The following is a 55877-nucleotide window of genomic DNA, read 5'->3' as shown; positions in this document are numbered from 1 at the left end:
TACTGATTTGAAATAACCTGTATGCGAAATTGTTCTTTTTCATCCTCGGTCATCTCAAGTGGAACGCCGTGCAATGTATCTACAATATAGGACGAAATTTTAGCGAAGTGCTCGTCAAAATCAGTGGTATTCAAATTTTCTTCCTGATTCACTTCACTCTGCATGTACGGTCACCTCACTTTCCTTTTTTTTAGGCATAAACCAATAAAATATAACACAAAATGCTAAAGCAAACACAACACCAAAAACATTTTGACTCACTCTAAGACTAACCGCTCCTTGTAGTCCATATGTCTTTGCAGCAATGGCTAAAGCACCAAATGTGTTAAATACTGCCTGCCAGCCATATTGTGCTGAAAATCCTACACCGATTCCACCAAGAATTCCTATATATGCATAGATTGACGAAGGAAGCAGAAAATATAATACTGTAAAACATATAACACCTGCAATATTTCCGACAATCCTTTTACGGACTCTGTAGTGCATATCTTCCATAGACGGCAAAATCACGGACATGGCCGCAATACCAGCCCACATTGCACGTGGCATATTACAAAGTTCTGCAATGCAAAGGACAATCGGTACGCATAAAATCTGACATATCTGCCATTTTGTTCTGGAAGAAGTGATATCAAATTCTTGTATCAGATCTTTCAGATTTCTTTTATAAGTTCTGTTTTTATGATTTCGATAAAATACGAAGCAGGTAAGTGCTGCACCTAAAGCCATTCCGACTAATCGCATCTGATAGCTTTTTCCCGTAACATCATAACCATATAGCAGCAGATACCCAAGAACCAATGTAGATTGATTAAACATGGATGGATTATGGCATCCGAACAGAATCAACACAGCCAGTGCCGCAATATTTAACAGCATTCCCAATACCGGTGAAAACTGATTTGCTAAATGCGGACATACAGTCATAATTACAAAGAACAAAGCCAAAAGCATCGTAGATTGTCCGGTGTGGATCCCCAGATCCGCATTCCTAAACACCATGAGACATAATAAGACTACTACACCTACAATGCTGTTCTCATTTCCAAATAGGATGCTGAAAATACTAACAAAGAAAAAACAAAATGCCATTGTAGCAGCTATCTTCACCAGATATACCCACATATGATATAGTTTTTCTTTTAGTGTTTCACTCTTTTTCAACAGGTTTTTAGAACCTGCCTGATTTAACTGCAACTCCTGATAAAATGTCATATAAATCCTCCCATCTTCTAATTTATCTTAAAACTAGATAATCTCATCTTTCTGCTTTGGCAGCTCTATAACAAATCTGCATCCACCATATTCACGGTTTTCTGCTTTGATTGTTCCTCCGGCACTATCTACAATCCGTTTTACAAGTGCAAGACCTAGGCCATTTCCTTCTGCTTTATGAGATCCATCTACCTGATAGAACTTGTCAAATATTCTGGATTTTACATCATCCTCTATTCCTGGTCCTTCATCTTCCAGAATGAACTTAACAGAATCCTGTTCTTGTTTCAGAAACATCGTAATTGTCCCCTTTGAAGGGCTGAACTTAATCGCATTATCTAAAAGATTTATCCAGATATGCATAAAAAGTCCTTCATTCGCAGTATATTTAACTTCCTCCAATTCTACCTGAAAACCAATTTCTTTTTCTGTCCATTTTGTTTCCAATGAAAGAACTGCCTGGCGGATCTGTTCATCCAGACGATATTCTGTTTTTTTCATTGGTATATTCTGATTCTCTAACTTGGATAACAGCAAAATATTACCAACTAATCCGGAAAGTCTTTGGGTGTTAAATAAGATTTTTTCTACATATTCCTCTTGATCCGGAGACAGTTCTTCTCCCTGAAGCAGCATTGTATATCCTTCAATGGCATTAATCGGGGTCTTAAACTCATGAGAAACATCAGATACAAAATCCATCTGCAGCACCTCTGTTGCACGAAGTTCTTTTGTCATAACGTTAAAACTTTGATATGATTCTCCAACTTCTGCTATACGGCTGTTCGTTTCCAAATGCTGTTCAAAATCTCCCCGAGAAACTTCCTTCATTGCTTTACTAAGTCTTGTAATTGGTTCCAGTAACTTTGCATTAATAAAGGAAGTGATCAGCCCTGCAATCAATGTATTGAAAATCAAAAGCCAGCCAAGCACAGGTATGCTGCCCGGCAGATTAAAAAAATGATTCAAAAAAGCAAATAATAACGCAGATATGACTGTTGAAAATACAAGTGCCAGCCAGATTGCACCAGTCAGACAGGATCGGATCCGCAATCCTTTTTCTTTCTTTTGTTCCATTATTTTTTCACCACCTTGTATCCAATTCCACGCATTGTTACGATTTCAAAATCAGGGTTATCTTTCAAACGCTCCCTGATTCTTCCTATATGTACCTCTATCGTATGTGGGTCTGCCTCCGTCTCGTATCCCCATACTTCATCCATCAACTGTTGTTTTGTAAATATTCTGCCTGGCGAAGCTGCAAGCTTATATAAAAGCAGGAATTCTTTTTTAGGCAAAACAAGACTTTCCTTATCAGTTGTAACCGTCATTGCATCATAATCAAACTCTGTTGAACCGATCACAATTTTGTGTTCATTCAGTATCTGTGCACGGCGAAGCAGTGCTCCGACTCTTAAAACCATTTCATTCACATTTACCGGTTTTACCATATAATCGTCACTTCCCGAAAGAAATCCCTGGCGCATATCATCAAAGGAACCTTTCGCAGTGATCATAAGTACAGGTATCTGATATCCTGCTGAACGGAGTTCCGACACCAGTTCATAACCATCCATAACCGGCATCATAATATCAGAAATGATCAGATCAATATATTCCTTAACCAATACTTCTAATGCCTGTGCTCCATCCGATGCACTTTTGACTTGATATCCATTCTTCTCAAGCACTTTTTGGAATAGCTGGCTTAATTCTTTATCATCTTCTACAATCAATATTTGAAACACGTTTTCCTTCCTCCTTATTAAAACAGATACCTTGCCCATCCAAGCAGATGCTGTACCAAAAATATTTTTCTCTGACGTTTCTTTGTTAATTCGATTGGCTCTACATGATATGGATCACGATAGGTTCCATCTTCCAATACCTGGCGGGACACTCTTTCATAGTCCATCATGCCCTCTTCCAACTGTTTATTAATATCTTTACTGCGAATTACAAGCATCAGTTCCGTATCCAGATATGCACTTCTCATGTCCATATTAAAGGAACCGATTACAGACAGATCATCGTCAATCAGAATACTTTTTCCGTGGTATGAATAACCGCCTTCATATTCCCAGATATTAATTCCTGTACTTAAGATTCTATTTCTGTTTTTCGCATAATCGGCAGCCCCAAATGGATTCCCATTATTCGCAACTGAATTTGTCATGATAGAAAAATCTGAAACGTTCTCTGCAATCTCCTCCCATGTATTATACATCATATCATTACAGATAATATATGGCGTGTGGATCTTCACACGATTTTTTGCATTTTTCATCAATTCTCCCAACTGATACCACACTACTGGTTCTTTGGAACCTGTGTGAATAGGATTTGACACTAATGCAATCTTTTCTGTCTCAAAAGTTTCGTCCGTGTAATCGGTATCGCAGATTCTTTCCTTATTCTCTTCAAAATATTTCTGATAGCCGTTCTGCAGCTCTAAAACTGCGTTCTTTACAGATTTTCTATTTGCCAGTTTTTTATTGTCATGAAAATAATCACTGTCTTCTTGTTCCCATATCGTTTCAAAATACTCTAACAACTGGTTAACTGAATTTTCTTTCTCAGGTTCATCGCAAACCACTAACACGTCTCTGTCATAGTTCTTATGTCCCGGAAAATCACCCAGGAAATAATTGTATGTATTTCTTCCCCCAAGAATATATCTCTTTCCATCTGCAATCAAATATTTATCATGCATTCTACCCATCATTTTCCACGGTTTCAACGGATTGGCCTTATTATACAGTTTAATTTCAACATTCTCATGGGAAGATAATCCATAGAAATACGGATTTCCTTCCATATCAATCCAGCTCTCCATTCCATCTACTAACAGACGAATATGTACACCTCTGTCTGCCGCATCATGCAGTGCTCCTAAGATCAATTTTCCACTTTCATCGGATTGAAATGCAAAAGTAGAAAGAATAATTTCCTTTTTTGCATTCTTGATCAAACGCACTCTTTGTAAAAGCGCTTCTGGATTCTTTTCTATGATTACTGCCCGTTCTGTATTTTCACTGCATTTGTTCCATGACCCATTTTTTGTTTCTTTTTTGGTTGTATTGGACACTTCCGGCTGCTTTTTATATGCAACGCAGATTCCGAGCAATTCATAAAAAGCCACACATAAAAAAATTGCCAGTATAACAAGAAGGATTTTACATATTTTATGCTTTTTCATTGTACATCACCTGATTCCTTTTTATTTCTTATTCTTATTCATTAGCAATACAATACAATAGAAAACTCAATTTAACCTCAACAAGGTTTGTTTTTTCATCCATGCAAAATCTTCTTTGTACAACAGACTGTTAGATATAGCAAAAACGGCCTTTCAAAAACAGTTAACTTCTAAATCAACTGTTTTTTGAAAGGTCGTTTCATCAGATTCTTATAGCAATCCAGCAAATAATCTCATAAATAATTGTCCCAGTCGCAAATATGCACTTCGTCCGGTTTGATATTGGTCTGTCACATCACGACATTCTCCCATCGTTCTTATCAGATCATTTTTTATTTCCACAACTGCCTGACAATCTGCCATAAAACAGCCGTTTTCAAAATGGTGATATAAACTTCGATAATCCAAATTAATTGTTCCACAAGTTGCCATACAGTCATCTGCCACACTCATTTTTGCATGACAGAAACCAGGAGTCCACTCATAAACACGAACACCATGTTTAACTAATCCATGATAAAAAGAACGAGTTACATTATAAATGAATTTTTTATCAGGGATACCAGGTGTGATAATTCTTACGTCTACCCCTCGCTTAGCAGCCAGACATAACGCATGCGTCATTTCATCTGTTATGATTAGATATGGAGTCATAAACCAACAATATTTTTCAGCTTTATTTATCATACTGATATAAACTTCTTCTCCGACCTGCTCATTATCCATAGGACTGTCTGCATAAGGCTGAACAAAACCTGTTTGCTGTGCTTTATAATCGTAATGAATAATGTATTTACTAAAATCAGTATCATTCGTAGCTTTTTCACTAACAGCATTCCACATTTCTAAAAATGTCACTGTAAGCGACTGAACAGCATCTCCTTCTAAACGAATACCTGTATCTTTCCACTGTCCATACGGGTGTGTGTAATTAAAATATTCGTTTGCTAGATTATATCCACCTGTAAATCCGACTTTTCCATCAATAACTGTTATTTTTCTATGATCACGATTGTTCAAAAACAGATTTAAACCTGGCATAAACGGATTGAATACACGGCAATGAATTCCTATTGTCTCCATTTTTTTCACAAAATCTGTGTTAATAAAGCCTATAGAACCCATATCATCGTAGAATACTCTAACTTCCACACCTGCTTTTACTCGCTCTTCCAGAACATCTTGAATCTTATGCCATGCTTCAGCGTCTTCTATCGCATGATATTCCATAAAGATAAACTTTTGTGCTTTCTCCAAATCCTTAAGCTGTGCCTCTAATCCTTTCACTGCTTCATCAAAATACACAATATCCGTATTCTGATAGATTGGATACTGCGAATTTCTTTGTATGTAACTTGCTATATTTCCTGCTTTCGGAATTGTTTCTTTTATTCTGCTCAAACACTCCTGACTGTCCGGAAGCATTGGTAACAATTTGCTATCAATTTCTGCATACCGCTCACGCATTTTATGTGTGCCACCATTCAAACCAATCAACAAATACAGGCCTACACCCATAATTGGGAAAATTAGAATTAAGATGACCCAAGGCATTTTCATAGAGGATGTCTTATTTGATGCGTACAATCCCAAAACCAAGATCCCACTCAAAATCCTTGTAAATAAATTTATGACTTCTGCATATTCATTCAAGCGTGTTACGATAGTAATAATAAAAATCACTTCCAGAAGAATGCAGATTATGGAAAAACACAGCCGTTTTACCCCATTTTTTGTTTTTGCTTTGCCCTCTAAAGTATCTTGTTTCATATATATTCCGCCTTCCTACTTGCTCAGTTTTCTCCCTAAATTTCGTGGAACATACCAATTTTGTCTTTTATTCTCTGCATTTCATTAACACCGGACTGGATAAGTTTGGTGCGGATGTCCTCATACAGTGAAATAATTTGATACTTACAAGTATATTCCAAATAGTCAGAATTGCAATAGGTAACCTGAGCTGTTTTCAACTGACAATGCAAATCTTATTCGGTATGCCCGAAGATCGTCGCAAATGTATTCCTTCAATGGTAACAATCATGGAGATTAGCGTTTATCTGGAGATTGCCAAAGGATAAATAGAAGCAGTATTAAAGCCGTTCACCACGCAGATTTTCCAGCGTGGCGAACGGCTTTTTTTGCTGCCCCTATATTTACAGGTAGGAGGAATCGAAGAAGTCTTTTAATGTAATTCCTAAACCCTGACAAATTCTTTCAATCGTCTCTACGCTTAACTGCCCTCCCCGACGGGCGGTGGTTTGAATCGTGGAGTACGATATTCCGCATTTTTTTGTCAACACACATAGATTCATATCACGCTCTTTCATCAAATCCTGAACACGCTTGATCGTATCCACGAAAACTCCTCCCATCTTTTTAGTTCAAAACTTTTCCAACAACCTCGAATCTTTGCTCTGGAGATATAAGGATCGGCGAATATTTGGTGTTAAGAGAAACCAAAACCGGTTGGTTATGCACCACGCCATAGCTGTCGGTAAGGAACTCTGCTTGGGATTTGTCTGGGGTATGTTCATCGTATTTTTTCAGATATCCACAGTCATCATATACGAATATACCGATATCCCCGCATTCAAGTTCTTCGCAGCGCTTCACCCATACAATCTGTCCGTTATGATAAGAGTGGAGCCTTTTGCAAGGCCCCGCTCTTATTGCTGCCGTTATGATGAGCAACTTGCCGCAGAAAAGCAGCGCACCGAGCGGGTGACCAAGCGCATTTTGACCAAGGAAGAAATGCCATCATCCGTTCCTTTATCGACTATGCCGGCAGTACGATCACAAAAAAACTGGAAACGCTGATGGCGGGTGGTTGCATCGTTGAGCGTGTGGATGAAAACCTGACCTATGATTATCTGCACGCCTCGGAAGATAACCTCTGGAGTACGCTGTATCTGACAGGGTATGGTCACGCATGCCGCCATAGCAGTCATATTGAAAGACACCCCGCCTGAAAGTGAAGGCTTTACTTTCAGGCGGGACTTTTTGTTTTTTATTATAAAGGCTAGTTCCTGTTCTTTGCGGAGATGGCCACACATTAAAGAACTTTGGCCCCATTGGCCGTCAACTTGAAGGTTGCTCCCAGCATATCGGCAGCCCCGCGGCACATCAGCATCCGCTGCAGGAAAATCTCAAAATATTCGTACATGCTGCAAATATCGGTGTCGATTTGCAGATTCAGCGAGATGACTTTTTTCTCGGTGTTGATCTTCAGGGTCTGGTCTGTGACCGCATAGTTGACCCGGTCATGGATGTCGAAGGATGCTTTGGGCTTTTCCCGCACACGGCTGCGGCGCACATCAGTCTTGTCGCCGATGATGAGTGCTGCCGAGATGGGATCCACGGCCCCGCCGGTGGATTCATCGTGGTTGGAAATGGCGGACACGATGGTGATGCGGTCCGGGACGCTCAGGTCATATTGCTTCAGAATCTCGTTGGCCAGTAGCCCGCCGTATTCGGCGTGACGGCTGCGGTTGATGGCGTTTCCGATGTCGTGCATATAGCCTGCGATCCGGGCAAGCTCGATGTCGTGCTCCGGATAGCCGAATTTTTTCAGGATGTGGGCGGCGGTCTCTGCCACCCGGACACAATGGGCTTGTGAGTGCTCGGTGTAGCCCAGCAGGCCTAGATTCTGGTTGCCTTTTTTCAGCAGTTCGTTGACTTCCTCATTGTGTTTGATGTCTTTATACGTCATGGTTCTCTGCCCCCGATTCATATATTAAAAGAAAGTATCTACTATTGTAAGATGATTTCGAGGCGGTTGCAATCAAATTGCGGTAAAATCTGTGTGCAGAAGCGATTTTACATATTCCAGACACATTCCTGATTTCTGATTTTACATTTGCACGGTACAATAAAAACGTTTGTATCATGCAATCCGAAGCATTCCGGTCAGAGAAAAGGAAGAGGAATATGGAAAACACCTATCATTGCTATGCAAACCGTGAGCTTTCGTGGCTGCGGTTCAACGAACGCGTTCTGGAGGAGGCAGAGGATTCCCGTCTGCCGTTGTGTGAACGGCTGAGTTTTTTGTCGATTTTCCAGAGCAATCTGGATGAATTTTTCATGGTGCGCATGATCCGCAGGGCAATGCGATTACTGCCTTTTTCGCCCACTGCTTTGGAGAACGTTTTTATCTACTGGGCTTTCTGCCGGTTCTTGCTGCAGTCCTGTTGCTTCTTTATCTGCCATGGTACAGGGCAGAGCGGCATCAACGTATGCTCTGTGCAAGAGATCAGGTTATAGCTTGAATGGCTCTGTGCATCAATTGAGTATCTTTCTTTTCTTCTTTCGTCCCGTCAAAGTCTGCTGCTTTGACGGGAATTTTTTATATCTGATTTTACAAAGGGTTTACACCGGAATGGTGGCTGTCACAGGACGGACGTGCTATGATAGAATTCGAATTTTTGAAGTGAAACGATATTTTTTGATTGACATAACAGAATCAAGAGGACAGATCATGCAGAAAAACTATGTGCAGGAAATTTTGAACATCATTCATGCGGACAGGCTATCCATGATTTTAACACTCCCGAACTTCGTACTTTTTATGCGACGAGAAGGCATATGTTTTTTGCGTAGTACAGTATAATAAGCAAAAGTTTATTGTGCGAAAGTGAGGAGCGGCGGCGGATAATATTCTGAATACTATAACCGCCCACCGTAAAGAACGCAACTGGTCACTTTATGATTTAGCAACTCATACAGAGATGAAATCGACCACTATTTCCACACGGTATAATGACAATGCGATCCCGTATATTCCTTCAATAGTAATGAGCATGGAGAATAGCGTTTATCTGGAGGTTGCCAAAGGATAAATAGAAGCAGTATTAAAGCCGCTCACCGTGCAGGTTTCCAGCATGGTGAGCGGCTTTTTACTACAAATATGAGGAATCAAAGAAGTCTTTTAGTGTAATTTCCAAACCCAGACAGATTCTTTCAATCGTCTCTACGCTTAACTGGCCTCCCCGACGAGCAGTGGTTTGGATCGTGGAATACGATATTCCGCATTTCTTTGCCAACACACACAGATTCATATCACGCGCTTGCATCAAATCCTGAACACGCTTGATCGTATCCACGAAAATCCCTCCCATCTTTTTAGTTCAAAACTTTTCCAACAACCTCGAATCTTTGCTCTGGAGATATAAGGATCGGTGAATATTTGGTGTTAAGAGAAACCAAAACCGGTTGGTTATGCACCACGCCATAGCTGTCGGTAAAGAACTCTGCTTGAGACTTATCTGGGGTATGTTCATCGTATTTTTTCAGATATCCACAGTCATCATGGGATTCTGTACAAATCAGTGTCTGACCCTAACTATGAAAAAATTCTGGAGATGGCTCGACGGATTGGGGTTTCTTGGTCTGCAATCAGGATCAGACTGCAGCAGATGCAGGTTATAAAAGGCAAACCCATCCACTGCCATCCATTGGACATCATGCGATTTGGAGAATGAATATGATTCAGTTAAAGAACCGTCCCTTTGCCGGTAAAGCACCGACTACTACACAGCAGGCAGAATTTAGCATAGGCTGGAGATTTTGCCCTGTTTGTGGAAATAAGTTATACCAAAAAATCGAGGGGTGTTCAGGTATACTACAAGTGAAGTGCAATAGATGCAAAGAAACCCTGAGACTTGATCTGGCATTTAGATGCCGGTGATTTTCCAGTCATTTTAACAAATACGGGTGCATTGCACCCTGAATATGGACTGTTCGCTCCGAGCAACGGGCCATTGCCGCAAGGCAATGTATGAAACGTGCTCCAAATAGCCGGGCAACAGCTGATTGAGAGATTTTCTTTGAAGATCCCTCAGTTGGTTGTTGTCCGGCTATTTTTTTAGCCTTCAGGAAGCCTGCTCCCGTAAAAAGGAGCAGGCTTTATGTTTGTCCGTTTTTCGTGGATGCCCCAAGCGGCTAGATATCCGTAGCAACTCCGAGTTTTCGACTTCTCACGCTTTATCGAAAATTTGGAGGTCACACATGAGTTTTGATCCGAATGCTATTGGTAACCGTATTTTTACTTTGCGTACAAATGCGAAGTTATCGCAGGAAAAACTTGCTGAAAAACTTGGTGTTTCCCATCGCCACCTCGGCGATCTTGAAAGGGGAAGCTCCAATGGCTCTGTAAAAATCCTGATCGATATTGCAGAATACTTCCATGTCAGTATGGATTATCTTCTTTTGGGCCGAGATCCTTCTAGGGATCAGTTTCAAAATGAACTGCAAGCCGCTATAGATCATCTTGAAAAAATCAAAGGTCTTTTATAATCACTTCAACAAGAAACGCTCCTGCCGGTTTTACACCGACAAGAGCGTTTCTTGTGTTATTCAAAAATATCGGCAAGGGTAAGCAGCTGTACTTCTCCGCGTTCCTGTGCCTGAAGTAGTCCGTCCGTAAATCCGCCTTTCGAGAAAATGTAGTAGTGGTAGTTTGTTCCTTTCCCAAAGACTGCTGCATATTCCCGAATCAGTTCCAGTTCGTCCAAACCGATTTTTTCATTGCGATATTTGCAGGAGCCGATGATATAGTCATTGCCCTCAACCGGCCTACCGACAATATCGATTTGTATCTGCTTCTTTTTTTGAGGGTCGGTTCCCCACCACTGCCCAATCTCACTCAACTCGATAGGAAGATCATTCGCATAATAGAGCAAGTAGTCTTGGCACATCTTCTCAAAAATCAGACCCATATAGTCTGGAAAATACTGCTTCACCGCATGGGGGTAGGTCTTTGCGATCCGCCCCGAATCAATGGCACTTGCATTGACCGGCACAAAACGGTACCAAAAACGAAAAAAATTGTCTGCCAGAAGATAGATCGTTTTTTTGCCCGGTTTCTCAGTGATCGGCGTTTCCTTTTTGACGATTCCAAGGTCTATCAACGTTTTGAGGTACTTCGCCACCACAGAGTTTTCTTCACCAACTTTCGTGGTGATATCATTCAGGCGAGAAGCCCCCTCTGCAATTGCCTTGATGATTGCATTATAAATTGCTGGCTCACGCAGCTCCTGCTTTAACAGGTTGGCCGGTTCCTCATAGAGGTAGCTGGAACGGTCAAACAAGTTTTCCATCAGTGCTTCATCTACGCTGTCCCGAACATCCAATTTGTTGATATAATGCGGAACGCCGCCTGTGATGCCATAAATCAGGGCGTTATCTTCCTCGGACAGATTCGGATGGAACACCGCTGTTTCCTTGTAATCCAGCGGCATGATCTTGAATTGCGCTGTTCTGCGCCCATACAGAGGGCTTTCTTTGCCCAAAACCTGACTTTCCATAAAACTCATGGACGAGCCACACAGGATCAGGTACATTTGGGACTCTGTCCATTTATGGTCGATGATGTGCTGAAGCATTGCGGAAATAGCGGGTTTAGCCTTTGCAAGATAAGGATACTCATCAATTACAAATACGATCCGCTGCTCCTTGGAGAGAGCTGTCAGTTCGTCCAATGCTGCATCGTAGGTTGTAAATTCCGGAGATGATTCTGCATTGGGTCGTTCAAAACTCATGATTGCCTTGGACAAGGCTTCCAGATTTTCTTTTCCGGTCGTATTCAAGGCAGAGAAGAAAATGGTCGGTTTATCCTTGCAGAATTCATTGATCAGCGCAGTTTTTCCAACACGGCGTCTGCCGTAAATGACAACGCATTCAAACTTTCCATTCTCATATCGTTTGTTTAACTTCCGAAGTTCCTCATCGCGGCAGTAAAATCGGCTCATTTTGTTCCCTCCCCAAAGTGTATTTATCGAATTTATATACTCGTAAGTTAGTTTCTTACGAGTATAATACTTCATTTCTTACATAAAGTCAAGAAATATATTTTTGACGGCTCATCGAGAAACAGGAACTATACTTCCTATTTTCCTCAAAAATTGTGAACTCTGAGTTCCTGTTCATTTCGTTCCGCATCGGTTACAATACAGCCATAGCTTCGGAAAGCGTTCAAAGCAGCCCTCAAGCTATCCCGCCCCTTGAAAATTGAACACGCATTCTTCAGTCACGTTCCTGTGATGATGAGCCACGTCCGTAACAAATGCGATGATCTCCCACTGAGGGAATGAGCGGTAGGTTGACGGTAAATGGATGACAGCTTCTCCATAGCTAAGAGCCATCACAGAATAATGATACTTCTGCCTTCGGGCAGCTCGGTGAGAACCACGGAGAGGTGAGAACCCTATGGATTCGGTACGCTGCCGGACGGCTGAAAGATTTCCCACACGAAAACTGAGTTTTCGTTTTCCGGGGATGTCGGGGACAAATACGGAAAGGTATAGAACTATAAATCACAGCATTTTTGCTGTTTGAGATAGTAGGGTGGGCTGTGCGAGCAGCCCACTGTTACATATACGGATAGAAAGGAGAAATCCAAATTGGCAACACGAGGCAAAAAAGAGAAAAAGTATCCGCCTATACAGTAAAAGCCGTCTGATTGCTAAACTGCGGCAGGTCGATGCATTCACGATTTTTCGCCTTGCACGAACCGCAGGCGTAAGCCTTCCCGGCAAGACGAAGTACCTTCAGCAGGTCTATACTATTTATAATGGTGGCAGCCGCCGGGCTGCATTGCCGCTCAAGTTTTAACTTTAAGTATATTTAACGAGGTATTATCCAATGATTATCCATGAAGAACCTTCGCCCAACTCGGTTTCCTCCCCTGTTTCCACAGCAAAGGACAGCCGCTGCTATACCGTAGAAGACCTGATGGAAATGCTGCTCCTGAGCCGTCCCACTGTCTACCGTCTGCTGAAGCAGAACGAATTCCGCTGGTTCAAGGTAAGCGGCGCTTACCGTATTTCCAAAGCCAGCTTTGAAGCATGGCTCAATGATGGCACTGTTGAACGCAATCCTGCTGTTTGACATTGGAAAACAAAAATGTTATCACCCGTTTTCCATCGCTGAGTTCCCGCTGCACTACGGTTCAGGTTCTGAAAAGTCCTAAAACGGATAGCAGTATCCGAACCATCTTCCTGCCCAAAACGGTCGCTGAAATGCTCGTTGAATTCAAAGCAGAGCAGGATATGACAAAGGAAGCACTGGGTGCAGAATATACCGACTACAATCTTGTGGTTGCCGGCCCATTGGGAATGCCAACCGAGCAGTCTACCATCAACGGTGCATTGAAGAAACTGATTGAGAAAAACGATCTTCCCAAAGTGGTCTTTCACAGCTTCCGACACTCCAGTATTACATACAAACTCAAACTGAACGGCGGTGATATCAAAGCTGTTCAGGGTGACTCCGGCCATGCACAGGCTTCGATGGTCACAGAGCAGTATGCACATATCTTGGATGATGATCGGCGTCTGAATGCACAGCGTTTTGATGATTTCTTCTACCAGCACCAAGGAGCCGAGCCTGAAATGCCCCCTCAAACAGCGCAGCCCATCCCTGAAAACAGCGCGGTCGATGCCGACGCGGCAGCAGCACTTACCAAATTGCTGGCTAACCCCTCTATGGCCGAACTCATCAAAAATCTTGCAAAGAACTTATAATCCTCTATACATAAACAGCGACAGCTTTCCGATTTGGAAAACTGCCGCTGTTTGTTTTTAAGAATATCTTGACTGAATTAAGATCAGGCGGGTTTCTTTGTATCCAGTGCCTTTACTTCTTCAACAGGAAGCTGAACCGACCGAGCAATTTCTTCATAGGTCATTTTTCCAACTTCTAGCAAAGATTTTGCAATTTCAATCGACTGCTCATGCTTTGTTTCTTCTCGTACTTCTTCAAATGCTCTGCACATCGTTGCCACTCCCTTACTTAAAGTAAGAATACCATAAGCCCCTTCCTTTTACAAGACAATGCGCATTTCCATTCGCACTGTTACATAGACCAGAGTTTTCTCGCAGAAAGCTCTGGTCTTTTTCTATTGAAAACATTTGTCCATCACACCAGCTACGGCTGTATGGTCTGGTTCACGAATGCTAAACAAGCAAATATCCGTAGGGAAACGTACACTTCCCAGCTAATGAAAGGTGGGCATTTTACAATGAACCTTCCACTTTTCATTAGCTCTGCTAATTTTCTGCTAATGAAAAGCCTTTTACTCGTTTTATTTCGGGGTTTGTGTTCTTTACTCAGATTGACAGCGCAACAAAAAATCAATTGATAAAACGTTACTTGTTTTACCTACTTTTGCCTAGGATTTATGGCTTCAGCCCCTACTCCTAAGCCTGAGGCCCCCGGTTCGAATCCGGGCGGGGACGCCATTTTAAGAAAATGCGAAGGTCATTTTTCCATGTGAAAAACGATCTTCGCATTTTTCATTTTGAACCGATCGCCAAAATTAGCCAGCGAATGCCATTAGCAGAATTTTCGGTTTCAGCTAATAAAATCAGGCTTCCAGCTAATTGAGGCCAAAATCGCCGTTTTCTATGCTTTATGCAACTTCACAGCATAAGAAAACCTTTTGGACATACAAAAAAGCGCAGAAGGCTTCCTTTGAGAAACACCTTCTGCGCTTTTCTGTTTTTACATTGCGATCCAGCCCAGAGCATTTGCCACAGAGCTGATCAGGATAATGGCCGCAAAGATGGGGCACAGATACTGGATCATGAAGTTGAAGATCTTTTTACGGCGGAAGGGCTTGCCGCCCAGCGTCACCTCTTCTTCGATCTTCTGCACGCCGATCACGCGGGACACCAGCAGGCAGATAGCAATGGCTGCAATGGGCATCATGACAGAGTTGGTGAGGAAATCGAAGAAATCCAGAAACTGCATTCCGAACACCGTCACGCCCGCCAGCGGGCCATAGCCCAGTGCCGAAAGGCTGCCCAGCGCCACCATGATCAGGCCGATCAGTGCCGTTGCGCGCTCGCGGCTCCAGCCCAGCTCGTCCTCAAAGGTGGAGACAGCGCTCTCGGTCAGGGCAATGGAGCTGGTCACGGCTGCAAACAGCACCAGCAAAAAGAACAGGATGCCCACCACATGGCCAAAGCCCATGCTCTCGAATACCTTGGGGATGGTAATGAACATCAGCGCCGGGCCGGCCTGCAGGGTGTCCGGGTCGCCGCCGGAGAAGGAGAACACCGCCGGAATGATCATCAGGCCCGCCATGATGGCAATGGCCGTGTCGAACAGTTCCACGTTCTCGGTGGATTCCTCAATGGAGACCTCCTTCTTCATATAGGAGCCAAAAGTGACCAGAATGCCCATGGCGATGGACAGCGAATAGAACATCTGGCCCATGGCCGTGACCACCGTCATCCAGGAAAAGTTTGCCACGTTCGGCACCAGAAAATACTTCACGCCTGCCAACGCACCCGGGCGCGTGACCGAGTAGCCCGCAATGACCACCGAAAGCACCACCAGCACCGGCATCATCACCTTGGAAACACGCTCCACGCCGTTGCGCACACCGGCAAAGATGATGGCCAGCGTAAAGGCCGTGAAGATCAGAAAGCACACCTCTGCCGACAGTCCGCTGGAAATGAAATTGGAAAAATAGCCGTCCTGCGAAAGCTCACTGCCATGGCCGCTGATATACTCCGACAGATAGCGGATGACCCAGCCGCCGATGACCGAATAGTACGGCACGATCAGAATGGGAATGACCGCATTGATCCAGCCGCCGAACCGCAGGCCGCCCTTTTTGCCAAAAGCTCCAAAGGCACCCACCGGGCTTTTGTGGGTCATGCGGCCCAGTGCCGTTTCGGCCACGATCATCGTGTAGCCAAAGGTGACGGCCAGCACGATGTACACCAGCAGAAAAATGCCGCCGCCGTATTTCGCGGCGAGGTACGGAAACCGCCAGATGTTGCCCAGACCTACCGAAGCGCCTGCGGCCGACAGCACAAAGCCGATCTTGCCGGAAAAGGCGCTGCGCTTTTGTTTTTGCGTATCCATGATTTAATTCCTCTTTTCCTATATTCCTATACACAAGTGGCCTTAGTGTACCATATCTGTCCGTCAAATACAATGGTCCCGCCTGTTTGCGTGCAAAAAACAAACAGCGCCCCGCAAGGGAGCGCTGCCTGTTTTTTATAAGAGGTATACGCGTTGATCTCAGAAGATGCTGTAGCCCAGCAGCTGCGGCAGGGCGGTAGTAAGCGGGCCCCACAGGCTGATGGAGATCAGAACGATCACGTTGCAGATCACGTAGGGCGCTGCGCCCTTGAAGATCTCGATGATGGGCATACGGTTAATCTTGTTGCAGGCGTTCAGGCACATGCCGACCGGCGGAGTGACCAGACCGATGGCCAGACCGGTAATCATCATGGCACCGAACTGCAGCGGCGAGAAGCCGTACTGCACCATGACCGGCAGCAGGATGGGGGTGAGCAGCAGGATGGCCGGGCTGACATCGATGAAGGTGCCGATCATCAGGATCAGCACATCAAAGATCAGTGCAATGGCCCATGCGGGCATGTTCAGGGACATGAAGAAGGCACCCACCGTCTGCGGCACCTTCTGCATGGTCAGCACCCATGTAAAGATGGTGGTAAAGCCGATGATGAGCATGATGGAGGAAGAAGAGATTAGGGTCTTTTTCAAAGCCTCCCAGACACCCTTCCATGTCAGCTCCTTGTAGACGAAGAAGCCCACCAGCATGGAATACAGCACGGCCACACCGGCACTTTCGGATGCAGTGCACACGCCGAAGGAAACGCAGATGATGATGAACAGCGGCATGATGAGGGCAGGAATGCCAGAAAGCAGGCTCTTGGCGGCGCGCTTGCCGTCAAACTTGATCTTTTCCGGATGCCAGCCCTTCTTGGCGCTGATGATGTACACCAGCACCAGCTGGGTCAGACCAATCAGGATGCCGGGCACGGCACCTGCCACGAACAGCGCACCCACCGATGCACCGGAGATCATGGAGTAAACGATCATGGGGGTGGAGGGCGGGATGATCATGCCCATGGTAGAGGATGCCACCGTGATACCGGCAGAAGCTTCCGGCGGGTAGCCTTCCTTCTCCATGGCGGGGATCAGGATGGAACCCAGAGCCGAGGTATCGGCCACAGAGGAGCCGGAAATGCCACCGAAGATCATGGAAGCCACGATGTTCACTTCGCCCAGACCGCCGCGGATGGGCCGCAGCAGCTCCATGCAGAAGTTGATGATGCGCTGGGTGATGCCGCCGGTGTTCATCAGTTCGCCAGCCAGCATGAACAGCGGCATAGCGATCATCAGCTCACTGTAGGCACCGTTCCACACGCGCTGCGGCAGCATGGTAATAAAGGTAGGTGCATAGATCAGGATGTAGGTCACACAGGAAGCGCCGATGGCGAAGGCCAGCGGGATGCCCAGCGCGGCAAAGAAGATCAGCAGCACCAGAAGGATGAGCATTGCCATAGTTGTGTATTCTCCCCTTTCCGCTTATGCGTCGTCACGGCTCAGCGCCTGATTCTTGGGCGCAAAGTAGGAAATATCGGCCTTGTACAGGGTGATGATCTTGATCACGACGCAGATGGCACAGATGATGCCGCACACCGGCATGATGCCGTACATATACATCATGGGGATCTCCATGCCCTGACTGATCTGCTTACCGGCAACGCCCACATACTTGAAGCCCTGATAGGTGAACACCAGCACCACGGCCAGCACGATGAGGTAATTGACGATAGCCAGCCAGCGCTTGCGGGCAGGCTTGACACCGTCGTAAAGGATGTCGATCATGACGTGCTCGTCCTTGATCACGTTGATGCCCATGCCCCAGAAAGTGGTAAAGGCAAACAGGGTGGTGTTGAACTCTGCCAGCTGCTTCCAGCTCAGGGAGAAGCAGTAGCGCGCAATAACGGTAAAGATCACAAGAGCTGCCAGCAGTGCCATGGCGATCACGCCGATGGTAAAGTATATGTCAAACAGCTTCTTGCCGATTTTTTTCAGCTTTTCGATGGTGCTCAGCCCCTTTCGGTTATTTTACAACTTTTTCCATCGGCCTGTTACAGCAGAGGGCAGCCCGCAGGCTGCCCTCTCGCCTTTACCGTAACATGGCCGTTTTTTGCCTTTGGTCGTTTCTGCTTATGCCTTTGCGACGATATCCTGCATCTCCTTGATCTCGTCGGCGGTGCAGATGCCCTCGGTGACACACTGGTCGTACACGGACTGCACAGCGGTCTGGAAGGCCTTCAGCTCATCGGCAGAGGGCTCGTAGACTTCGCAGCCGGAATCCACGATGGTCTGCTTTGCGGCGCTGGAGTTCTTGTCGATCAGCTCGTCGTTGTACTCGCCCATCTTGGTGGCGCACTCGGTAATGATATCACGGTACTCCTCGGGCAGGCCGTTCCACCATGCTGCGTTCACATAGAAGGGATCCGGATGGAACTGGTAGTTGACCTCGGTGAAGTACTTCTGCACTTCATAGAACTTCATGCCCTCCACGTTGACCCAAGGGTTTTCCTGACCGTCTGCAACGCCGGTCTTCAGGCCCATGTACAGGTCGGAGTACGGGATGGTGGTGGTGGTAGCACCCATTGCCTGGAAGGTCATGTCAATGGTCTTCATGCCGTTGGTGCGCATCTTCAGGCCCTTCAGGTCTGCGGGAGCCTTGATGGGGTGCTTGGAGTTGGAGAACTGGCGGTAGCCGCCTGCATCGCACAGGTTAATGATGACAGTGCCCGTCTCGCCTTCGGCCTCAGCGCACACCTTCTGTGCCAGATCGCTCTGCAGCAGAGCCGTGACCTGTGCACGGGTGTTGGTCAGGAAGGGCAGGGTGAACATCAGCAGACGGGGGCTGAAGTCGAACTGACCGCCGCGCATGCCCTGCACGGTGCCGGCCACGACCTGCTCCAGCATCTCCTTCTCGGTGCCCAGCTGGCCGTTGCCGTAAACCTCGATCTTCACATGGCCGTTGGTGGCCTCTGCCACATCGGCGGCAAACTGCTCCATGGAAACAAAGCGGGGGTTGCCTTCGGGCTGTGCATGACCAACGGTCATGGTGAAGTCGCCCAGAGATGCAAACTTGTCCTCACCGGCTGCTGCGGCACTTGCTGCAGTGCTGGTGGATGCTGCGCCGGAAGCAGCCGGAGTGGATGCACCGGAACCGCCGCAGGCTGCCAGAGCACCTGCAGCTGCCATTGCACCAGACACCTTCAGGAAATTGCGACGAGAGACCTTTTTCATAATCTTCTTCCTCCTTGTTTCAGGGGTGCCTTTTTGCCTTATACGCTAGCAAAGTTTTTGGCGATCCCTGTATACAGCATTTTCATTGCACGCTAATCGTAACAGAAAATTCACATCCGCACAAGAGCCAAACTTCGCCAACTTCGTAAAGTTTCTTTGTGCATAACTAACAATCTTATCCGTTTCTCGTGAAAGATGTTACAATCTGATGACACAATCCCGTTCATTTTCATCTGATATATCAATTTTTGTCAGATATGATAAATTTCGGAGCTTTTCCTATACTTGTATACAGGCTATTGTATACTTCATTCTCATGCGTTGACAATCTCTTTTTGGCAGGCTAAAATAGAAATATCTTATCATCAACTGTGTAAATGGAGTGTGAGCACATGGCTGAACAGCTGCATCCGGAGGACATCTACCAGACGCTGGAATATGAGATCGTTACGCTGAAGATCAAGCCCGGAGAGACCATCAGCGAAAATCAGCTGTGCAAACGGTTCGGCATTTCGCGCACACCGGTGCGCGCTGCCCTGCAGCGGCTGGAACAGAACGGCTTTGTGCAGATCATTCCCTGCAAGGGCACCATCGTCACCCCCATCAATCTGGATATCGTGGATCAGATCGTGTACCAGCGCACAGCCGTTGAAAGCACGGTGCTGCGCGATTTCATTCAGGTTTGTTCCCCCAAGGAGTACATTGAGATCAAGCATAAGTATGACCTGCTGGAAGAGATGGCCCAGACCATGACCGACCCGGACAATGTGGATATCAATGCCTTCCTGACGCTGGATCTGGAAATGCACGCCATCTGGTTTTGCAGCATGAACAAGTGGTATATCTGGCAGAACCTGACAAAGCCGCAGCCGGATTATTCCCGCTTTACCCGTCTGGATGTGGTGCGGGCCAACAATGTGCCGGATGTGCTGAGCGAGCACCGGGAAATTTTGCGGGTGATCCGGGAAAAAGACCTGGATGCCATTGAACCGCTGATCCGGCGGCACCTGTACGGCGGCCTGCGCCGCATGGGCACCCAGCTGTACGCAGAAAAGTACAGACCTTATTTTACCGGCATCTGAACCAATGAAAAACAGGCGCATCCGCCAGCCTTTCGGCCTTTGGATGCGCCTGTTTTGTTTTTTGTATAATTTACTGCTTGTGGTACTTGCGGTCCTCTTCCTCGTAAACAGGGTCACAGGTCAGGTACATTCCCAGCCGGTTCAGGGTGCTGGTATCCACACCCGAAAGCAGCACGGTGGAGTGCACATCGCAGCCCTTGAGGTTGGGCAGCTGATGCATGGCCGCTGCAGCCTGCTCGTTGGAAGCAGCCGAGCTGGAAAGCGCGATCAGGATCTCGTCGGTGTGCAGGCGGGGATTCTTGCCGCCCAGATAGTTGGTCTTGAGGGTCTGGATGGGCTCAATGGAAGCCGCACTCACAAGGTCGGTCTCCTGCGGGATACCGGCCAGCACCTTGAGAGCATTCATCAGAGCAGATGCTGCTGCACCCAGCAGCGGACCGGTCTTGCCGGTAACAACGGTGCCGTCCGGCAGCTCAATGGCGGCAGCAGGGGCCCCGCCGGTGCTCTCGCTGCGGGCATGAGCCTGCTTTTCCACTTCGCGCTGGCCCACGGTCAGGTCGGCCTGATTCATCAGCAGTTCCAGCTTGTAGCGCTCGGTCTCCTTGACCGTGCCGGTGATCTTCTGCTCACACAGGCACTTGAAGTAGCGGCGCAGGATCTCCTTGCGGGAGGCTTCGCGGCAGACCGCATCGTCCACGATGCAGTTGCCTGCCATGTTCACGCCCATGTCCGTGGGGGACTTATACGGGCTTTTGCCAGCGATCAGCTCAAACATGGCGTTCACCACCGGGAAGATCTCAATATCGCGGTTGTAGTTGACGGTGGTCACGCCGTAGGCTTCCAGATGGAACGGGTCGATCATGTTCACATCGTTCAGGTCGGCTGTAGCGGCCTCGTAGGCCAGATTCACCGGGTGCTTGAGGGGAATGTTCCAGATGGGGAAGGTCTCGAACTTGGCGTAACCGGCCTTCACGCCGCGCTTGTACTCATGGTACAGCTGGGAAAGGCAGGTGGCCATTTTGCCGCTTCCGGGGCCGGGGGCCGTGATGACCACCAGCGGGCGCTGGGTCTCGATGTAATCGTTCTTGCCGTAGCCCTCGTCGCTGACGATGCGGGCCACATCGTTGGGGTAGCCGGGAATTTTGTAGTGGCGGAAGGTGCGGATGCCCAGACTGTTCAGCCGCTTTTCAAAGGCCTCCACCTCCGGTGCAGCGGCGTACTTGGTCACGCACACGCTGCCCACATACAGGCCTACTTCCTGGAAGGCATCGATCAGGCGCAGCACATCCAGATCGTAGGTGATGCCGTAGTCGCCGCGGATCTTGTTGCTGATGATGTCCTCGGCGCTGATAACGATGACCACCTCGGCCTGATCCTTCAGCTGCAGCAGCATCTGCAGCTTGGAATCGGGCTGGAAGCCCGGCAGTACGCGGGACGCGTGGTAATCATCGAACAGCTTGCCGCCGAATTCCAGATAGAGCTTGTTGTCAAATTTCTTGATGCGCTCGCGGATATGTTCTGACTGCATCGAGAGATATTTGTCGTTGTCAAATCCAATTTTCATCGTTCGTTTCCTTTTCCTCTTTGCTGTGCCCGGCACACCGCACCGGAACTTTTCCATAACAGAAACAGTATACCACACTCAAAAACCGGGTGCAATCCAAAAGGGCGGCTGCAAAGCTTTTTCCAGCAAATGCGGTGTTTCGCGCCGTTCTTTGCTGCATTTTTTGTGAAAATGGTTCTTGCCGCGTTTTTGACAGCGGGTGTATCATGTTATATCTGATTGGATTGGAAGTCGTGGGCGGTTACTTTTTCTTTTTATCCTTCTGATCCTTCGCGCGATCCTGCGTAATACAGCAAGCCCCCGGGTCTCCCCGGGGGCTTGCTGCAGCTTTATGAAGTATCTCGAATATGGAAGGAATGGCGTTTATTCTGCGTCGGTACGGTTTTTCTTGAGCAGGCTCAGGATCACAGCACCCAGAACGCTGCCCACAGCCAGCGCCACACAGTACAGAGCGGTATGGTCCACGACTGGGAACACGAAGATGCCGCCGTGCGGTGCACGCAGAGCGCAGCCGAAGGTCATGGAGAGCGCACCGGCCACCGCTGCACCGGCCACGCAGCTGGGCAGGACGCGCAGCGGATCTGCTGCTGCATAAGGGATCGCACCCTCGGTGACGAAGCACAGGCCCATGACGTAGTTCACGATGCCGTTGCGGCGCTCGTCGGCAGTCCACTTCTTGGGGCAGAAGGTGGTGGACAGGGCGATGGCGATGGGAGGAACCATGCCGCCCACCATGACAGCGGCCATCACCTCATAGTTGCCGGAGGCAAGGGCTGCCGTGCCAAAGACGTAAGCTGCTTTGTTGAACGGGCCGCCCATATCAATGCTCATCATACCGGCCACGATGGCACCCAGCAGCACCTTGGAGGTGCCGCCCATGGCGTTCAGGCAATCGGTCATGGCAGTGTTGATCATGCCCATGACCGGGTTGATGCCGCACATCACCGCGCCGAGGATGAGCATACCGCCCAGCGGGTAGATGAGCATGGGACGGATGCCATTCAGGCTGGCAGGCAGCTTTTCGGTAATCTTTTTCAGCAGCTCAACGATGTAGCCTGCAGCAAAACCGGCCAGCAGTGCAGCAAGGAAGCCGCCGGAAACACCGGTGGTCTCACCCGCTGCAATACCTGCAAAGTTGGTGCCGTTCATGGCCAGCACACCGCCCACAAAACCGACCGCCAGACCCGGACGGTCTGCAATGGACATGGCGATGAAGGCAGACAGGATGGGCAGCATGTAACCGAAGGCTGCGCTGCCCACCGTCTTAAAGAAGGCAGCGACCGGGGTGTTCATGCCAAAGTTGGAGGGATCGATGGTGTAATCGTCCAGCAGGAACGCCAGTGCGATCATGATGCCGCCGCCCACCACGAAGGGCAGCATGTGGGAGACACCGTTCATCAGGTTCTTGTACAGAGCGCGGCCAAAGTTATCCTTGCCGGAAGCATCCTCGGCGGCCTGTGCGCCGCCCTCGGCGTGGTAAACAGGCACCTCGCCGTGCACGATCTTCTTGATGAGCTCCTCCGGCTTGTGGATGCCATCGTCCACCCGGGTGAACAGCACCGGCTTGCCGTCGAAGCGGGCGGTCTCCACCTTCTTTTCTGCTGCCACGATGATGCCGTCGCAGTTTGCGATCTCTTCTCTGGTGAGGATGTTCTTTGCTCCATCCGAGCCATTGGTCTCCACCTTGGTGGGCAGACCCAGCTTGTCACCGGCCTTGGTCAGGGCTTCCGCTGCCATATAGGTGTGGGCGATGCCGTTGACGCAGGCGGTCACGGCCAGAATGCGGTAGCCGCTCTGGGGGATCTCCTGCTGGGTGAAGCTCTCCGCGCCGAACTGAACCTCCTCCTGTGCATCGATGCAGTCAAGGAACTCTGCAGGGGTCTTTGCGGCCTTCAGCTTTTCTACAAAGTCCTCGTTCATCAGCATCTGCATCATACGGGCCAGCATGTCCACATGCAGGCTGCCGTTTTCCGGAGCCGCAATGGCAAACAGCAGGTCGGTGGTACCGTCGTCCTCGGCGTTGTACTGCACAGGGCTGCTCAGCCGCAGCGCCGCCAGACTGGGCCGGGTGACTACATTGGTCTTGGCGTGGGGCACCGTGATGCCGTTGTCCACATAGGTGGAGCCCTCTGCCTCACGGGCATAAAGGGCCTTTTTGTAGGCTTCCTTGTCCGTGATGTTGCCATGGGTGGCCTGCAGCTCCACCAGACGGCTGATGATCTGCTCCTGATCGGTCAGAGCCTCATCCAGTGCGATGGACTGCGCGGTGAATAATTCCGTAATACGCATGATTTTTCTCCCTTCGTTCTTATCTCTTAGCGTCCTCGCCCTCTCAGGCCGCTTCGCGTCCAGCTCTCCCAAAGGGAGAGCCTCTGGCGAAACCGGAAACTTTGCATGGACTGCCAAAGCCTCTCCCTTTGGGAGAGGTGGCATTGCACCAGCAATGACGGAGAGGGCGAGCCATCTATCCTTTCAAATTTCCTTCATCAGTTCGTCGATTTTTTCTTTGGTGGCAAGGCCAAGGCTGAACGCCGTTGCGCTGCCGCAGGCTGTGCCCAGACGCAGTGCAAAGGAATAGCTCCGGGTCTGCATCCAGCCAGCCACAAAGCCGGCCACCATGCTGTCGCCTGCGCCCACGCTGTTTACGACCTTGCCCTTGGGGCAGCCGATGCGGTGCACCTCGCCATTTTCGTCCACCAGCAGGGCACCGTCGCCCGCCATGCTTACCAGCACGTTGCGAGCACCCTTTTGCTGTAGGGTGCGGGCCGCAGCAATGATCTCTTCGTCCGTAGTCAGCACCCTGCCCACGATCTCGCCCAGCTCATGATTGTTGGGCTTGATGAGGAAGGGGTGGTACTGCAGCACGTTCACCAGCAGGTCGCGGGTGGCATCCACCACAGCACGCACGCCCCTGCCCTGCAGCCGGGCCAGCAGCCGCTCGTAGGTATCCTGCGAAAGGCTTGCCGGGATGCTGCCCGCCAGAATGAGGATATCGTCCTCGTTCAGGCTGTCCAGCTTCTTTTCCAGCTCCTGCATGGCGCTCTCCGGAATGTCGGGGCCCGCGCCGTTCAGCTCGGTCTCCTGCCCTGCCTTGATCTTGACATTGATGCGGGTCATGCCCTGTTCCAGATGCACAAAATCGGTCTTTAAACCCTGTGCAGCAAGACCGCGTTCCAGCCATGCGCCGGTCTCACCGGCCACAAAGCCCAGCGCCACGCTCTCGCAGCCCAGCTGTGCCAGCACACCGGACACATTGATGCCCTTGCCGCCCAGCACGCAGTCCTCGCCTTTGGCGCGGTTCACCTCGCCTACTTCCAGCGGTGCATCCAAACGCACCACATAGTCAATGGCCGGGTTGAATGTTACGGTATAAATCATACTTCCGTCTCCTTTACCAGCGTGAATTGTTTGTATTTGGGGTTGGGGCAGCGGTTGGTGAGAATGGCACCGCCCTGCAGGTCGGCAATGACTGCCGGGTAGATGCGGGAAAACTTGGCATCATCCACAAGGAACCAGGCTTCCCGTGCACGGTGCACTGCCGCTGCTTTCACGGCAGCTTCCTCGGGGTCCGGCGTGGTAAAACCGGCATCCAGCGCCACACCGTTGGCACCCATGAACGCCTTGGTAAAATTGTAGCGCTGCAGGCTGGTGACTGTGGGTGCACCTACAATGGCTTCGGTCTCGGGCCGCAGCAGTCCTCCGGGCAGATACACCCGGCAGCCCTTTCGGGCCAGTGCCCGGGCATGGGCCACGCCGTTGGTCACATAGCTGGCTTTGAGGGCATCCCCCGCCAGTGCACGCACCAGCTCCAGCGTGGTGGAGCCTGCATCGATGAACACAAAATCATCGGCGTTGATGAGCTTTGCCGCCGCCTGTGCGATGCTGCGCTTCTGCTCCACAGCCTGCGACTCCTTGGCCTCCATGGTGGGTTCATCCGCCAGAAAACGGCTGTCCGGCAGGGTGGCACCGCCGTGCACCTTGTTCAGCTTGCCCAGCCGGTCCAGTTCGGTCAGGTCGCGCCGGATGGTGGATTCGCTGGTGTTCAGCGCCTCGCACAGTTCCTGCACTGTCACGGTACGCTTGCGGTTCAGCTGTTCCATGATCAGGCTGAAGCGTTCTTCTGCCAGCATCGGCATCCTCTCCTTTGGTTTGATCTTATCTTTGACGGTTTATGACCGTTTGTGCGTTGTTTTGGTTGATTGCATCTTTATTATAGCAAATACAGCGCCAAAATCAATCATTTCCAGTCAATTTCATTCATTTTCATTCACAAAAAATTGTCTTTAAATTTGTGCAGGGAGCACAAAAGCTGGGATACAAGCATTTTGTGCAAACAAAAAAGCCGCCGTGCGTACCAATCGCACAGCGGCCGGAGAGATGGCTTATTGAGGAATCACTCGGCAGTCCAGTAGAAATCGTCGCCGGGCATTGCGCCGCCCACTGCCTTGGGGTCGGCATCAAACAGCACCTGCAGATAAGCGGATGCGTTGGTCTTGAGCTCGTCGCCGGTCAGGCAGACGATGTTGCAGTTGGGCAGGGCCTTCTTGGCAATGGCAGCCTTGGCCACAACACCCTGCTCCTCGCACAGAGCGGCAGTGCCGTCCAGATCGGTGTTGGCAGCTTCCACGCTCTTGGCGTAGTCGGTAAGGAATGCGGCCACAACATCCGGGTGTTCCTCGGCATACTCCTTGCGCACCACGGTCACGCCGGTGATGAGCTGGGTATCCGCAACCTTGTTCCATTCCTCGGTCAGGTCGAGGGCCACACGCAGGGTGTCGTCCTGCAGGCCGGCTGCAGTCACATAGGGCTGGGGCAGAACTGCAATGGCATCCTCGGTATTGGCCATCTGGGCCGTAACCTCGGTGGCCTCGCTGTAGTATTCAATGGTCACGTCCTTGTCCGGGTCGATGCCGTTGGCGTTCAGAAGATAGCGCAGCACGTACTCCGGCGTGGTGCCCTTGCCGGTGGACAGGATGGTACGGCCTGCAAGGTCTGCCATGGACTGGATCGTATCGCCGCCTTTTTCCACTACGTACAGCACGCCCAGCGTGTTGACGGCCACAGCCTGAATGCCGCCCTCCGTCTTCTGATACAGGGTGGCGGCCAGATTTGCCGGGATGGCAGCCATGTCCAGCTCGCCCTTCATCAGCAGCGGCACGATCTCATCGGCAGCGCCGTAAAGCTGCAGGTCGTAATCCATGGAAGCGGTGTCATCCTCTTCCATGCTCAGCAGGTTGACAAGGCCCATGGTGGTGGGGCCTTTCAGGCCGGCAATGCGCAGAGCATCGGTGGTAGACAGTTCCTTTGCTTCCTCACTGGAAGCGGCTTCCGAAGCAGCCTCGGGGACAGCTTCGCTGGAAGCTGCACTGGATGCAACAGAGCTGGATGCCGCACCGCCGCAGGCGGCAAGGCTCAGCACAAGGGCCAGAGCCAGCAGTATGGATGTCAGTTTTTTCATGCGGGGTTCCCTCTTTCCTCACAAGACCGCGCCATTTTGTGCCTGAAAATTTTGCACAGAACCATGGGTCGGTCTTTTCATATTTTTTACAAGGCAAATTTGCAAAATCATTTGCTTTGCGGGTCTAAGTTTACTATAATAGAGTCAAAAATACCGTTGCGTGTGCAACGGAATTGCAGGAGGGCTGTGGGAAGCCGGATCTTTCCCACGGAATTGTGATGAAAAACTTTCTTCCGCTGTTATGCTCCACCTCTTTATTCAATGGTCTGACCCCTGAAGAGCTGCAGACCCTGCTGGCTCAGCTGGGTGCCGTTATGCGCAGCTATGGCAAAGGCGAAGCGCTTGTTCTGGCAGGCGAACCCAACCGCAGGGTAGGCATCGTACTGTCCGGTGAGCTGGAAGCCTACCGTCCCGGGCCGCAGGGTGCGCGCATTCCCATCACCCACATGGAACCGGGCGGCGTGTTCGGCGATGTGCTGAGCGGTTCCAGTCTGGCAAGCCCGGTCACGGTGATGGCTTCGGTGCCCTGCGAGGTGCTGCTGATTCCCTACGAGCGGCTGCTGCTTTCGGATGGCAGTCCGGCGCACCAGCAGACATTGCGCAATCTGGTGCGCACCATCAGCGATAAATATTTTTCCCTCTCCCGCCGCATCGACCTGCTGGTGCTCAAAAGCCTGCGGGCCAAAGTGTGCGCCTATCTGCTCAGTGAAGCCGAGCGGGCTGGCAGCCTGACCTTCAGCATCCCGTTCTCCCGCATCCAGCTGGCAGATTACCTGAACTGCGACCGCAGCGCCCTCAGCCGCGAGCTGAGTCAGATGCAGCGGGACGGCCTGCTGGACACCTACAAGAGCAGCTTCAAGCTGCTGGAGCCTGAGGTTCTGAAGCAAATGGTGCAGTGACCATTTGAATAGCCGCCGCGTGCGCTTTGGCTGTATTCAGCTGAAATTTTATTTTTATATTTGAGTTTTAGAAAAATCTACAGATTTTTCTAAAACTCTTTTTCACTGGAAGGCCGTAACCGTCAGCGGCATCATCTTGTTATTTTTAATATAGGAGTATTTTTAAATATGTCAAAACCGATTTTATGGATCGTGATCCCCTGCTACAACGAGGAGCAGGTGCTGCCCATTACAGCTCCCATGTTTCTGGAAAAGATCCATTCTCTGACCGCACAGGGCCTTGTGAGTGAAAAGAGCCGGGTGCTGTTCGTGAACGACGGCTCCAAAGACAAGACATGGGAACTGATCCAGAGTTTTGCCGCACAGGACGAACACTACATCGGCATTTCCCAGAGCCGCAACCGCGGCCACCAGAACGCCGTGCTGGCAGGCTTGATGGAGGCACTGCACAGCGGCACCTGCGATGTTACCATTTCCATCGACTGCGATGGTCAGGACGACATCAACGCCATGGACGAGATGGTTAAAAAGTATCTGGACGGTGCCGAGGTGGTCTACGGCGTGCGCAGCCGCCGCGATACAGACACCTTCTTCAAGCGCTTCACCGCCGAGGGCTTTTACCATGTGATGAACGCTCTGGGCGCAGACATCGTGTTCAACCACGCAGACTACCGCCTCATCAGCACCCGTGTGCTGGAAAGCTTTGCCGACTACAGGGAAGTGAACATTTTCCTGCGCGGCATGGTGCCGCTGGTTGGCTTCAAGAGCGAGGTAGTCACCTATGAGCGCCACGAACGCCTTGCCGGTGAGAGCCACTATCCGCTGAGCAAGATGCTGGCCCTTGCCTTTGACGGCATCACCAGTCTTTCCAACAAGCCCATCCGCCTTATTACCGGATCTGGCATCTTTGTGAGCCTGATCAGCTTTATCGGAGTCATCTGGGCCATCGTGTGCGCCGCCATGGGCAGCAGCGTGGCCGGCTGGGCCTCCATCGTGTGCATCGTCTGCTTCATGAGCGGCGTGCAGCTGGTGTGCTTAGGCGTGATCGGCGAGTATATCGGCAAAATTTATATGGAGACGAAAGCCCGCCCGCGCTACATCATCAGTGAGCGCACCTGGGCACCCTACGAAAGGAAGTATCACGGATGAGCAAACAGAGCTGGCGGGGCAGCACCCTGCTGAACCCGGAACCGCCGGTACTGGTGTCCTGCGGCGGGCTGGAAAAGCCAAACCTCATCACCATCGGCTGGACGGGCACCATCTGCACCCAGCCCAGCATGGTATCCATCAGCGTTCGGCCGGAACGCTACAGCCACCACCTCATTCAGGAAAGCGGACAGTTTGCCATCAATCTGCCTACCGAAGCGCTGGTGCGTTCGGTGGACTGGTGCGGCGTGAAAAGCGGCCGTGATGTGGATAAATTTGCCGCCTGCGGCCTGCATTCTGCCCCCGGCAGCGTGCTGACCGACTGCCCCATTCTGGAAGAAAGCCCGGTCAATCTGGAATGCAAGGTAACTCAGGTGATCCCGCTGGGCAGCCACGACCTGTTCCTTGCCGAAGTTGTGGCCTGTGATGTGGACGAAAGCCTGCTGGACGAAAACGGCAAGCTGTGTCTCGAAAAGGCAAAGCTCATCGTCTACAGCCACGGCGAATATCTGGCACTGGGCAAAAAGCTGGGCACCTTTGGCTACAGCGTGCGCAAGAAAAAGCCGGTAAGGCGTAAAAAATAATTTACATTTCATCGCTTGACTTTTGCCCAAAACTGCATATACTAAAGATAGGCAATGTAGAGAGATTGAATCCATCGGGTTCATGCCGAAACACGAAGCCCCCGGTAGTGTCAGTACCGGGGGCTTCTTTTAGTGTTTGCTGCCCTTGCCGATCTTACCGTCGATCCATGTACACAGATAGTAGGCAACTACCTGCGCGGCAACGGTTTGGATAAATGTAGAGAGAGTTTCCAAGGGGTTCACCTCCTTTCCGCGGTTAGGGGAATGGAGAAGGGCCGCAGGAACAGTATAACATAAAAACCGGTATCGCGCAATTTTGACGCAATACCGGTTTTTGTGCATTTATTCGTGCTTTACGCGCTGGATCTCGCCCAGATCATAGGGGGTGTTCTGGTAGACATAGTAGTTCAGCCAGTTCTCATACAGCAGGTGGGCGTGGGCACGCCAGCGGAACAGCGGCGGCTTTGTGGGATCATCGTCCGGGTAGTAATTCACCGGCACATGGATGGGCAGGCCCTTATCCACATCGCGGCGGTACTCTGAATCCAGTGTGTACTTGTCGTACTCCGGGTGGCCGGTGACAAAGATCTGTCGTCCGTTCTCGGTGCTCATGAGGAAGGGCCCGGCCGCATCGCTCTCGGCAAGGATGCGCAAAGCCTTACAGTTGTCCACATCCTCGCGGCTGATGCCGGTGTGGCGGCTGTGGGGCGCATAGAACACCTCGTCAAAGCCGCGCACCAAAGGGTTCGACGGGCGGGTGACCCGGTGCTCGAACACGCCGAACATCTTTTCCGGCAGCAGCTGCTTGTGCACGCCGTAGTGGTAGTACAGGCCAGCCTGTGCACCCCAGCACACATGCAGGGTGGAGTAGACATTCGTCTCGCTGAAGTCCATGATCTCGCACAGCTCCGGCCAGTAATCCACCTGCTCAAAGTCCATGGTCTCCACCGGTGCGCCGGTGATGATCATGCCATCGTAGCGGTTGTTCCTCACCTCGTTGAAATTCTTATAGAACGATTCGAGATGTGCCGCCGAAACATGGGTCGCCGCATGGCTGGCCGTCTGCAGCAGGGTCATGTGCACCTGCAGCGGGGTATTTGCCAACAGACGGGCGATCTGGGTCTCGGTGGTGATCTTGGTGGGCATCAGGTTCAGGATCAGGATCTCCAGCGGGCGGATGTGCTGGGCAAGGGCGCGCTCACGATGCATGACGAAGATATTTTCGTTGTAGAGGGCATCGTAAGCAGGCAGGGTCTTGGGGATGATCAGCGGCATAGTTCGTACTCCTAACGATTTAGAATAGCCTCCGCTGACGCTCTGGCTATCTTCAGCGGAATTTATTTTTTATATTTTGCGTTTGTCGCGCCCTGCGGGGCGCTCCAAACGCATTTTTACGAGAAGGGCCGGAACCGATAGATGCTGCTGAACTCACCTTTTAGATCTTATCCAGCGCCTGTGCAATATCTGCGATGAGGTCTTCGCTGCTTTCCAAGCCGCAGCTCATGCGCACCAGCTCTGCGGGCACACCGGCGGCTTTCAGCTGCTCATCGTTCATCTGGCGGTGGGTACTGGATGCAGGGTTCAGGCAGCAGGTGCGGGCATCGGCCACATGGGTTTCGATGGCTGCCAGCTTCAGGTTCTTCATAAAGATGCTTGCAGCCTCACGGCCGCCGGCCAGACCAAAGCTGACCACGCCGCAGCTGCCGTTCGGCAAGTATTTTTCAGCCAGTGCATGGTACGGGCTGGACTCCAGGCCGCAGTAGTTCACGTAGGCCACCTTGGGATGGCTCTCAAGGAACTCTGCCACGGCCATGCCGTTGGCGCAGTGGCGCTGCATCCGCACATGCAGGCTTTCCAGACCGAGGTTCAGCATGTAGGCGTTCATGGGCGACTGCATGGAGCCAAAGTCACGCATCAGCTGCGCGGTAGCCTTGGTGATAAAGGCACCCTCTTTGCCGAAACGCTCGGCGTAGGTGATGCCGTGGTAGCTGTCGTCCGGGGTGCACAGGCCGGGGAACTTCTCGGCATGGGCCATCCAGTCGAACTTGCCGCCGTCCACGATGGCACCGCCCAGCACCGCGCCATGACCGTCCATGTACTTGGTGGTGGAGTGGGTCACGATATCCGCACCCCACTCAAAGGGGCGGCAGTTGACCGGCGTGGGGAAGGTGTTGTCCACGATCAGCGGCACACCGTGGGCGTGAGCAGCCTTGGCAAACTTCTCAATGTCCAGCACGGTCAGGGCCGGGTTTGCGATGGTCTCGCCGAACACCACCTTGGTGTTGGGCTGGAATGCGGCGTTCAATTCTTCCTCGGTGCACAGCGGGTCCACAAAGGTGGCTTCAATGCCCATTTTCTTCATGGTGACGGAGATCAGGTTGAAGGTGCCGCCGTAGATGGTACTGGATGCCACGATATGGTCGCCTGCTTCGCAGAGGTTGAACAGGGCAAAGAAGTTTGCAGCCTGACCGCTGCTGGTCAGCATTGCGGCCGTGCCGCCTTCCAGCTCACAGATCTTCTTAGCCACAAGGTCGCAGGTGGGGTTCTGCAGACGGGAATAGAAGTAGCCGTCAGCTTCCAGATCGAACAGCTTGCCCATATCCTCGCTGGTGGCATACTTGAAGGTGGTGGACTGGATAATGGGGATCTGGCGGGGTTCGCCGTTGCCGGGGGTGTAACCGCCCTGCACGCAGATGGTATCGCGATTCATACTACATACTCCTTTACTGGGTTTGTCCATATAGCACAATTCCCCGCAGGAGTGTTGCAGCCTCCGGCGGGGAATTGAAACGTTAAATTTTAGTTCCCGTTCGGGGGCAAAATGAGGAGAGGACTCCTTCCGTCAAAGCCTTTCGGCTTTGGCAATACCGGAAAGTTTTCCTCTTCGCCAGAGGCTCCCTCTCCGGGGGAGCTGGCGCACGAAGTGCGACTGAAGGAGTTACTTCCGCAGCCGCTTATCGCTTCTGGTGGCCCAAGCAGTGCCCAAAGTCTGGAACACCTGAACCATCAGCACCAGCAAAATGACACACACGATCATGATATCGGTCTGGTAGCGGTAATAGCCGTAGGACAAAGCGATCTTGCCCAGACCGCCGCCGCCAATGACACCGGACATGGCCGAGTAGCCCAGAATGGTGGTCAGTGCGGTGGTCATGCTGGAGATCAGGCCGGGCAGGCATTCCGGGATCATCACCTTGGTAATGATCTGGAACGGCGTTGCGCCCATGCTCTGGGCGGCTTCCACCACGCCCTCGTCCAGCTCGCGCAGGCTGGTCTCCACCAGACGCGCCACGAACGGGAAGGCTGCCACCACCAGCGGAACGATGGTGGCTTTGGTACCCACTGTGGTACCCACGATGGCACGGGTAAGCGGGAATACACAGATCATCAGGATCAGGAACGGAACACTGCGCAGGATGTTGATAACAATGTTGAGAATGTGCATCAGCCAGCCGGGCAGCGGCAGAATGCCGTCCTTATCACCGGCCACCAGCAGCACACCCAGCGGCAGGCCCAGCACCAGCGCAAACGCGGTGGAAAGGACCGTCACGTAAAAGGTCTCCCAGATGGCAAAGCCGTAATCTGCAATACTCATTCGCCGGTCACCTCCTCTACCGTAATGCCGGGCTGGGCGCGCATATAGGCCGCAGCCTGCTTTGCCTGCTCCACATCAGTGGGCAGCTTGAGCAGCATGGAGCCGTAGCACTGGCCGCTCAGATCACGGGTGTCGGCGCTGAGCACCGACACCAGAATGCCTTTTTCTGCGGCAAGGCTTGCCACCAGCGGCTTTGCCGTGGACGAACCGTTGAAGGTGACGCGCACCACATGGTCGTCCGGGGCAAAGCTGGAAAGGTCCCGCGCAGCGCTGCCGCCATTGGGGGCCACCAGACGCCTTGCTGCGGGCGTTTTGGGGTTCGAGAAGATCTCCTGCACGGAGCCCTCCTCCACCACAACGCCGCCATCCAGAATGGCAACGTGATCGCAGATCTCTTCCACAACGCTCATCTGATGGGTGATGACCACCACCGTGATGCCCAGCTTCTTGTTGATGTCCTTGATCAGGGTCAGGATAGCATGGGTGGTGTTGGGGTCCAGTGCGCTGGTGGCTTCATCGCAGAGCAGAACTTTGGGGTCCGTTGCCAGTGCGCGGGCAATGGCAATGCGCTGCTTCTGGCCGCCGGACAGCTGTGCCGGGTAGGCGTTGGCCTTATCGGGCAGGCCCACCACTTCCAGCAGCTCTCTGGCACGCTTTTCGGCATCCGCCTTTTTTACACCGGCCAGCTCCATGGGGAAGCAGATGTTCTTCAGGCAGCTGCGCTGCATCAGCAGGTTGAACTGCTGGAAGATCATAGTGATATCGCGGCGGCGCTCACGCAGCTGGGCTGCGTTTAAAGTCTCCATAGCAGTGCCGTCGATCACAACGCTGCCCTCGGTGGGGCGTTCCAGCAGGTTGATGCAGCGCACCAGCGTGGATTTGCCCGCACCGGACATGCCGATGATGCCATAAATGGAACCATCCGGGATGGTGAGGTTGATGTCCTTCAGCGCATTCACCGCGCCGTCCTTCATCTGGAAGGTCTTGGAAAGATGTTTGATCTCGATCACAGAAATTGCTCCTTGCTGTTGAATAAACTCCTTCAGTCAAACCCTTGCGGGTTTGCCAACTCCCTCATGGAGGGAGCCTGAAACAGAACGGTCAGGCAAAGGCCCCCTCCCCGAGGGGGCTGTCACCGCAAGGTGACTGGGGGAGTTTGCTTAACCCTCGATCGGTGCCAGACTGTCCTGCTTGCCGCCGTAGATGCCCATAGGCTCCACGTGGATGCCGGCAACCGTCACCAGATGGGTGCCGTGCTCTGCATTGAAGTCGTCCAGATACGGCTGATGCTGGAAATAGTTGGTATCGCACTGGCCGTCCTCAACGATGTTGTTGGGAATGATGTAGTCGTCGTACTCCTGAATATCCAGCGTGATGCCCTTTTCGGCCAGAATGTCCTTGCAGATCTCCAGAACCTCGCAGTGAGGAGCCGGAGTAGCAGCGCAGCTGACGGTCTCGCCGTTCAGTGCATCGTAGTCGATGGAGGAATCATAGCCGTCGGTGGGGTTCTCCACAACGGACACCACAGCGCCCTTGTAGTTTTCATCCATGAAGTCCTTCACCTTCTGGCTCTGCAGAGCAGCGGCCAGAGCCTTGATCTTCGGCTCTTCCTGATTGCCGTCCTTGCAGACCAGAATGTTGACGTAAGCAGAGGTGCCGTCCTCCATTGCCAGAGCATCGGTCATGGGGTCCAGACCAGCGGAGATGGCGTAGTTGGAGTTGATGACGGCGTAGTCCTCGTCCTGCAGGACGTTGGGCACCTGAGCAGCCTCGACCTCATCAACGGAAACATTCAGAGGGTTCTCCTCGATGTCCTTTGCGGTTGCGGTCAGGCCTGCATCAGCCTTCAGCTTAAAGAAGCCGTTCTTCTCCAGCAGGGTCAGGGCGCGTGCCTCGTTGGTGGTGTCGTTGGGCACAGCCACCTTCACCTTGTCCAGCTTAGCCACAGCAGAAGAAGCTGCGGAAGAAGCAGTGCCGGAAGCAGCGGAAGATGCGGTGGAAGAAGAACCGCCGCATGCGGTCAGGGCAGCTGCAGCAGCTGCAGCTCCGGTAACTTTCAGAAAATCACGACGAGTAATCATAGTTTTGTTCCCTCTCTATTTGCTTATTATAATGTACAGCGGCCCGCACGGCACAGTTCCGTGCTAAGGGCCTTTGACGGATGCATGAAAAAAGCTCCCGTCCTTGACCTTGAGCCAACGCTCAGACAAGGACGGGAGCATAACATACTTCCGTGGTACCACCTTGGTTTACCGCACCCTTGCGGGCACAGCCTCAATGCTGCGGCAGCTTTGCTGCTTACAGCCGGACGCTGTAACGGGCGCATCCCGTTGCAAACTTAGCGCTCATGCACCTCGCCCGCACAGCTCCGAGACCATTTTCAGCTTCCTGTTTCCTGCCCTTTTCCATCGCCCGGGCTTTCTGGTAAGGATCAATGCGAAGGCCTACTCTTCTCTTCACAGCCATTTTTGTGATATTGCATTTATAATAATCCAATCGACCGGATTTGTCAACACCTACAACGAAGTTTTTTAGTAGGAAATTGCGTTTTTTTATCTTGTGCGCCAGCCGCGGACATGGTAGAATAAGACAGCATTATTTATAAAGGAGGTGCGGCAATGAACAGCCGCGAGGTTTTCCCGGATGAAGAACTGCGCCGCCGCATCATGGATTTTATCATGGCGGCGGGCCAGACATTGCTGGAAAACGGTGCCGAGGTGTTCCGGGTGGAGCAGACCATGGAGATCATGGCCCGGTCATTCCACCTGCGGGAGTTCCACGTTTATGTGCTGACCAACGGCATCTTTGCCAGTGCGGGCACCGCCGAGATCAGCGAGGTGCGCAACGTGCCCAGCCGTACCACCCATCTGAGCCGGGTGGCGGCGGTGAACGCCCTCTCCCGCGAGATCGCCGAGGGCAATATGACTCTGGACGAGGCCGAGAGCCGCCTTGTGCTGGCACGGCGCATCCCCTTCCCCAAGGACTGGGTGCAGCTGGTCAGCGGCATGTGCGGTGCATTCTGCTTTGCGCTGATCTTCGGCGGCACACTGCGCAGTGCACTGGCGGCGGCACTGGCAGGCTTTCTTGCCAGCGGCTATTTGCTGCTGTGTGAGCAGCACGAGCTGCCCGGCGGCTTTTGCAAGATCAGCTGTGCGGCGCTCATCACGCTGGCGTGCATTCTGGGCTGCAACCTGCTGGGCACCTCTGCCAGCCATGCCATCATCGGTTCGCTGATGATCCTGACGCCGGGCATCGCGTTCACCATGGGCATCCGGGATTTCGTGCAAGGCGACTACCTTTCCGGCACCATCCGCATGATCGATGCACTGCTCATTGCGGCCAGCATTGCCATTGGCACCGGCCTTGTGCTGAGCCTTTATACATTCTTTACGGGGGTGGTGGTCGCATGATGCTCACCAGTACACAGATCGGAGAGCTGGCGGCGCAGTTCTTCATTGCAGGGGTCGGCACCCTGTGCTTTGCCATCCTGTTTGCGTGCCCCCGCAAAAGCCTGTTCTTCTGCGGGCTGGTGGGGGCCGTGGGCTGGTTCGTCTACGAGCTGGCCGTAATGCTGGGGGCAGACAGTGCTGCGGCCTCCCTGCTGGCGGTGATCCCCCTCACCCTGCTCACCCGGGTGTTCGCCATCACCCTCAAAATGCCGGTAACGGTGTTCCTGCTGTCCGGCATCTTCCCGCTGGTGCCCGGCGCTGGCATCTACTACACCGCCTACTATTTTATACAGGGCAACAATGTGCTGGCCCTTTCCAACGGCATCAGCACCTTTAAGGTAGCCGTTGCGCTGGCCATCGGCATCAGTCTGGTATTGTGCATCCCGCTGCCAAAAAAGCGGAAGTAAAACCCTCTCAGTCACGCCTGACGGCGTGCCAGATTCCCCCTTTTGTCGCTGCGCGACATCTTCCCCCGGAGCGGGGGAAGTCTTTCCTCTCAGGGGGAACTGGCGAACGCAGTGAGCCTGAGAGGGTTTCTCTTGCCGCTTTGCGGCAAGACGGAAGGGGTACACCCGCCACCCCAAAAACAGCCGCAACCATTTTATATAAAAGCAAAAAGATGCCGGCAGGTTGTTTTCAACCTGCCAGCACCTTCGTGTTTATGCAATCAGTTCAGCTGTACTTAGCGGTTTAGCCCTTGAGTGCCACGCCCATCACAACAGTAGCCTCATAACCGCCGTCTACGATCTTCAGATAGCTCTCCCAAGTCGTATCCGGCTCGATATCCTTGCACTTTTCGAGCAGGCTGTCCTTAATGTCATCGTAGCAAACCATCTCATTCGGGTTGCTCTTCAAATCAAAAACCTTGTTGGCGATCACTTCCACACGGCGAGGCTTTACACCGCCAGTAGTGAACATCAAAGTAAGGAACACCTTGCTCTTGCTTGCAGGCTTGGATCCTTGCAGCTTAACAGGAACCTTAGCAATCATCGGAGTGCTATCCGCAATAATGTCAACTTCATCAGTGCTGACCAGCTCATAGCCCTTCGGCAGCTTCTCTGCGGGAATCAGCTTCGGGTCGTACCGCTTTGCACCCTTCAGAACCTTCGTCTCGTAGACGCCGTCAACGCTATTGCCAACAGGATTCTCCTTTTCATCCACAAAAATGACGCGCAGATCAACGCTGGTCACCTCGGGAACATCGGGCACATCAGTGCCGGGGACATTACCACAGCCAACCAGAACACCAGCAGCCAGAGCAGCAACACCTGCGCTCTTCAGGAACTGACGACGAGAGATATTAGACATAATAATCAACCTCACAATCTTTTCTGCATGCCCCCATCACTTTTTTGTGGAGCCTGCTTTTTCTATATAATACCCTCCCTGGTAACTGTTTGTCAAGTGAAATTTTAACAAAAAAACAACACCAATAGGGCGGAGGCCTTGTTGGCCACCACCCTGTTGGTGTTGTTATCTTAAATTTTAAATTTTAAATTTTTAAAATCTAAATAATGAAAAGCCGATCCAGCTTACTTCTCAGTAATGTAAACGGTTGCCTTGTCGCCCTCAATGATGCCGTTCTGAGTCATGCCGCCGAAGCCGATCAGCTCAGTAGCATTCAGAACTCTATACTTGCCGCTCTTATCCACCAGACTATCCAGCTGATCCTGAGTGAGGTACTTTGCATCCACATCAACATTCAGAGAAGTCGGGGCGAACTTAGCGTCATCGGGAGCGCCGGTGCCATAAACATACTCAATCGTAACCTTCTTCTGAGGCTTTGCAGCTGCCTTCTTGTGCATCTTAATGACGACAACGCCATCAATGATCTTCTTGTCCTCAGTGCTGTCGAACTCATAATCCTTCAGTTCGGCAGGCACATTTTCCTTAATGGTCGCAAAAGTCACGGTATCAGCCAGAGCAGGAACTTCAATGGGCACGTCCTTGACGATGCTTTCGCCCTGGGTCGTCACCATGTACTTCAGTTTGATCGGGCGCTTTTTGCCCGTATCGGGCGTGCTCTGATCGGAGCAGCCAGCCAGAACACCGGCAGCAGCAACAGCCAGAGCAGCCACACCTGCGCCCTTGAGGAACTTACGACGAGAAATGTTAGACATAAGAATCAACCTCACAATCTTTTCTGCATGCCCCCATCACTTTTTTGTGGAGCCTGCTTTTCCTATATAATACCCCCCCCCCCGTAACAGTTTGTCAAGTGGTTTTTGGCATCTTTTTCCGCCGGATGCAGAAAAACAGGAGCGACCAAGAGAAAATCGTAAGTTCCGTCAAGCCCGGCAAAAAGGGCCGCTGTACAGCATCCCGTACAGCGGCCCTTTTTGTTCTCCGTTATTTTCATTCATTCTCAACATGTCTTGTTTTCATCTTCTGTCTGCTCATGTTCCCCTCTTGCCGCCCGCATCAGCCCGGCAAACAAAAAACCCAAATTGACCCCCAGAATAAAACCCACGATGCCTGCCGCCAATACCATTGCGCCGTCTCCTTTCTTCTACCATATTTTACCATATATCATTTGTCGGATGCAATTGCAGCCCGTCGCAAAAGGCAAGATCACTGCCCAACGTGCAAGCTTTTTTGCGCCGGAGCGTTGCAAGACTCTGCCGCATCTGCTATACTTTTGACAACACTTATATAAAGGAGGTGCTCTTTATGTCTGTTATGGATACTCTTGTCAGCCGCCGCACCTACCGCCGCTTTGCACAGAAAGCTGTTCCGCAGGATGTGGTGGATGATATCGTCGAGGCCGTCCGCCTGTCCTCCTGCGGAGCCAACCGTCAGGCTGTGCGTCTGGTGGTGGTGAACAAGCCCGAGGCGGTGGCAAAGGTGCAGCCGCTGGTCAAGTGGGCTGCCTATCTGCCGCCGGAGCAGGGCACGCCCAAAGCCGACGAGCTGCCCACCCTGTATGTGGCCGTGGTGCAGGACACTTCCATCCCCGGCGACCTTGCCACCGATACCGGCATCGCCCTTGCCAACATGACCCTTGCCGCATGGGACAAAGGCGTGGGCAGCTGCATCATGGGCGCGATCAACAAGCCTGCCCTCACCGAACTGCTGGGCATTGAAGAACCGCAGAAGCTGGCATTCATGGTGGCGTTCGGCTACCCGACCCACAAGGCTCACATTGTGCCGCTGACGGCTGAGACCGGCGTAAAATATTATCTGGACGAGAACCGGGATTACTGCGTGCCAAAGCGGAGCAAAGAAGAGATCGCAAAATATCTATAATTTGTATATATACATTTCTTCAACGCATTTTTTGTATAATTGTTTTCAATTCGGTTTCAATTGATGAGATTTTTTGCACAAGTATTGACTTTTCAATTTGTACAATCTATACTAAATTCGTTCGCCAGATGTTCGATGAATCGCATCGTTCTGGCGTACCGCAAAAACATACAGTACATTTGAGGAGTGTTTGAATATGAAAAAGATCTCTCGTCGCAGCTTTCTGGCAGCTGCCGGTCTGTCCGTTGCCGCTCTGGCTCTGACCGCCTGCGGTGGTTCCTCTTCCAGCGTGGCTTCCTCTGTGGCAAGCTCTGCTGCCGCTTCTTCTGAGGCTGCTTCCACCAGCGCTGCCGCCGGTGAGCTGACCACCGTTGAGGCTGGCAAGCTGACCATGGCCACCAACGCCACCTTCCCTCCCTACGAGATGACCACCGACGCCGGTGACATCGAGGGCATCGACGTGGAGACCGCTCAGGCCATTGCCGACAAGCTGGGTCTGGAGCTGCAGATCGACGACATGGACTTTGACGCTGCGCTGCTGAGCGTGCAGCAGGGCAAGGCCGACATCGTTATGGCCGGTGTGACCGTGACCGACGAGCGCAAGGCTGTGATGGACTTCTCCGACAGCTACGCTACCGGCATCCAGTCCATCATCGTGCCCGAAGGCTCCGACATTGCATCTCCCGATGATCTGGCGGGCAAGAAGATCGGCACTCAGCGCGGCACCACCGGTTACATCTACTGCACCGATGATTTCGGCGAGGACGCTGTGGTGGCTTACGACAGCGGTCTGACCGCTGTGCAGGCCCTGAACAATGGTCAGGTGGACGCTGTGGTCATCGACAACGCTCCCGCCAAGGAGTATGTGGCTGCCAACCCCGGCCTGAAGGTGCTGGAGACCAGCTACGCCGAGGAGGATTACGCCATCGGCATGGCAAAGGGTTCTTCTCTGGAAGATGTCGTCAACGCCGCTCTGGAAGAGCTGAAGGCTGACGGCACCCTGCAGTCCATCGTGGACAAGTACATCACCGCTGAATAATCAGCTGGCTGATAACGGAACCACGGGGAGGCAGCCCCAACTGGGGTACCTCCCCTTTTTTGGAAAAATAAGGTTACAAAATTCTAACAAAACAGGAAAGTGAGGATGCGAATGGCTGCTCAATACGAACTGCTCAAAGAGCTGCTCAACGGCGGTACGAAGCTCAGCTTCGGGCAGGAATTTTTCTTTAAGTTTTATCAGGCGTTCATCCTGAAAGACCGCTGGCTCCAGTATGTCAGCGGTGTGGGCACCACCCTGCTGGTCACAGCTCTCGCGCTGGCGCTGGGCATCGTGCTGGGCAGCGTGGTAGCTCTGGTGCGTGTGGCACACGACCAGCAGCGCCCCGGCCACAAGAACCCGGTGCTGGGCTTCTTCAACATCATCTGCGAAATTTACACCACCATCATCCGCGGCACGCCTATGATGGTGCAGCTGCTCATCATGAGCATGGTCATTTTTGCCAACAGCCGCAACTTTACCATGGTAGGTGCGCTGGCACTGGGCATCAACTCCGGTGCTTATGTTTCGGAGATCATCCGCGGCGGTCTGATGGCCGTTGACCCCGGCCAGATGGAGGCCGGCCGCAGCCTTGGTTTGAACTACATGACCACCATGGTGGTCATCATCATCCCGCAGGCCATCCGTGCGGTGCTGCCTGCTCTGGGCAACGAGTTCATCGTCCTGCTGAAGGATACCTCCCTGATCACGGTCATCGGCGGCAAGGAGCTGCTGTACGCCGCACAGGGCATCATGAACCGCACCTACGAGCCCATGTTCCCGTTGCTGGGCGATGCACTGATCTACCTTGTGCTGGTCATGCTGTTCACCCGTCTGCTGGCAAAGTTTGAGAGGAGGCTTGCTCAAAGTGACCGATAAAATTCTGGAAGTCCGCGGCCTGACAAAAACCTACGGCGGCGAAAAAAAGCCGGGCGCAAAGCAGCCCACCCCCACGCTGGACGTGCTGAAGGGCATCGATATTGATATTTACCGCGGCGATGTGGTCTGCCTGATCGGCCCCTCCGGCTGCGGCAAGTCCACCTTCCTGCGCTGCCTGAACCGGCTGGAGATCCCCACCAGCGGCTCCGTGAAGTTCGAGGGCACTGAGGTGGACGAAGCCCACATCGACGCTGTGCGCCAGAAGATGGGCATGGTGTTCCAGCACTTCAACCTGTTCCCGCACCTGACCGTGAAGAAGAACCTGGAATTGGCCCCCAGTCTGCTCAAGCTGAAGGACAAGGAAGCCATTTCCCAGCGCGCCGACGAGCTGCTGGCCCGTGTGGGTCTGGCCGACAAGGCCGATGCCTACCCCAAGAGCCTTTCCGGCGGCCAGCAGCAGCGTATTGCCATTGCCCGTGCCCTTGCCATGGACCCGGACGTGATCCTGTTCGACGAGCCCACCAGCGCCCTCGACCCCGAAATGGTGGGCGAGGTTCTGGAACTGATGAAGGAGCTGGCCCACACCGGCATCACCATGCTGGTGGTCACCCACGAAATGGGCTTCGCCCGCGAGGTGTCCAACCGCGTCATCTTCATCGACGACGGCAAGATCCAGGAGGACGAGCCGCCGCAGGAGCTGTTCACGAATCCGAAGCATCCCAGACTGAAAGCATTCCTTTCTAAGATGCTGTAAGGCTTTTTCCACAGAGTAAAAGGGGCTGTTGCATGTGCAGCAGCCCCTTTTACTCTGTATTATTCTTTGATGCGGAACACAAACAGCTTGCTGAAAATGTAATTCAGAGCCATGACGATGAACTGTACCGCAAACTTAGAGATCCGGTCATTCCAGTGCAGAATATTTACCAGCAATGTCATGCAGGCCATTTCGATAAGGAGAGTGGAAATCCTCGCACTGAAAAATTTCAGCATTTCGCGCAATTTATCAGCACTTTTGCTTTCAAAAACGAACTTCCTGTTTGTGATGTAAGCAAAAGAGACTGCGCAGATCCATGAGAGCGTATTGGCAGTCATCAGTTGAAATGGGTCTTGCGGGTTCAGAAAGACTGCAGTGAAAAAATAGTAACTTGCCAGACTCACTACCGTAGTCAGACCACCTACGATCACATAGTTGATCAATTCCTTATAACGAAAATAAAGTTGCTTTATTATTTGTATCATACGCAGTGCCCGGAATTGATTTCCTTTTCCACAATATAGATCGGACGGTTTTTCAGCTCTGCAAATGCAACGGAAAAATATTCACCCATAATTCCGACCAGCAAAAAGAGAACAGCAAATAAAACATTGAATGCTGCAAGAATCACCTTATACTCGCGGAAGCCGCACAGTGCACTTATAGCAAAAAGCACAGCAGCAAGAAAACTTACAGCACCGGCATAGAGGCCGAGTTTCAGTGGAAAATCAGAAAAACCGACTATGGTGCTGATTGCAAAATTCATCAGTTTTTTCAGCGTATAGTGGCTGGCACCGCCAGCTCTTTCCGCAGCAGTGTATTCCAGCGTTGTTTTCCGGAAACCAACGCTTTGTACATATCCACGCAGAAAACGAGTTTTTTCACGGTAATTTGTACGCAGAACATCTGCCACACGGCTACTGATGGCAAAGAAATCCGATGCATTTTCCTCCAGTTTTACTTGATCAGACAAGGCGTTGATCACCCGGTAGAATGCTCTGGATGTAAAGTTTTTGATGGCACCTGCCGATTTGTTGGAGGTTCGGACCATGCTGATAACCTCATAGCCTTCCTCAAATTTCGCCATGATGGGGGCGATGCATTCCAGAGGGTGCTGCAGGTCGGCATCCATGCAAATGATCACGTCCCCCGCAGCATGATCGATGCCTGCAATCATGGCAGCCTCGTGGCCAAAATTTCGCGAAAAACTGATTACACGGACATTCTTGTTCTGCTGCGCAATCACTTCCAGAATATTCATACTGGCATCGGTACTGCCATCATTTACAAAAATCAGCTCATATCCCCCTCCCCCGTATTCCAAATTCTGTTCGATGGAGCAGAAAGCTTTATAAAACTTTTCCAGAACGGCTTCTTCGTTATAAACTGAAATAATTAACGATAATTTTTTCATTTAACTTCCCTGCTTTTTCGTAGTTCTTACGGCTCATCTGCAAATTTGACAACAATTTTTCCGTTGATGCACCGGATCGAACCCTGATCCGGATAGCAGGGCATAGATGCTACCTCGGCATTACCGTCAAACTCTGCGGCATCTCCTAATTCCGGTGCAAAGCCACACCAAAACTCCATGGCTTCCTTCCATGCGTAATCATTGAAAATAGGTTCTCCTTTATATGTAGCCAGATCCAAATCATCGAAATATTCGCTGATTCCAACAAGATTTTTATCGTGCTTGTCATACTCCCCGATATAAACAACCTGCGCATCTTCAGTATAACCTTCGATACTTTCAATTCGCGTGATCAAAGTTGTGTAATAACTGATCATTTGTGTCTGCATCACGTCTGCTTTTAGGTAGAGGATATTGCTGTAACGAATATTTAGAGTCACAAGTACTCCTAATAGGGCAACAGCGGCTTTACATAGGGCACCTTCTACTTTTGTTCTATCTTCGGGATATTTATCAATAAACCATACAACCAAAGCAAAGGCAAACGCCTGTCCAAAAGTCATTACGGCATGAACATCCCAAGGCTCTACCATCAGGTATACAAAGCATGCTGCAATAGGATATGCGATTAGGATCAATAGGGTTTGACATCCTTTTGGGGTCTTAAGAATATACATTTTCCGGAGCACAAATATGGCAATGATCGCAGTAACAATGATCAACAAAGTATAGACATATCTTGCGCTGAAGTCTTCCACAGCAGTGCTTGGATAAAAGAATGAGCCGTAACCGCACAGTATCCGATAAATATAATTGCTCAGATTTGTTCTTCCAAAATGATTGATACCTTTGTAATCCGTCAAAACAACGCCAAACTGATTCAGAAAATATTGATTGACTAGAAAATATTCTGTAACAAACCCAATGCACACAGTTGCATTACACAGGGCCATTTTCCAAAACGCTTTCCAGTTCATATCAGACTGCCGGATATCTTCCATCATATAAAGCAGCAATGTACAGATGCAGACCGGGATATTTGCCTGGTACACACCAACAGAGCAAGCCATCAAAACCGTGCAGAGTAATAGAGCGACAACATTCTTTTTCTGGTGAAAAATCCATGCTCCAACAACTCCCAGTAGGGATGCAGCATAATAGTATGGTGCAGTAAACATGTAACTGAATGTTCCCGTCACTGACGGAAATGTCACCATACTTCCGCACAGCAGAATAACAAGAGGCTTTGACTGGATCCTCAAACTATCCGCCAGCAGATATACGATTGCTGCAATGCACAAAATCGTAATCGTACCATTTACCACTGGCAGGCTGTAGTTTTTACTACCCAGCAAATTTGCACTCAGACTTCCAAGAATGCCCAGCATCCACCGTCCAGATTCGTAAGTAGCGCCCACTTCATTGAAATACCGTACATCATCATGGAATGAGTATTTGTTGAACAGAACCATACCATGCGCCAACAATCCCCAAAAAGTAGCACTGCACAGTACTGTTTTTAACAGGCTCTCATTTACCTTTAGCTTTTCCGCAGTTTTTTCCATGTCTTTCTCCCAAACAAGGCATCATTCCCGAATTTAGCCAAAACTATACAGTTGTATTATACAATGTCAGCCTATCTCCTGCAACTATTTCTGCAGAAAAACGTGCTCTGTGGTTTCTATTTTCCACAGAGCACAGTTCTCATCATTCTGTTTTGTTGCAACTTTTACAGCGCATTATTCGTACCATCTGTTTCCTGCTCACTGGTATAAAGCACCATCAGATGATTTGCGCTCTCTTCCAGCTGGGTCTTGGCCTGACGGAGATTGGCTTCCTCGTTTTCATTCATCTTTTCGGGCTTATCCTTGCGCAGGCAGCGGCGGAGGTTGGCGAGGTCGGTTTTGATGCGGTTCTTCTCGTCCTTGTCCAGCTCCTTTTTGCATTTGGAAAGAGCCTCGTCCACCTTGTAGGCCAGCACCTCGGCCTGATTGTGCAGATCCAGCCGCTCCTTGCGGCGGCTGTCCTCGGCCTCGTAGGCGGCAGCGTCTGCCATGGCGCGCTGGATCTCATTTTCCGAAAGGTTGGTGCTGCCGGTGATGGTGATGTTCTGCTCCCGGCCGGTGCCAAGGTCTTTGGCAGACACCTTCACCACGCCGTTCACGTCGATATCGAAGGTAACTTCGATCTGCGGTTTGGAGGAGAAGCTTGCCCGGATGCCGGTGAGCTTGAATTTGCCCAGACTCTTGTTGTCGCGGGCAAAGTGGCGCTCGCCCTGCAGCACGTTGATCTCCACGCTGGTCTGCATGGGCCGTGCGGTGGTGAAGATCTGGCTCTTGCGGGTGGGGATCATGCTGTTGCGGGTGATCAGCGGGGTGGCCACGCCGCCCAGCGTCTCAATGGAGAGGGTCAGCGGGGTCACATCCATCAGCACAAGGCCCTGCGCCGCTGCGCCGGTGGCACCGGCCAGCTTGCCGCCGCCCTGCAGCAGACCGCCCTGCACAGCCGCACCCATGGCAACACACTCGTCCGGGTTCAGGCTGTGGCTGGGTTCGCAGCCCAGCAGCTCCTTCACCTGACGCTCCACCGCAGGCATCCGGGTGCTGCCGCCCACCAGCAGCACCTTGCCCAGCTGGCTGGCAGAAATGCCTGCATCCCGCAGCGCATTCTGCACGGGAGCCACTGTGCGGGCCAGCAGGTCGCCGGTCATCATTTCGAACTGCGGGCGGGAAAGCGAGATATCTAAGTGGTGAGGGCCGTCCTTGCCCACCGCAATGAACGGCAGGTTCAGCTGTGCGGACGGCGCGGCAGAAAGCTCCTTCTTTGCCTTTTCGGCTTCCTCTTTCAGCCGGCCCATAGCTGCCGGGTCGCGGGAGAGGTCGATGCGATCCGATTTTTTGAACTCGGCCACGGCATATTCCACGATGCGTTGATCGAAGTCGTCACCGCCCAGATGGGTGTCGCCGCCGGTGGCAAGCACCGTAAAGGTCCCGTCCTCGATCTCGATGATGGACACATCAAAGGTGCCGCCGCCGAGGTCGTAGACGAGGATCTTCTGCGCCGCTTCGTTATCCAAACCATAGGCCACAGCGGCAGCAGTAGGCTCGTTGATGATGCGCAGCACGTTCAGGCCTGCAATGCGGCCTGCATCCTGCGTAGCCTTGCGCTGGCTGTCGTCGAAGTAGGCGGGCACCGTGATGACCGCTTCGGTCACCGGCTCGCCCAGATAGCTCTCGGCATCGCGGCGGATCTTGGCCAAGATCATGGCGCTGATCTCCTGCGGGGTCAGGTCTTTGCCGTCGATGTGCACCCGGTAGTCACTGCCCATATGGCGCTTGATGCTGGAGATAGTGCGCCCGGAATTTGTGGCGATCTGTCGCTTGGCCGCACCGCCCACCAGACGTTCACCGTCCTTCGTGAAGGCCACAACGCTGGGGGTGGTGCGCTCACCCTCCGCATTGGTGATGACCACGGGCTTGCCGCCCTCCACCACTGCCACGCAGGAATTGGTCGTGCCGAGATCGATGCCGATTACTTTGCTCATACTGTCTGTTTCCTCTCCGGTGCTGTGCATCTTGGGCGCAGCTCTTCAAATCATTTCCGAGTATATCTTACCGTCCCGATATGACGATTTTTTAGTCCAATTGTAAAGATTCCATGTCGTAAGCTGTGGCTCGGGTAGGCAGTTCACTGGTCAGTTCCCGGATGAGCTGGTCGGCTTCGGCCAGCCACTGCTCTGCGTCCGGCTCGTGCTCACGGGCCTTGATGGCAAAGCCCTGCCTTGCTTCTGCGGCCAGTGCCAGCGCCTTTTTGCGGCTGGTGTAGCGCGTTTCGGTCTGGGCCACACGCAGGCACACCTGCGGAGTGTACTCGATATCCGGCATATGGGCTGCGTTGGAGCGGGCACGGCGGTAATACAAAAGTGCCCGGCCATTGTCGCCCCGGGCAGCGCAGTCATCGCCCAGTGCAATGTTGGATAAGATCTCGCCGCTGTCTGCTGCTTCCTTCCACATGCGGCGGGCCTTGGCACGGTTCGTGCGGGTGCCGCGGCCCTTATAAATACAGTCTGCCAGCAGGGCAAGTCCCATGGCGCTGCCAAGCTCGGCTGCTTTTTCAAAGCATTCCACAGCCTGCGCCCAGTTGCCCTTGCGGGCGGCTTCCTTTCCGGCATCCGCTTTCTCATCACCGGGGTCTTCCGGCGTATGGCCCGCGTGCAGCAAACCGTTGAGCAGAGCGCCGTCCAGCGTAGCCGAGTGGCTCCACGGGTCCAGCACCACGCCGTCGATCCCCTCAGTGGAAAGGGCCAGCTCCATGGCATCCTGCAGGGTGTAATCTGCCATTGGCCGGGCAGAAGTGCTGCGGTCGGCGCAGGCCGCAGCTGCAGAGGTGAACATAGGCAGCCATGTGCGGCCCTTCTCGTTGCGCAGGGTCCACAGCTGCAGGTCCTTAGCCTTTGCCGTGGGCACCGGATGCTCCGTCCACGGTGCAGGCGTGTTGTGCACCGTCAGTGCCGTGCGCAGCGGCACCAGAACATGGGTCTCCATTTCCAGTGCATAGTTCAAAGCGCCCATCAACGTCCAGAAGCTTTCTTCGTTCTGGCCTTTATATAAATTTTCCACTGCCTGCTCAAAGGCCGGGCAGCCGGTGCCCGCCGGGCTGTAGGCCGGAGCGTTCTGCCGATGCTTGCGGGTGCCCACCGGGCGCAGCCGGATGCCGCCGTCTTGTCTTTTTGCCATCTGCTCACCATTCTTCCAGTTTCTAGTCAATTTTTAGTATAGCAGGAAATGGCTTTGGGTACAACGCCTATCTGTATGTATTCATTTTTCCCTGCTCAAAAAAAGCGGGGTGCCAGATCAGCTTCTTCTGGCACCCCGTGAAAAATACATTTTTCCTGAAACGCCTTATTCCGCGTCCAGATCTTCTTCGGTCTCAGCAGCAATATAGATTGGTCTGTGCTTTGTTTCAAGATATGTTTTGGCAAGGTACTCGCCCGCAATTCCCGTACACAGCAGCTGCACACCACTGCACAAAAGGATAATGCAGACAAGGCTCGGCCAGCCGGAAGTAGGGTCGCCGAACATCAGTGCACGCACCACCACGATTATGATGCCTACAAACGCCAATACGCAAAAGGCAAGGCCAAGGCCCGCCGCCATCAGCAGTGGAGCTGTGGAAAAGCCCACAATGCCTTCGATCGAATATTTGAGCAGACCCCAGAAGTTCCACTTTGTTGTGCCCGCCACACGCTCTACGTTTTTGTAGTCGATCCACTTTGTTTTAAAGCCGACCCAGCTGAAAATGCCCTTGCTGAAGCGGTTATATTCCGCCATGCTCAGCACGGCATCAGTCATTTTGCGGCTCATCAGGCGGAAGTCTCTTGCTCCATCCACGATCTCTGTATCCGAGAGCTTATTGATGATCTGATAAAACTTTTTGGCAAACCAGCTGCGAACGGGCGGTTCACCCTCGCGTGTGGTGCGGCGGGTGGCCGCACAGTCATATTCGCCGGAGAGCAGCAGCTCCAGCATTTCCGGCAGCAGCGAGGGCGGGTCCTGCAGATCCGCATCCATCGTTGCTACATAATCGCCCTTTGCCGCTTTTAATCCGGCATAAATGCCTGCTTCCTTGCCAAAGTTCCGGCTGAAGGAGATGTACCGCACACGGGCATCTTTCCGGTGCAATTCCCGCGCGATCTGCAGTGTGCGGTCTTTTGAGCCGTCATCCACAAAGATGAACTCAAAATCTGCTCCGTGGGATATTCCCATCTGCTGTGCGATCTTGCTGGCCTCTTTATAAAAAATGGGAAGTGATTCTTCCTCATTGTAGCACGGAACGACCAAACTTATCAGCATTCCTGTTTCCCCTTTTGTGCAATATTTAAAATCATTGTAGCATACCCCCACCCTGGTTTCAACCGTTTTCGGCATTTTGCCCGGCGGTTTTCAGCACACTTTTGCAATAAAAACATTTTCTATGGCTTTTTAAGTTTTTGTACGCTATAATAAGTAGGATTTCATAAACCTTATAATGCAAGAAAGAAGGAGTATCGCCTTGAACAAGATGCTAGGCTATCTGAAGGACTACAAGCGCGAGAGCGTGCTTGCGCCCCTTTTCAAGATGCTGGAAGCCACGTTCGACCTGTTCGTGCCGCTGGTCATGGCGGATATCGTGAACATCGGCATTGCCGCCCACGACTTCCACTATATTCTTGTGCGGTGCGGCATTTTGCTGCTGCTGGCCATGATCGGCCTTGCCTGCAGCCTGACGGCACAGTATTTTTCCGCAAAGGCGGCCGTGGGCTATTCCACAGCTCTGCGCCACGCCCTGTTTGAGCACATCCAGACCCTGAGCTTTACCGAGATGGACACCCTCGGCACCAGCACCCTGATCACCCGTATGACCAGCGACGTGAATCAGGTGCAGAGCGGCCTGAACCTGTTTTTACGCCTGTTCCTGCGCAGCCCGTTCGTGGTGATCGGTGCCATGGTCATGGCCTTTACGGTGAATTCCCGTGCAGCGCTGATCTTTGTAGTGACCATCCCGCTGCTGAGCGTGGTGGTGTTCGGCATCATGGCTGCTACCCGGCCCCTGTACAAGACGGTACAGAATCGCCTTGACCGGGTGCTGGGCCTGACCCGCGAAAACCTGACCGGCGTGCGCGTGGTGCGCGCCTTTGATAAGGAAAAGAGCGAGGTAGAGCGCTTTGAGAATGCCAACGACCTGCTGACCAAGATGCAGCTCCATGTAGGCCATATCTCTGCCCTGATGAACCCGCTGACCTATGTGCTCATCAACATTGCCATTGTGGCGCTGCTATATGTGGGCAGCATTGAGATCAATGTGGGTGGCATGGCTTCCGGCGACGTGATTGCGCTGGTGAACTACATGAACCAGATCCTTGTGGAGCTGGTCAAGCTGGCAAACCTGATCGTGCAGGTGAGCAAGGCGCTGGCCTGCGCAGGCCGCGTGCAGGCTGTGCTGGACACCACGCCCGGCATGGCCTTCCCGGAAAAGCTTCTGGGCGAGGTGCCCGCCGAAAAATCCGGCGATGCTGTGCGCTTTGAGCATGTAAGCCTGACCTATGCGGGTGCCGGTGCACCCAGCCTTTCCGACATCAGCTTCACTGCAAAGCGCGGCCAGACCATTGGTGTCATCGGCGGTACCGGCAGCGGCAAATCCAGCCTTGTCAACCTGATCCCCCGCTTCTACGATGCCACCGACGGCACGGTGGAGATCATGGGCCGCGATGCCCGGAACTATCCCCGCGAAGAACTGCGCAGCAAGGCAGCCATGGTCATGCAGAAGGCCCAGCTCTTTGGCGGCACCATCCGCTCCAACCTGCTGTGGGGCAACAAGAATGCCACCGATGCGGACCTGTGGGCCGCACTGGAAACAGCACAGGCTGCGGAGTTCGTCAAAGCCAAGCCCCTTGGGCTGGACGAGCCTGTGGAGCAGGGCGGTCGCAACCTGTCCGGCGGACAGAAGCAGCGCCTGACCATCGCCCGCGCCCTTGTGGGCAAGCCGGAAATTCTGATCCTTGACGACAGCGCCAGCGCACTGGACTACGCCACCGATGCCGCCCTGCGCAAGGCACTGGCTGCTCTGCCCGGCAGCCTGACCGTGTTCATCGTGAGCCAGCGCGCCGCCAGCCTGCAGCACGCGGATCAAATTCTGGTGCTGGACGACGGCCATCTGGTGGGTATCGGCACCCACGACCAGCTGCGCCAGACCTGCCCCGTCTACGAGGAGATCTACGAGAGCCAGTTCAAGAAAGGGGATGCGCAGAAATGAGTGCAAAAGCAAAAACAAAGCTGACCCCGCAGCAGCGCAAGGCCACCTTGACCCGTGTTCTGGGCAAAATCAAACCTTATTCCCTGTTTGTGGTGTGCAGCCTTGTGGTGGCCGCTGTGAGCGTGGGCGCGCAGCTGTATATCCCCATCCTCTGCGGCAGCGCCATTGATATGATGCTGGGCAAGGGTGCCGTAGATTTTGGCGGTGTGATGCGCATTATCATCGAGGTGCTGGTGGTTGCCGGTGTGGCCGCTCTTGCGCAGTGGCTGCTGAGCGTGTGCAACAATCGCATCACCTTCCTTGTCAGCCGCGACCTGCGCAACGAAGCCCTGCGCAAAATTCAGACCCTGCCGCTTTCCTACCTCGACAGCCACCCCTCCGGCGATATCGTCAGCCGCATGGTGGCCGATGTGGATACCTTTGCGGACGGCCTGCTGATGGGCTTTACACAGCTGTTCAGCGGCGTTCTGACCATCCTCGGCACCCTGCTGTTCATGCTCAGCGAGAATGTGCCCATCACGCTGGTGGTGGTGTGCATCACCCCGCTGAGCCTCGTGGTGGCAAGCTTCCTTGCCAAGCGCAGCTATGGTTACTTCCAGAGCCAGAGCACCGTGCGCGGCGAGCAGACCGCGCTGGTCAACGAGATGATCGAGGGCCAGAAGGTGGTGCAGGCCTTCGGCCACGAGGCCGAGAGCCTTACCGCCTTTGACGAGGTGAATGGCCGTCTGCAGGACGTGAGCCTGAAGGCCATCTTCTTTTCCAGCCTGACCAACCCCGCCACCCGCTTTGTGAATAACATCGTGTACGCAGGCGTGGGCCTTGTGGGTGCCGTGTACGCGGTGCGGGGCGGCATCACCATCGGCCAGCTGAGCGTGTTTTTGAGCTACGCCAACCAGTACACCAAGCCCTTCAACGAAATCTCCGGCGTGGTGACGGAGCTGCAGAATGCTCTGGCCTGCGCCGCCCGCGTGTTCGAGCTGCTGGATGCCGACGATCAGGTGCCGGAAGTCGAGAACGCCTCCGTGCTGCAGCCGGACGGCCATGTGCAGCTGGAGGATGTTTCCTTCCGCTACCTGCCCGACCGCCCGCTGATCGAGGGCCTTTCCCTCGACGTAAAGCCCGGCCAGCGCATTGCCATCGTCGGCCCTACCGGCTGCGGCAAGACCACTCTCATCAACCTGCTCATGCGCTTCTATGATGTGAACGGCGGTTCCATCAAGGTGTCCGGCACCGACATCCGGGATGTGACCCGCGCTTCCCTGCGCGGCAGCTACGGCATGGTGCTGCAGGATACATGGCTGCGGGCCGGTACCGTGCGGGAAAACATTGCCTACGGCAAGCCGGATGCAAGCCTTGAAGAGATCGTGGCAGCAGCCAAAGCCGCCCATGCAGACAGCTTCATCCGCCGCCTGCCGGAGGGCTACGATACCGTCATCGCCGAGGACGGCGGCAACATCAGTCAGGGCCAGAAGCAGCTGCTGTGCATTGCCCGCGTGATGCTCTGCCTGCCGCCGATGCTGATCCTGGACGAAGCAACATCCTCCATTGATACCCGCACCGAGGTGCGTATCCAGAAAGCTTTTGCCCGCATGATGCAGGGCCGCACCAGCTTTATTGTGGCGCACCGCCTTTCCACCATCCGCGAGGCGGACGTGATCCTTGTGATGAAGGACGGCCACATTGTGGAGCAGGGCAGCCACGACGAGCTGCTTGCTGCAAACGGCTTCTACGCCAAGCTCTACAACAGCCAGTTCGAGGGCGTGGAGACCTGAGAGTTCCTGATAATAATAACAAAAAGGAGCGATGCGCTGCATCGCTCCTTTTTGTTATTATTTGCTTTCAACTTTCTGCACGATGGGTTCATCGGGCGGCGGCGTGAGGGTAGAGTGCTCCACAATGAACTGCTCCGTCCTCTCCCGGGCCAGACGCTGGCGCACCTTGCGTGCATCGTTGGCGGGGAAGGTGCGCTCGCCGTCCAGCTTGGCATCCCAGTGGGCAGCGGCTGCTTCCACCTCGGCATCCGTGGGTGCAAGGCCCTCCTTTTCTGCCACCAGCAGAAGCCCCAGCCAGCTGCGCAGCTTGCGCTCTGCCTGCGCGTGGAGCCATGCACGGAACTCTTCCACCGTCTGGCCGCGCACTTTAAGGAACTGGTCAAAGTTGATGCCATTGGCCTGCAGGCTCAGGTTGAACTGGCGCTGCTCGGCAAAATAGTTACCGCCCACCAGCTGCTTTGGCAGCGGGCCTTTCACTGCATCGCCCAGCTGCCATACCAGCTCCTTGCGTGCCCGCTGCTCAGCCTGGGCACAGCGCTGTGCCCAGATCTCGCGGGCCACCTGCTGCCGCAGCGCCGCCTTGCCCGCTGCATCGGCTGCACGTTCTTCGTCGCCGTGGTGACGGTTGATCTCCAGTTCAATGGTCAGCTGCCGGATGGGGTGCGGCTCAATGGGCTGCACGAAACCGGTGTATGCTCCCACTTCCAGCGGCGGCAGCGCGTAGAACTGCGCACCCGCCCGGAAGCCCTCGGCCCGGTTCACCGCCAGCAATTCAAAATCCGGGTCGGTCACCGGCACCACATGGTACTCCCGCACCAGCTGCTCATACAGCGCCGAAAAGCCGCCAAGAATGGTGCGATTCACCGCCTCAGTCAGCAGACCGTCCTCTTCCTGCGGCGCGTCCGGCTCTGCCTGCACCTGCGCAACGGCTGCCGCCAGCTCCTCGGCACCGGCTGTGAATACCAGACGGCAGTCGCCCGGCTCAGCCATGCCAAAATGTTCCAGTTTCATCCTCTTTTCCCCTTTCAGCGGGCAATGCCCACGGTCAGCACCAGCAGGGCCACACCCAGCACGGCGTACAGCACCTCGGCTCCCAGCGTGGCCCGGTCGCCTTCCACGTACATCTTCTCCGGGTCGTCGGGGTCATAGTATAAGGTGACGGTATCCCCCACCGCAAAGCTCTTGCCCCGCGCAGGCTTCGGGTAGTGCAGCCGATGGCTGCCGCCTGCGGTGGTAAAGGCCAGCACATAGGCACCGCCATCCCGGCTCTGCACGGTGCCCTCCACCGTGGCCGTGACCTTCTGCCCCTGCGTGCACAGCCTGCGCCGTGCCAGCACACTGCGCAGAGCCATAAAGAACATGATGCCTGCTCCCAGCAGGAAAATAATGATATTGAACATTCTGCATTTCCCTCGTTTTCTCAGTCTGCGCGCAGGACACCCTCCCGGCGCGTCCTGTTTATTGTATCACACTTTGGCAAAAATTTCGCCCTGCAGCTGCCATTCAGAATGCATCAATTTTCAAGCAAAATTTTGTCGAGAAAAATTAAAAATAATGCTTGACAATTCTGCCATATCTGGTATAATAACTATCGTTCCGAGCGGCACAGCTCACGAACACAACAGAATATGCGGATATGGCGGAATTGGCAGACGCGTTAGATTCAGGTTCTAATCGGGGCAACTCGGTGGAGGT

The 55877-nt window shown here is 52.4% G+C and carries 52 protein-coding genes and 1 pseudogene; 18 read left to right on the top strand and 35 right to left on the bottom strand.

Annotation, left to right across the window (positions count from 1 at the left end; all coding sequences use genetic code 11):
• Positions 1–153: 153 nt before the first annotated feature.
• From WMO17_RS10130 to WMO17_RS10105, 6 genes are all read right to left on the bottom strand, one after another.
• Positions 154–1218 carry an FUSC family protein gene (locus tag WMO17_RS10130; RefSeq protein ID WP_337679509.1) on the bottom strand — a complete coding sequence of 355 codons (1065 nt, stop codon included), beginning with the start codon at positions 1216–1218 and terminating at the stop codon, positions 154–156.
• A 33-nt stretch (positions 1219–1251) separates the two neighbouring features.
• Complete coding sequence (locus tag WMO17_RS10125; RefSeq protein WP_005929825.1) at positions 1252–2295, bottom strand: HAMP domain-containing sensor histidine kinase; 1044 nt, start codon at positions 2293–2295, stop codon at positions 1252–1254.
• On the bottom strand, positions 2295–3005 hold the full coding sequence (locus tag WMO17_RS10120) for a response regulator transcription factor (RefSeq protein ID WP_005946428.1): 711 nt from the start codon (positions 3003–3005) through the stop codon (positions 2295–2297). The genes WMO17_RS10125 and WMO17_RS10120 overlap by 1 nt, the downstream gene beginning before the upstream one ends.
• The gene (locus tag WMO17_RS10115; protein WP_349138003.1) at positions 2984–4417 is read right to left on the bottom strand and encodes a phospholipase D family protein; all 1434 of its coding nucleotides are present in this window, start codon (positions 4415–4417) and stop codon (positions 2984–2986) included. Before WMO17_RS10115 ends, WMO17_RS10120 begins: the two co-directional genes overlap by 22 nt.
• A gap of 210 nt (positions 4418–4627) precedes the next feature.
• Entirely contained in the window at positions 4628–6187 is a 1560-nt protein-coding gene (cls, locus tag WMO17_RS10110) for a cardiolipin synthase (RefSeq protein ID WP_005921174.1), read from the bottom strand.
• 383 nt (positions 6188–6570) lie between these two features.
• The gene (locus WMO17_RS10105; RefSeq protein ID WP_249253793.1) at positions 6571–6774 is read right to left on the bottom strand and encodes a helix-turn-helix domain-containing protein; all 204 of its coding nucleotides are present in this window, start codon (positions 6772–6774) and stop codon (positions 6571–6573) included.
• Between the two features lie 169 nt (positions 6775–6943).
• Here WMO17_RS10105 and WMO17_RS10100 point away from each other — a divergent pair, with 169 nt between their 5' ends.
• Positions 6944–7234, top strand: a complete 291-nt coding sequence (locus WMO17_RS10100; RefSeq protein WP_208936222.1) for a hypothetical protein — start codon at positions 6944–6946, stop codon at positions 7232–7234.
• 235 nt (positions 7235–7469) lie between these two features.
• On the opposite strand, the gene WMO17_RS10095 is transcribed toward WMO17_RS10100, so the two are convergent.
• Positions 7470–8126, bottom strand: coding sequence for an HD domain-containing protein (locus WMO17_RS10095; protein WP_015536750.1), 657 nt, complete (start codon positions 8124–8126; stop codon positions 7470–7472).
• 218 nt (positions 8127–8344) lie between these two features.
• Here WMO17_RS10095 and WMO17_RS10090 point away from each other — a divergent pair.
• A pseudogene (locus tag WMO17_RS10090) lies at positions 8345–8509 on the top strand (hypothetical protein); the annotation flags it as partial.
• Between the two features lie 803 nt (positions 8510–9312).
• Here the strand turns inward: WMO17_RS10090 and WMO17_RS10085 are convergent.
• Positions 9313–9516, bottom strand: coding sequence for a helix-turn-helix domain-containing protein (locus WMO17_RS10085; RefSeq protein WP_249253785.1), 204 nt, complete (start codon positions 9514–9516; stop codon positions 9313–9315).
• Between the two features lie 904 nt (positions 9517–10420).
• On the opposite strand from WMO17_RS10085, the gene WMO17_RS10080 reads away from it, so the two are divergent.
• Positions 10421–10708, top strand: coding sequence for a helix-turn-helix domain-containing protein (locus WMO17_RS10080; protein ID WP_005928332.1), 288 nt, complete (start codon positions 10421–10423; stop codon positions 10706–10708).
• A 56-nt stretch (positions 10709–10764) separates the two neighbouring features.
• On the opposite strand, the gene WMO17_RS10075 is transcribed toward WMO17_RS10080, so the two are convergent.
• Complete coding sequence (locus WMO17_RS10075) at positions 10765–12162, bottom strand: ATP-binding protein (RefSeq protein WP_113992752.1); 1398 nt, start codon at positions 12160–12162, stop codon at positions 10765–10767.
• Between the two features lie 595 nt (positions 12163–12757).
• Here WMO17_RS10075 and WMO17_RS10070 point away from each other — a divergent pair.
• The 3 genes from WMO17_RS10070 to WMO17_RS10060 are packed head-to-tail and all read left to right on the top strand — an operon-like array spanning position 12758 to position 13935.
• Positions 12758–13024: a DUF6551 family protein gene (locus WMO17_RS10070; protein ID WP_349138002.1), complete on the top strand. Its 267-nt coding sequence runs from the start codon at positions 12758–12760 to the stop codon at positions 13022–13024.
• Between the two features lie 30 nt (positions 13025–13054).
• Positions 13055–13300, top strand: coding sequence for a helix-turn-helix domain-containing protein (locus WMO17_RS10065; RefSeq protein WP_005933015.1), 246 nt, complete (start codon positions 13055–13057; stop codon positions 13298–13300).
• The gene (locus WMO17_RS10060) at positions 13297–13935 is read left to right on the top strand and encodes a tyrosine-type recombinase/integrase (protein WP_349138001.1); all 639 of its coding nucleotides are present in this window, start codon (positions 13297–13299) and stop codon (positions 13933–13935) included. Before WMO17_RS10065 ends, WMO17_RS10060 begins: the two co-directional genes overlap by 4 nt.
• An 83-nt stretch (positions 13936–14018) precedes the next feature.
• Here WMO17_RS10060 and WMO17_RS10055 read toward each other — a convergent pair whose 3' ends face one another.
• The 5 genes from WMO17_RS10055 to WMO17_RS10035 all read right to left on the bottom strand — a co-directional run bounded on the left by WMO17_RS10055 (position 14019) and on the right by WMO17_RS10035 (position 19513).
• On the bottom strand, positions 14019–14186 hold the full coding sequence (locus WMO17_RS10055) for a hypothetical protein (RefSeq protein WP_179858992.1): 168 nt from the start codon (positions 14184–14186) through the stop codon (positions 14019–14021).
• A gap of 728 nt (positions 14187–14914) precedes the next feature.
• Positions 14915–16288: a sodium-dependent transporter gene (locus tag WMO17_RS10050; protein WP_349138000.1), complete on the bottom strand. Its 1374-nt coding sequence runs from the start codon at positions 16286–16288 to the stop codon at positions 14915–14917.
• A 159-nt stretch (positions 16289–16447) separates the two neighbouring features.
• Positions 16448–17740, bottom strand: coding sequence for a TRAP transporter large permease (locus WMO17_RS10045; protein ID WP_005946462.1), 1293 nt, complete (start codon positions 17738–17740; stop codon positions 16448–16450).
• 24 nt (positions 17741–17764) lie between these two features.
• Entirely contained in the window at positions 17765–18220 is a 456-nt protein-coding gene (locus WMO17_RS10040; RefSeq protein ID WP_005946464.1) for a TRAP transporter small permease, read from the bottom strand.
• Between the two features lie 192 nt (positions 18221–18412).
• Positions 18413–19513 carry a TRAP transporter substrate-binding protein gene (locus tag WMO17_RS10035; RefSeq protein ID WP_154255862.1) on the bottom strand — a complete coding sequence of 367 codons (1101 nt, stop codon included), beginning with the start codon at positions 19511–19513 and terminating at the stop codon, positions 18413–18415.
• A gap of 392 nt (positions 19514–19905) precedes the next feature.
• Here WMO17_RS10035 and WMO17_RS10030 point away from each other — a divergent pair, with 392 nt between their 5' ends.
• Positions 19906–20595 (top strand): GntR family transcriptional regulator, encoded by a 690-nt coding sequence (locus WMO17_RS10030; RefSeq protein ID WP_044954305.1) that lies wholly within the window; start codon positions 19906–19908, stop codon positions 20593–20595.
• A gap of 70 nt (positions 20596–20665) precedes the next feature.
• Here WMO17_RS10030 and WMO17_RS10025 read toward each other — a convergent pair whose 3' ends face one another.
• The 5 genes from WMO17_RS10025 to WMO17_RS10005 all read right to left on the bottom strand — a co-directional run bounded on the left by WMO17_RS10025 (position 20666) and on the right by WMO17_RS10005 (position 27617).
• Positions 20666–22159, bottom strand: coding sequence for a DUF1846 domain-containing protein (locus tag WMO17_RS10025; RefSeq protein ID WP_044954306.1), 1494 nt, complete (start codon positions 22157–22159; stop codon positions 20666–20668).
• 363 nt (positions 22160–22522) lie between these two features.
• Positions 22523–24448 carry a PTS fructose transporter subunit IIABC gene (locus WMO17_RS10020; RefSeq protein WP_349137999.1) on the bottom strand — a complete coding sequence of 642 codons (1926 nt, stop codon included), beginning with the start codon at positions 24446–24448 and terminating at the stop codon, positions 22523–22525.
• 183 nt (positions 24449–24631) lie between these two features.
• Positions 24632–25537, bottom strand: coding sequence for a 1-phosphofructokinase (pfkB, locus tag WMO17_RS10015; RefSeq protein WP_005946476.1), 906 nt, complete (start codon positions 25535–25537; stop codon positions 24632–24634).
• Positions 25534–26289: a DeoR/GlpR family DNA-binding transcription regulator gene (locus WMO17_RS10010; RefSeq protein WP_097773978.1), complete on the bottom strand. Its 756-nt coding sequence runs from the start codon at positions 26287–26289 to the stop codon at positions 25534–25536. The genes pfkB and WMO17_RS10010 overlap by 4 nt, the downstream gene beginning before the upstream one ends.
• 263 nt (positions 26290–26552) lie before the next feature.
• Complete coding sequence (locus WMO17_RS10005; RefSeq protein ID WP_349137998.1) at positions 26553–27617, bottom strand: ABC transporter substrate-binding protein; 1065 nt, start codon at positions 27615–27617, stop codon at positions 26553–26555.
• A gap of 218 nt (positions 27618–27835) precedes the next feature.
• On the opposite strand from WMO17_RS10005, the gene WMO17_RS10000 reads away from it, so the two are divergent.
• From WMO17_RS10000 to WMO17_RS09990, 3 genes are all read left to right on the top strand, one after another.
• Positions 27836–28516 (top strand): Crp/Fnr family transcriptional regulator, encoded by a 681-nt coding sequence (locus WMO17_RS10000; protein ID WP_097774005.1) that lies wholly within the window; start codon positions 27836–27838, stop codon positions 28514–28516.
• A gap of 168 nt (positions 28517–28684) precedes the next feature.
• Entirely contained in the window at positions 28685–29665 is a 981-nt protein-coding gene (locus tag WMO17_RS09995; RefSeq protein ID WP_349137997.1) for a glycosyltransferase family 2 protein, read from the top strand.
• A complete protein-coding gene (locus WMO17_RS09990) occupies positions 29662–30246 on the top strand; it encodes a flavin reductase family protein (protein ID WP_349137996.1) in 585 nt (194 codons plus the stop codon). Before WMO17_RS09995 ends, WMO17_RS09990 begins: the two co-directional genes overlap by 4 nt.
• Before the next feature lie 342 nt (positions 30247–30588).
• On the opposite strand, the gene metA is transcribed toward WMO17_RS09990, so the two are convergent.
• The 5 genes from metA to WMO17_RS09965 all read right to left on the bottom strand — a co-directional run bounded on the left by metA (position 30589) and on the right by WMO17_RS09965 (position 35922).
• A complete protein-coding gene (metA, locus tag WMO17_RS09985; RefSeq protein WP_337679532.1) occupies positions 30589–31521 on the bottom strand; it encodes a homoserine O-acetyltransferase MetA in 933 nt (310 codons plus the stop codon).
• 160 nt (positions 31522–31681) lie between these two features.
• Positions 31682–32956: an O-acetylhomoserine aminocarboxypropyltransferase/cysteine synthase family protein gene (locus WMO17_RS09980; RefSeq protein WP_005946495.1), complete on the bottom strand. Its 1275-nt coding sequence runs from the start codon at positions 32954–32956 to the stop codon at positions 31682–31684.
• Between the two features lie 228 nt (positions 32957–33184).
• Complete coding sequence (locus WMO17_RS09975; RefSeq protein ID WP_097773982.1) at positions 33185–33841, bottom strand: methionine ABC transporter permease; 657 nt, start codon at positions 33839–33841, stop codon at positions 33185–33187.
• Positions 33838–34851 (bottom strand): methionine ABC transporter ATP-binding protein, encoded by a 1014-nt coding sequence (locus WMO17_RS09970; RefSeq protein ID WP_097773983.1) that lies wholly within the window; start codon positions 34849–34851, stop codon positions 33838–33840. Before WMO17_RS09970 ends, WMO17_RS09975 begins: the two co-directional genes overlap by 4 nt.
• Positions 34852–35001: 150 nt before the next feature.
• Complete coding sequence (locus WMO17_RS09965; RefSeq protein ID WP_097773984.1) at positions 35002–35922, bottom strand: MetQ/NlpA family ABC transporter substrate-binding protein; 921 nt, start codon at positions 35920–35922, stop codon at positions 35002–35004.
• 537 nt (positions 35923–36459) lie between these two features.
• Between WMO17_RS09965 and WMO17_RS09960 the strand changes: the two genes are divergently transcribed.
• Positions 36460–37251 carry a threonine/serine exporter family protein gene (locus WMO17_RS09960; protein ID WP_349137995.1) on the top strand — a complete coding sequence of 264 codons (792 nt, stop codon included), beginning with the start codon at positions 36460–36462 and terminating at the stop codon, positions 37249–37251.
• A complete protein-coding gene (locus tag WMO17_RS09955; protein ID WP_349137994.1) occupies positions 37248–37697 on the top strand; it encodes a threonine/serine exporter family protein in 450 nt (149 codons plus the stop codon). The genes WMO17_RS09960 and WMO17_RS09955 overlap by 4 nt, the downstream gene beginning before the upstream one ends.
• Before the next feature lie 283 nt (positions 37698–37980).
• On the opposite strand, the gene WMO17_RS09950 is transcribed toward WMO17_RS09955, so the two are convergent.
• The 3 genes from WMO17_RS09950 to WMO17_RS09940 all read right to left on the bottom strand — a co-directional run bounded on the left by WMO17_RS09950 (position 37981) and on the right by WMO17_RS09940 (position 39781).
• A complete protein-coding gene (locus WMO17_RS09950) occupies positions 37981–38598 on the bottom strand; it encodes a twin-arginine translocation signal domain-containing protein (RefSeq protein WP_349137993.1) in 618 nt (205 codons plus the stop codon).
• A 224-nt stretch (positions 38599–38822) separates the two neighbouring features.
• Positions 38823–39410 carry a twin-arginine translocation signal domain-containing protein gene (locus WMO17_RS09945; protein WP_349137992.1) on the bottom strand — a complete coding sequence of 196 codons (588 nt, stop codon included), beginning with the start codon at positions 39408–39410 and terminating at the stop codon, positions 38823–38825.
• A gap of 245 nt (positions 39411–39655) precedes the next feature.
• Positions 39656–39781: a hypothetical protein gene (locus WMO17_RS09940; RefSeq protein WP_263287027.1), complete on the bottom strand. Its 126-nt coding sequence runs from the start codon at positions 39779–39781 to the stop codon at positions 39656–39658.
• Between the two features lie 179 nt (positions 39782–39960).
• Between WMO17_RS09940 and WMO17_RS09935 the strand changes: the two genes are divergently transcribed.
• The 4 genes from WMO17_RS09935 (at position 39961) to WMO17_RS09920 (ending at position 43205) form a co-directional block, all read left to right on the top strand.
• Positions 39961–40536: a nitroreductase family protein gene (locus tag WMO17_RS09935; RefSeq protein WP_207699133.1), complete on the top strand. Its 576-nt coding sequence runs from the start codon at positions 39961–39963 to the stop codon at positions 40534–40536.
• Between the two features lie 196 nt (positions 40537–40732).
• Positions 40733–41575 (top strand): amino acid ABC transporter substrate-binding protein, encoded by an 843-nt coding sequence (locus tag WMO17_RS09930; protein WP_337679547.1) that lies wholly within the window; start codon positions 40733–40735, stop codon positions 41573–41575.
• 111 nt (positions 41576–41686) lie between these two features.
• Positions 41687–42451, top strand: coding sequence for an amino acid ABC transporter permease (locus WMO17_RS09925; RefSeq protein WP_154255872.1), 765 nt, complete (start codon positions 41687–41689; stop codon positions 42449–42451).
• Positions 42441–43205, top strand: coding sequence for an amino acid ABC transporter ATP-binding protein (locus tag WMO17_RS09920; RefSeq protein WP_337679549.1), 765 nt, complete (start codon positions 42441–42443; stop codon positions 43203–43205). The genes WMO17_RS09925 and WMO17_RS09920 overlap by 11 nt, the downstream gene beginning before the upstream one ends.
• Positions 43206–43264: 59 nt before the next feature.
• On the opposite strand, the gene WMO17_RS09915 is transcribed toward WMO17_RS09920, so the two are convergent.
• The 6 genes from WMO17_RS09915 to WMO17_RS09890 all read right to left on the bottom strand — a co-directional run bounded on the left by WMO17_RS09915 (position 43265) and on the right by WMO17_RS09890 (position 50471).
• Positions 43265–43636, bottom strand: a complete 372-nt coding sequence (locus tag WMO17_RS09915) for a GtrA family protein (protein WP_349137991.1) — start codon at positions 43634–43636, stop codon at positions 43265–43267.
• Positions 43637–43686: 50 nt separating this feature from the next.
• Positions 43687–44619 (bottom strand): glycosyltransferase family 2 protein, encoded by a 933-nt coding sequence (locus WMO17_RS09910; RefSeq protein WP_349137990.1) that lies wholly within the window; start codon positions 44617–44619, stop codon positions 43687–43689.
• A 26-nt stretch (positions 44620–44645) separates the two neighbouring features.
• On the bottom strand, positions 44646–46184 hold the full coding sequence (locus tag WMO17_RS09905; protein ID WP_337679555.1) for a glucosyltransferase domain-containing protein: 1539 nt from the start codon (positions 46182–46184) through the stop codon (positions 44646–44648).
• 164 nt (positions 46185–46348) lie between these two features.
• On the bottom strand, positions 46349–48163 hold the full coding sequence (dnaK, locus tag WMO17_RS09900) for a molecular chaperone DnaK (RefSeq protein WP_337679557.1): 1815 nt from the start codon (positions 48161–48163) through the stop codon (positions 46349–46351).
• Between the two features lie 91 nt (positions 48164–48254).
• Positions 48255–49355 carry an SseB family protein gene (locus tag WMO17_RS09895; RefSeq protein WP_349137989.1) on the bottom strand — a complete coding sequence of 367 codons (1101 nt, stop codon included), beginning with the start codon at positions 49353–49355 and terminating at the stop codon, positions 48255–48257.
• Positions 49356–49520: 165 nt separating this feature from the next.
• Positions 49521–50471, bottom strand: coding sequence for a glycosyltransferase family 2 protein (locus tag WMO17_RS09890; protein WP_154261095.1), 951 nt, complete (start codon positions 50469–50471; stop codon positions 49521–49523).
• A 199-nt stretch (positions 50472–50670) separates the two neighbouring features.
• On the opposite strand from WMO17_RS09890, the gene WMO17_RS09885 reads away from it, so the two are divergent.
• Both WMO17_RS09885 and WMO17_RS09880 read left to right on the top strand, forming a co-directional pair.
• Complete coding sequence (locus tag WMO17_RS09885) at positions 50671–52410, top strand: ABC transporter ATP-binding protein (protein ID WP_349137988.1); 1740 nt, start codon at positions 50671–50673, stop codon at positions 52408–52410.
• Positions 52407–54182: an ABC transporter ATP-binding protein gene (locus WMO17_RS09880; RefSeq protein ID WP_349137987.1), complete on the top strand. Its 1776-nt coding sequence runs from the start codon at positions 52407–52409 to the stop codon at positions 54180–54182. Before WMO17_RS09885 ends, WMO17_RS09880 begins: the two co-directional genes overlap by 4 nt.
• 57 nt (positions 54183–54239) lie before the next feature.
• On the opposite strand, the gene WMO17_RS09875 is transcribed toward WMO17_RS09880, so the two are convergent.
• A complete protein-coding gene (locus WMO17_RS09875) occupies positions 54240–55193 on the bottom strand; it encodes a trigger factor (RefSeq protein WP_349137986.1) in 954 nt (317 codons plus the stop codon).
• A 14-nt stretch (positions 55194–55207) separates the two neighbouring features.
• Positions 55208–55582, bottom strand: a complete 375-nt coding sequence (locus tag WMO17_RS09870) for a DUF3592 domain-containing protein (RefSeq protein ID WP_223388133.1) — start codon at positions 55580–55582, stop codon at positions 55208–55210.
• Positions 55583–55877 lie beyond the last annotated feature (295 nt).

Source organism: Faecalibacterium faecis (assembly GCF_040096475.1).
Taxonomy (GTDB): Bacteria; Bacillota; Clostridia; order Oscillospirales; family Ruminococcaceae; genus Faecalibacterium; species Faecalibacterium taiwanense.
This window is presented reverse-complemented; position numbering and strand designations above follow the sequence as displayed.

Excerpts from the sequence above, each read along its gene's own strand:
- WMO17_RS10025 (WP_044954306.1), bottom strand. The coding sequence starts at position 22,159 with ATGAAAATTGGATTTGACAACGACAAATATCTCTCGATGCAGTCAGAA.
- WMO17_RS09945 (WP_349137992.1), bottom strand. The coding sequence starts at position 39,410 with ATGTCTAACATTTCTCGTCGTAAGTTCCTCAAGGGCGCAGGTGTGGCT.
- WMO17_RS10020 (WP_349137999.1), bottom strand. The coding sequence starts at position 24,448 with ATGCGTATTACGGAATTATTCACCGCGCAGTCCATCGCACTGGATGAG.
- WMO17_RS10095 (WP_015536750.1), bottom strand. The coding sequence starts at position 8,126 with ATGACGTATAAAGACATCAAACACAATGAGGAAGTCAACGAACTGCTG.
- WMO17_RS09960 (WP_349137995.1), top strand. The coding sequence starts at position 36,460 with ATGAACAGCCGCGAGGTTTTCCCGGATGAAGAACTGCGCCGCCGCATC.
- WMO17_RS09965 (WP_097773984.1), bottom strand. The coding sequence starts at position 35,922 with ATGATTACTCGTCGTGATTTTCTGAAAGTTACCGGAGCTGCAGCTGCT.
- WMO17_RS10075 (WP_113992752.1), bottom strand. The coding sequence starts at position 12,162 with ATGAGCCGATTTTACTGCCGCGATGAGGAACTTCGGAAGTTAAACAAA.
- WMO17_RS10120 (WP_005946428.1), bottom strand. The coding sequence starts at position 3,005 with ATGGGCAAGGTATCTGTTTTAATAAGGAGGAAGGAAAACGTGTTTCAA.
- WMO17_RS09955 (WP_349137994.1), top strand. The coding sequence starts at position 37,248 with ATGATGCTCACCAGTACACAGATCGGAGAGCTGGCGGCGCAGTTCTTC.
- WMO17_RS10010 (WP_097773978.1), bottom strand. The coding sequence starts at position 26,289 with ATGCTGGCAGAAGAACGCTTCAGCCTGATCATGGAACAGCTGAACCGC.
- WMO17_RS10000 (WP_097774005.1), top strand. The coding sequence starts at position 27,836 with ATGAAAAACTTTCTTCCGCTGTTATGCTCCACCTCTTTATTCAATGGT.
- cls (WP_005921174.1), bottom strand. The coding sequence starts at position 6,187 with ATGAAACAAGATACTTTAGAGGGCAAAGCAAAAACAAAAAATGGGGTA.
- WMO17_RS09925 (WP_154255872.1), top strand. The coding sequence starts at position 41,687 with ATGGCTGCTCAATACGAACTGCTCAAAGAGCTGCTCAACGGCGGTACG.
- WMO17_RS09895 (WP_349137989.1), bottom strand. The coding sequence starts at position 49,355 with ATGGCAAAAAGACAAGACGGCGGCATCCGGCTGCGCCCGGTGGGCACC.
- WMO17_RS10040 (WP_005946464.1), bottom strand. The coding sequence starts at position 18,220 with ATGGCACTGCTGGCAGCTCTTGTGATCTTTACCGTTATTGCGCGCTAC.
- WMO17_RS09950 (WP_349137993.1), bottom strand. The coding sequence starts at position 38,598 with ATGTCTAATATCTCTCGTCGTCAGTTCCTGAAGAGCGCAGGTGTTGCT.
- WMO17_RS09975 (WP_097773982.1), bottom strand. The coding sequence starts at position 33,841 with ATGAGTATTGCAGATTACGGCTTTGCCATCTGGGAGACCTTTTACGTG.
- WMO17_RS09880 (WP_349137987.1), top strand. The coding sequence starts at position 52,407 with ATGAGTGCAAAAGCAAAAACAAAGCTGACCCCGCAGCAGCGCAAGGCC.
- WMO17_RS10050 (WP_349138000.1), bottom strand. The coding sequence starts at position 16,288 with ATGGATACGCAAAAACAAAAGCGCAGCGCCTTTTCCGGCAAGATCGGC.
- WMO17_RS10045 (WP_005946462.1), bottom strand. The coding sequence starts at position 17,740 with ATGGCAATGCTCATCCTTCTGGTGCTGCTGATCTTCTTTGCCGCGCTG.
- WMO17_RS09875 (WP_349137986.1), bottom strand. The coding sequence starts at position 55,193 with ATGAAACTGGAACATTTTGGCATGGCTGAGCCGGGCGACTGCCGTCTG.
- WMO17_RS09935 (WP_207699133.1), top strand. The coding sequence starts at position 39,961 with ATGTCTGTTATGGATACTCTTGTCAGCCGCCGCACCTACCGCCGCTTT.
- WMO17_RS10030 (WP_044954305.1), top strand. The coding sequence starts at position 19,906 with ATGGCTGAACAGCTGCATCCGGAGGACATCTACCAGACGCTGGAATAT.
- WMO17_RS10130 (WP_337679509.1), bottom strand. The coding sequence starts at position 1,218 with ATGACATTTTATCAGGAGTTGCAGTTAAATCAGGCAGGTTCTAAAAAC.
- WMO17_RS10100 (WP_208936222.1), top strand. The coding sequence starts at position 6,944 with ATGTTCATCGTATTTTTTCAGATATCCACAGTCATCATATACGAATAT.
- WMO17_RS10115 (WP_349138003.1), bottom strand. The coding sequence starts at position 4,417 with ATGAAAAAGCATAAAATATGTAAAATCCTTCTTGTTATACTGGCAATT.
- metA (WP_337679532.1), bottom strand. The coding sequence starts at position 31,521 with ATGCCGCTGATCATCCCCAAGACCCTGCCTGCTTACGATGCCCTCTAC.
- WMO17_RS09870 (WP_223388133.1), bottom strand. The coding sequence starts at position 55,582 with ATGTTCAATATCATTATTTTCCTGCTGGGAGCAGGCATCATGTTCTTT.
- WMO17_RS09905 (WP_337679555.1), bottom strand. The coding sequence starts at position 46,184 with ATGGAAAAAACTGCGGAAAAGCTAAAGGTAAATGAGAGCCTGTTAAAA.
- WMO17_RS09990 (WP_349137996.1), top strand. The coding sequence starts at position 29,662 with ATGAGCAAACAGAGCTGGCGGGGCAGCACCCTGCTGAACCCGGAACCG.
- WMO17_RS10005 (WP_349137998.1), bottom strand. The coding sequence starts at position 27,617 with ATGAAAAAACTGACATCCATACTGCTGGCTCTGGCCCTTGTGCTGAGC.
- WMO17_RS10065 (WP_005933015.1), top strand. The coding sequence starts at position 13,055 with ATGATTATCCATGAAGAACCTTCGCCCAACTCGGTTTCCTCCCCTGTT.
- dnaK (WP_337679557.1), bottom strand. The coding sequence starts at position 48,163 with ATGAGCAAAGTAATCGGCATCGATCTCGGCACGACCAATTCCTGCGTG.
- WMO17_RS10035 (WP_154255862.1), bottom strand. The coding sequence starts at position 19,513 with ATGAAAAAGGTCTCTCGTCGCAATTTCCTGAAGGTGTCTGGTGCAATG.
- WMO17_RS10125 (WP_005929825.1), bottom strand. The coding sequence starts at position 2,295 with ATGGAACAAAAGAAAGAAAAAGGATTGCGGATCCGATCCTGTCTGACT.
- WMO17_RS09940 (WP_263287027.1), bottom strand. The coding sequence starts at position 39,781 with ATGGTATTGGCGGCAGGCATCGTGGGTTTTATTCTGGGGGTCAATTTG.
- WMO17_RS09995 (WP_349137997.1), top strand. The coding sequence starts at position 28,685 with ATGTCAAAACCGATTTTATGGATCGTGATCCCCTGCTACAACGAGGAG.
- WMO17_RS10080 (WP_005928332.1), top strand. The coding sequence starts at position 10,421 with ATGAGTTTTGATCCGAATGCTATTGGTAACCGTATTTTTACTTTGCGT.
- pfkB (WP_005946476.1), bottom strand. The coding sequence starts at position 25,537 with ATGATTTATACCGTAACATTCAACCCGGCCATTGACTATGTGGTGCGT.
- WMO17_RS10055 (WP_179858992.1), bottom strand. The coding sequence starts at position 14,186 with ATGTGCAGAGCATTTGAAGAAGTACGAGAAGAAACAAAGCATGAGCAG.
- WMO17_RS09930 (WP_337679547.1), top strand. The coding sequence starts at position 40,733 with ATGAAAAAGATCTCTCGTCGCAGCTTTCTGGCAGCTGCCGGTCTGTCC.
- WMO17_RS09910 (WP_349137990.1), bottom strand. The coding sequence starts at position 44,619 with ATGAAAAAATTATCGTTAATTATTTCAGTTTATAACGAAGAAGCCGTT.
- WMO17_RS09890 (WP_154261095.1), bottom strand. The coding sequence starts at position 50,471 with ATGCTGATAAGTTTGGTCGTTCCGTGCTACAATGAGGAAGAATCACTT.
- WMO17_RS09980 (WP_005946495.1), bottom strand. The coding sequence starts at position 32,956 with ATGAATCGCGATACCATCTGCGTGCAGGGCGGTTACACCCCCGGCAAC.